The 57,671-nt window shown below is 70.1% G+C and carries 46 protein-coding genes and 2 CRISPR repeat arrays (1 of these 48 running past the window's edge); of the genes, 29 read left to right on the plus strand and 17 right to left on the minus strand.

Annotated elements, in window-relative coordinates; all coding sequences use genetic code 11:
- Positions 1–932: 932 nt before the first annotated feature.
- Genes cas3 through cas2 form a run of 7 tightly spaced genes read left to right on the plus strand, consistent with a single transcriptional unit; the run spans position 933 to position 8,505 of the window.
- Entirely contained in the window at positions 933–3,185 is a 2,253-nt protein-coding gene (cas3, locus tag ACW9TB_RS32235; RefSeq protein ID WP_472751876.1) for a CRISPR-associated helicase Cas3', read from the plus strand.
- Positions 3,182–3,865 carry a type I-C CRISPR-associated protein Cas5c gene (gene cas5c, locus ACW9TB_RS32240; RefSeq protein ID WP_472751877.1) on the plus strand — a complete coding sequence of 228 codons (684 nt, stop codon included), beginning with the start codon at positions 3,182–3,184 and terminating at the stop codon, positions 3,863–3,865. The genes cas3 and cas5c overlap by 4 nt, the downstream gene beginning before the upstream one ends.
- The gene (gene cas8c / locus ACW9TB_RS32245; protein ID WP_472751878.1) at positions 3,865–5,694 is read left to right on the plus strand and encodes a type I-C CRISPR-associated protein Cas8c/Csd1; all 1,830 of its coding nucleotides are present in this window, start codon (positions 3,865–3,867) and stop codon (positions 5,692–5,694) included. Before cas5c ends, cas8c begins: the two co-directional genes overlap by 1 nt.
- Positions 5,691–6,569: a type I-C CRISPR-associated protein Cas7/Csd2 gene (gene cas7c / locus ACW9TB_RS32250; protein WP_472751879.1), complete on the plus strand. Its 879-nt coding sequence runs from the start codon at positions 5,691–5,693 to the stop codon at positions 6,567–6,569. Before cas8c ends, cas7c begins: the two co-directional genes overlap by 4 nt.
- Complete coding sequence (cas4, locus tag ACW9TB_RS32255) at positions 6,560–7,198, plus strand: CRISPR-associated protein Cas4 (protein ID WP_472751880.1); 639 nt, start codon at positions 6,560–6,562, stop codon at positions 7,196–7,198. Before cas7c ends, cas4 begins: the two co-directional genes overlap by 10 nt.
- Positions 7,191–8,213, plus strand: a complete 1,023-nt coding sequence (gene cas1c / locus ACW9TB_RS32260; protein WP_472751881.1) for a type I-C CRISPR-associated endonuclease Cas1c — start codon at positions 7,191–7,193, stop codon at positions 8,211–8,213. Before cas4 ends, cas1c begins: the two co-directional genes overlap by 8 nt.
- Position 8,214: 1 nt before the next feature.
- Positions 8,215–8,505 carry a CRISPR-associated endonuclease Cas2 gene (gene cas2 / locus ACW9TB_RS32265; protein ID WP_472751882.1) on the plus strand — a complete coding sequence of 97 codons (291 nt, stop codon included), beginning with the start codon at positions 8,215–8,217 and terminating at the stop codon, positions 8,503–8,505.
- Between the two features lie 125 nt (positions 8,506–8,630).
- Positions 8,631–8,960: a CRISPR direct-repeat array (repeat unit 37 nt; unit sequence CCAGCACCCTCCCTCCGGGATCGGTGAGGATCGCAAC).
- A gap of 119 nt (positions 8,961–9,079) precedes the next feature.
- Here cas2 and ACW9TB_RS32270 read toward each other — a convergent pair.
- The 3 genes from ACW9TB_RS32270 to ACW9TB_RS32280 all read right to left on the minus strand — a co-directional run bounded on the left by ACW9TB_RS32270 (position 9,080) and on the right by ACW9TB_RS32280 (position 11,601).
- A complete protein-coding gene (locus ACW9TB_RS32270; protein WP_472751883.1) occupies positions 9,080–9,373 on the minus strand; it encodes a 4a-hydroxytetrahydrobiopterin dehydratase in 294 nt (97 codons plus the stop codon).
- A gap of 63 nt (positions 9,374–9,436) precedes the next feature.
- Positions 9,437–10,090 carry a 2'-5' RNA ligase family protein gene (locus ACW9TB_RS32275; RefSeq protein ID WP_472751884.1) on the minus strand — a complete coding sequence of 218 codons (654 nt, stop codon included), beginning with the start codon at positions 10,088–10,090 and terminating at the stop codon, positions 9,437–9,439.
- 5 nt (positions 10,091–10,095) lie between these two features.
- Positions 10,096–11,601, minus strand: a complete 1,506-nt coding sequence (locus ACW9TB_RS32280) for a tetratricopeptide repeat protein (RefSeq protein WP_472751885.1) — start codon at positions 11,599–11,601, stop codon at positions 10,096–10,098.
- Between the two features lie 637 nt (positions 11,602–12,238).
- On the opposite strand from ACW9TB_RS32280, the gene ACW9TB_RS32285 reads away from it, so the two are divergent.
- Together ACW9TB_RS32285 and ACW9TB_RS32290 are read left to right on the plus strand one after the other, a co-directional pair.
- A complete protein-coding gene (locus ACW9TB_RS32285; RefSeq protein ID WP_472751886.1) occupies positions 12,239–12,748 on the plus strand; it encodes a hypothetical protein in 510 nt (169 codons plus the stop codon).
- A gap of 365 nt (positions 12,749–13,113) precedes the next feature.
- The gene (locus tag ACW9TB_RS32290; protein ID WP_472751887.1) at positions 13,114–13,419 is read left to right on the plus strand and encodes a hypothetical protein; all 306 of its coding nucleotides are present in this window, start codon (positions 13,114–13,116) and stop codon (positions 13,417–13,419) included.
- A 476-nt stretch (positions 13,420–13,895) separates the two neighbouring features.
- A CRISPR array of direct repeats spans positions 13,896–14,372; the repeat unit is 37 nt; unit sequence CCAGCACCGTCCCTCCGAGGTCGGTGAGGATCGCAAC.
- Positions 14,373–14,449: 77 nt separating this feature from the next.
- Here ACW9TB_RS32290 and ACW9TB_RS32295 read toward each other — a convergent pair.
- Positions 14,450–16,633 (minus strand): beta-galactosidase, encoded by a 2,184-nt coding sequence (locus ACW9TB_RS32295; protein ID WP_472751888.1) that lies wholly within the window; start codon positions 16,631–16,633, stop codon positions 14,450–14,452.
- 325 nt (positions 16,634–16,958) lie between these two features.
- Between ACW9TB_RS32295 and ACW9TB_RS32300 the strand changes: the two genes are divergently transcribed.
- The 3 genes from ACW9TB_RS32300 (at position 16,959) to ACW9TB_RS32310 (ending at position 20,972) form a co-directional block, all read left to right on the plus strand.
- Positions 16,959–17,648 carry an RNA polymerase sigma factor gene (locus tag ACW9TB_RS32300; protein WP_472751889.1) on the plus strand — a complete coding sequence of 230 codons (690 nt, stop codon included), beginning with the start codon at positions 16,959–16,961 and terminating at the stop codon, positions 17,646–17,648.
- Positions 17,641–18,516 (plus strand): permease-like cell division protein FtsX, encoded by an 876-nt coding sequence (locus ACW9TB_RS32305; RefSeq protein ID WP_472751890.1) that lies wholly within the window; start codon positions 17,641–17,643, stop codon positions 18,514–18,516. Before ACW9TB_RS32300 ends, ACW9TB_RS32305 begins: the two co-directional genes overlap by 8 nt.
- Positions 18,517–18,668: 152 nt before the next feature.
- Entirely contained in the window at positions 18,669–20,972 is a 2,304-nt protein-coding gene (locus ACW9TB_RS32310) for a TIM-barrel domain-containing protein (RefSeq protein WP_472751891.1), read from the plus strand.
- On the opposite strand, the gene ACW9TB_RS32315 is transcribed toward ACW9TB_RS32310, so the two are convergent.
- Entirely contained in the window at positions 20,969–21,202 is a 234-nt protein-coding gene (locus ACW9TB_RS32315) for a hypothetical protein (protein WP_472751892.1), read from the minus strand. The genes ACW9TB_RS32310 and ACW9TB_RS32315 overlap by 4 nt on opposite strands.
- A gap of 115 nt (positions 21,203–21,317) precedes the next feature.
- Complete coding sequence (locus ACW9TB_RS32320; protein WP_472751893.1) at positions 21,318–21,788, minus strand: GNAT family N-acetyltransferase; 471 nt, start codon at positions 21,786–21,788, stop codon at positions 21,318–21,320.
- Positions 21,789–22,102: 314 nt separating this feature from the next.
- Between ACW9TB_RS32320 and ACW9TB_RS32325 the strand changes: the two genes are divergently transcribed.
- Positions 22,103–22,969 (plus strand): aldo/keto reductase, encoded by an 867-nt coding sequence (locus tag ACW9TB_RS32325; RefSeq protein ID WP_472751894.1) that lies wholly within the window; start codon positions 22,103–22,105, stop codon positions 22,967–22,969.
- Between the two features lie 13 nt (positions 22,970–22,982).
- On the opposite strand, the gene ACW9TB_RS32330 is transcribed toward ACW9TB_RS32325, so the two are convergent.
- From ACW9TB_RS32330 to ACW9TB_RS32340, 3 genes are all read right to left on the minus strand, one after another.
- Complete coding sequence (locus ACW9TB_RS32330; protein ID WP_472751895.1) at positions 22,983–23,882, minus strand: carbohydrate ABC transporter permease; 900 nt, start codon at positions 23,880–23,882, stop codon at positions 22,983–22,985.
- A complete protein-coding gene (locus tag ACW9TB_RS32335; RefSeq protein WP_472751939.1) occupies positions 23,879–24,862 on the minus strand; it encodes an ABC transporter permease in 984 nt (327 codons plus the stop codon). The genes ACW9TB_RS32330 and ACW9TB_RS32335 overlap by 4 nt, the downstream gene beginning before the upstream one ends.
- 265 nt (positions 24,863–25,127) lie before the next feature.
- Positions 25,128–26,822: an extracellular solute-binding protein gene (locus ACW9TB_RS32340; RefSeq protein ID WP_472751896.1), complete on the minus strand. Its 1,695-nt coding sequence runs from the start codon at positions 26,820–26,822 to the stop codon at positions 25,128–25,130.
- Between the two features lie 257 nt (positions 26,823–27,079).
- Between ACW9TB_RS32340 and ACW9TB_RS32345 the strand changes: the two genes are divergently transcribed.
- The 3 genes from ACW9TB_RS32345 (at position 27,080) to ACW9TB_RS32355 (ending at position 32,491) form a co-directional block, all read left to right on the plus strand.
- Positions 27,080–28,240 carry an ROK family protein gene (locus ACW9TB_RS32345; RefSeq protein WP_472751897.1) on the plus strand — a complete coding sequence of 387 codons (1,161 nt, stop codon included), beginning with the start codon at positions 27,080–27,082 and terminating at the stop codon, positions 28,238–28,240.
- Positions 28,241–28,691: 451 nt separating this feature from the next.
- Positions 28,692–31,490, plus strand: coding sequence for a glycoside hydrolase family 3 C-terminal domain-containing protein (locus ACW9TB_RS32350; protein ID WP_472751898.1), 2,799 nt, complete (start codon positions 28,692–28,694; stop codon positions 31,488–31,490).
- An 11-nt stretch (positions 31,491–31,501) separates the two neighbouring features.
- Positions 31,502–32,491, plus strand: a complete 990-nt coding sequence (locus ACW9TB_RS32355) for a LacI family DNA-binding transcriptional regulator (protein ID WP_472751899.1) — start codon at positions 31,502–31,504, stop codon at positions 32,489–32,491.
- 326 nt (positions 32,492–32,817) lie between these two features.
- Here the strand turns inward: ACW9TB_RS32355 and ACW9TB_RS32360 are convergent, their stop codons facing one another.
- Positions 32,818–34,155: a hypothetical protein gene (locus ACW9TB_RS32360; protein WP_472751900.1), complete on the minus strand. Its 1,338-nt coding sequence runs from the start codon at positions 34,153–34,155 to the stop codon at positions 32,818–32,820.
- Positions 34,156–34,517: 362 nt separating this feature from the next.
- Positions 34,518–36,275, minus strand: coding sequence for an acetyl/propionyl/methylcrotonyl-CoA carboxylase subunit alpha (locus tag ACW9TB_RS32365; RefSeq protein WP_472751901.1), 1,758 nt, complete (start codon positions 36,273–36,275; stop codon positions 34,518–34,520).
- A 350-nt stretch (positions 36,276–36,625) separates the two neighbouring features.
- Here ACW9TB_RS32365 and ACW9TB_RS32370 point away from each other — a divergent pair, with 350 nt between their 5' ends.
- A complete protein-coding gene (locus ACW9TB_RS32370) occupies positions 36,626–36,898 on the plus strand; it encodes a WXG100 family type VII secretion target (protein ID WP_350946392.1) in 273 nt (90 codons plus the stop codon).
- A 166-nt stretch (positions 36,899–37,064) separates the two neighbouring features.
- Here ACW9TB_RS32370 and ACW9TB_RS32375 read toward each other — a convergent pair whose 3' ends face one another.
- Positions 37,065–41,654, minus strand: a complete 4,590-nt coding sequence (locus ACW9TB_RS32375) for an FtsK/SpoIIIE domain-containing protein (protein ID WP_472751902.1) — start codon at positions 41,652–41,654, stop codon at positions 37,065–37,067.
- 585 nt (positions 41,655–42,239) lie between these two features.
- On the opposite strand from ACW9TB_RS32375, the gene ACW9TB_RS32380 reads away from it, so the two are divergent.
- From ACW9TB_RS32380 to ACW9TB_RS32435, 12 genes are all read left to right on the plus strand, one after another.
- A complete protein-coding gene (locus ACW9TB_RS32380) occupies positions 42,240–42,941 on the plus strand; it encodes a CpaB family protein (protein WP_472751903.1) in 702 nt (233 codons plus the stop codon).
- Position 42,942: 1 nt separating this feature from the next.
- Complete coding sequence (locus tag ACW9TB_RS32385; RefSeq protein WP_472751904.1) at positions 42,943–43,764, plus strand: hypothetical protein; 822 nt, start codon at positions 42,943–42,945, stop codon at positions 43,762–43,764.
- Positions 43,765–43,954: 190 nt separating this feature from the next.
- On the plus strand, positions 43,955–45,256 hold the full coding sequence (locus ACW9TB_RS32390; protein WP_472751905.1) for a CpaF family protein: 1,302 nt from the start codon (positions 43,955–43,957) through the stop codon (positions 45,254–45,256).
- Positions 45,253–46,140 (plus strand): type II secretion system F family protein, encoded by an 888-nt coding sequence (locus ACW9TB_RS32395; RefSeq protein ID WP_472751906.1) that lies wholly within the window; start codon positions 45,253–45,255, stop codon positions 46,138–46,140. The genes ACW9TB_RS32390 and ACW9TB_RS32395 overlap by 4 nt, the downstream gene beginning before the upstream one ends.
- Positions 46,133–47,068, plus strand: coding sequence for a type II secretion system F family protein (locus ACW9TB_RS32400; protein WP_472751907.1), 936 nt, complete (start codon positions 46,133–46,135; stop codon positions 47,066–47,068). The genes ACW9TB_RS32395 and ACW9TB_RS32400 overlap by 8 nt, the downstream gene beginning before the upstream one ends.
- A 2-nt stretch (positions 47,069–47,070) precedes the next feature.
- Positions 47,071–47,322: a Flp family type IVb pilin gene (locus ACW9TB_RS32405; RefSeq protein WP_472751908.1), complete on the plus strand. Its 252-nt coding sequence runs from the start codon at positions 47,071–47,073 to the stop codon at positions 47,320–47,322.
- Positions 47,309–47,779, plus strand: a complete 471-nt coding sequence (locus ACW9TB_RS32410) for a TadE/TadG family type IV pilus assembly protein (protein ID WP_472751909.1) — start codon at positions 47,309–47,311, stop codon at positions 47,777–47,779. The genes ACW9TB_RS32405 and ACW9TB_RS32410 overlap by 14 nt, the downstream gene beginning before the upstream one ends.
- Positions 47,776–48,195, plus strand: a complete 420-nt coding sequence (locus ACW9TB_RS32415) for a TadE/TadG family type IV pilus assembly protein (RefSeq protein ID WP_472751910.1) — start codon at positions 47,776–47,778, stop codon at positions 48,193–48,195. Before ACW9TB_RS32410 ends, ACW9TB_RS32415 begins: the two co-directional genes overlap by 4 nt.
- Positions 48,196–48,289: 94 nt before the next feature.
- Positions 48,290–48,697: a pilus assembly protein TadG-related protein gene (locus ACW9TB_RS32420; protein ID WP_472751911.1), complete on the plus strand. Its 408-nt coding sequence runs from the start codon at positions 48,290–48,292 to the stop codon at positions 48,695–48,697.
- Positions 48,698–48,749: 52 nt separating this feature from the next.
- The gene (locus tag ACW9TB_RS32425) at positions 48,750–51,623 is read left to right on the plus strand and encodes a hypothetical protein (protein ID WP_472751912.1); all 2,874 of its coding nucleotides are present in this window, start codon (positions 48,750–48,752) and stop codon (positions 51,621–51,623) included.
- 263 nt (positions 51,624–51,886) lie between these two features.
- Entirely contained in the window at positions 51,887–52,519 is a 633-nt protein-coding gene (locus tag ACW9TB_RS32430; protein WP_472751913.1) for a hypothetical protein, read from the plus strand.
- Entirely contained in the window at positions 52,516–53,460 is a 945-nt protein-coding gene (locus ACW9TB_RS32435) for a hypothetical protein (RefSeq protein ID WP_472751914.1), read from the plus strand. The genes ACW9TB_RS32430 and ACW9TB_RS32435 overlap by 4 nt, the downstream gene beginning before the upstream one ends.
- 123 nt (positions 53,461–53,583) lie before the next feature.
- On the opposite strand, the gene ACW9TB_RS32440 is transcribed toward ACW9TB_RS32435, so the two are convergent.
- The 5 genes from ACW9TB_RS32440 to ACW9TB_RS32460 all read right to left on the minus strand — a co-directional run.
- Positions 53,584–54,114 (minus strand): methylated-DNA--[protein]-cysteine S-methyltransferase, encoded by a 531-nt coding sequence (locus ACW9TB_RS32440; protein WP_472751915.1) that lies wholly within the window; start codon positions 54,112–54,114, stop codon positions 53,584–53,586.
- Entirely contained in the window at positions 54,111–55,520 is a 1,410-nt protein-coding gene (locus ACW9TB_RS32445) for an AlkA N-terminal domain-containing protein (protein WP_472751916.1), read from the minus strand. Before ACW9TB_RS32445 ends, ACW9TB_RS32440 begins: the two co-directional genes overlap by 4 nt.
- Positions 55,521–55,604: 84 nt before the next feature.
- Positions 55,605–56,546, minus strand: a complete 942-nt coding sequence (locus tag ACW9TB_RS32450; RefSeq protein ID WP_472751917.1) for an NYN domain-containing protein — start codon at positions 56,544–56,546, stop codon at positions 55,605–55,607.
- Positions 56,547–56,647: 101 nt separating this feature from the next.
- On the minus strand, positions 56,648–56,854 hold the full coding sequence (locus tag ACW9TB_RS32455) for an acyl-CoA carboxylase subunit epsilon (RefSeq protein ID WP_472751918.1): 207 nt from the start codon (positions 56,852–56,854) through the stop codon (positions 56,648–56,650).
- Positions 56,851–57,671 carry the 3' portion of an acyl-CoA carboxylase subunit beta gene (locus ACW9TB_RS32460; RefSeq protein WP_472751919.1) on the minus strand. Its footprint extends 784 nt past the window's final position, so 821 of the gene's 1,605 nt are visible here — the last part of the coding sequence; its start codon lies off the right edge, out of view; its stop codon occupies positions 56,851–56,853. The genes ACW9TB_RS32455 and ACW9TB_RS32460 overlap by 4 nt, the downstream gene beginning before the upstream one ends.

A 57,671-nucleotide genomic window follows, 5' to 3' on the forward strand; every position in this document is an offset into this window, starting at 1 on the left:
AGAATCGCAACACGGGCGAGACGAGTAGTGACCTTGTGCAGGTGATCGCGGCCAGCACCGTCCCTCCGGGGTCGGTGAGAATCGCAACACGTAGATCGCGCCGTCTCGGAGAAGCATGCCGGGCCCCAGCACCGTCCCTCCGGGGTCGGTGAGAATTGCAACGCTCACGACTGGAAGAAGTGGGCCAGCCGGACCGAGGACCAGCACCGTCCCTCCGGGGTCGGCGAGGATCGCAACTCCTCCCTGACGTAGGCCACGCCCGCGCCCACGCTCGGCCAGCACCGTCCCTCCGGGGTCGGTGAGGATCGCAACGTCAGAGCGGGCCTGATTGCCCCATCCCCGGGTGAGAGTCCAGCACCGTCCCTCCGGGGGTGAAGATGATCGTTAATTGGCGGATTTTGGATTACGGCGAAGTTCGTAGCGACCGGGACGTCGGGGGCCTGCGCAGCGCCGTCTCCTGCTCGCGGAAGCGTCGCAAGCAGTTCTTCCTTCGAGATCTTCTTTGGCTCCCAGGGGAGCCGCGTCACCCGTCTATACCGTCTGAAATCGGTTGACTCGTACCGAAGCCGCTTTTGAGTAGAGAACACCTCTCGTGTTGTCCACGCCATCAAGATCCATGGACTTTTGGGACGTTGGCGAGCTTTGGGTCCGGTAGATGCCTTTCTCGTTATTGAGAATATTGACGAATGATCAATTTCCTATTTGTGTCGAATTTGCCTTCGGTTGATCCGTGTGTTGCATAAATGGTTAATTATTCCTTTTTGTGTATATTTTATGCATTCGTGAACGTTGATCACGGTTTGCGGGACGCGAAGTTCTGAATCAATTTCATGTTTTTTTTGATGTAATTAACCCCTTCGCTCCTGTTATGGTGAGGCGGTTGTTTTTCGCTTCGGTACCGCTCCTTACGGGTTGGTGAGGATTTCGACATCGTGGTTTTTGCTCATAGTGAGAGTGACCGGCTGCGGCACTGGCACTTGCTGACCGATCACTTGCGGGGCACGGCGGAGCTGGCGGCTCGCTTCGCCAAGGGGTTCGGCGGAGATCGCGTCGCCTGGTGGCTGGGCATGCTGCACGACTGCGGCAAGGCTTCCGGTGATTGGCAGAAACGCCTGGTGGAGGTGTCGGGAACCGGGCGGCCGGTGGGCATCGATCACAAGACGCTGGGGGCCCGTATGGCTCGGGAGCGCGGGCTGGGATCCTTCGCCCTGGCGATAGCCGGTCACCACGGCGGGCTCACGGATCCGCATGCATTGCGTGAGCGACTGGACAATACGACGAAGGCGGATCGCGACCGGGAGGCCGACGCGCTAACGGTTCTGGGAAGCGATTTTCTTCCCGAGCTGACCGATAACGGCCCTATCGCGATTCCCCTCGCATGGCGCCAGCCGCTGGTGCGGGAGATGGCATTGCGACTGAGCTTCAGTGCGCTGTGCGACGCGGACTTTCTGGATACCGCAGCCCATTTCGCGGATGCCTCTTATCCTGTCGTACGTCCCGACGCTGATTTCGCTCACCTGCGCGACAGGTTCGAGAAGAAACGCGCGGCCCTGTTGGACGATCGCCCCGAACGTTCCGCCATCGACGCGGAGCGGGAGGAGGTCTACCGGGCGTGTGTGCGCGCCGCCGACGCCAAGCCCAGCATCTTCCGGTTGGCCGCGCCCACCGGAGTCGGGAAGACGATCTCAGCCGGAGGGTTCGCGCTGCATCACGCCGCCACGCACGATCGTCGCCGGGTGGTCGTCGCGGTCCCATTCCTGACGATCACCGAGCAGAACGCCGGTGTCTATCGGCGCCTGCTGGAGATCCCACAGGAGTCGCAGGTCGTACTGGAGCACCACAGCGGGGTCAACCTGGACGAGCCGACCAACCGCTGGGCCCGGCTGGCAGCGGAGAACTGGGACGCCCCTTTCGTCGTGACGACCACCGTCCGGCTCTTCGAGTCGCTGTTCGACCGGAAGCCAGCCGCGATGCGACGGCTGCACCGGTTGGCAGGGGCGGTGATCGTGCTGGACGAGGTCCAGTCACTCCCGCACCAGATGCTGGTCCCGATCCTGGAGGCCCTTCGGACACTGGTCGACCATTTCGGGACGACTGTGCTTCTCACCTCGGCCACCCAGCCGGACTTCTGGCACCTGAGTCCCTTCAGAACACTCCCGGCGACCGAGATCGTCGCTGATCCCGCCGCTCTGGTGGCTCGGCTGCGACGGGTTGAATTCGAGTGGCGGATCGACCCCGGTCCCACCCTGGCTCAACTCGCCGACGACGCAGCCGCTCACCGGCAGGCGCTGGTCGTGGTCAACATCACCGCCGACGCCCATACGGTGTTCCACAGCTGGCACGCTCAGGTGCCCGAAGGCGTCGCCTGGCACCTGTCGACGCGGATGTGCTCCGCGCACCGGCGCCGCGTGCTGGAAGAGGTCCGTGGCCGGCTCGCCGACGGACTGCCGGTGCTTTTGGTGTCGACGCAGTTGATCGAGGCCGGAGTCGACGTCGACTTCCCCCTCGTCTACCGGATCATGGCTCCGGCCGACTCCTTGCTTCAGGCGGCGGGACGGGCCAACCGCGAGGGCAACCTGCCCGGCCTGGGGAGGGTGGTCATCATCGACCCCGAAGACGCCGGTCACCCGCAGGCGTACAAAACCCTGCTGGCGGCCACCCGCCTGTACTTCGGCCCCGGTAAGGCCGATCCCGACAACCTCGCCGCGCTGCGTGGTTACTACCGGTCGGTGTACGGCGCGTTGAACCTGGAGGATCCACGCAGTGCCGGTCAGCGGATCCAGGATGCCAGGAGCATGCTGGACTTTCCCGCGGTGACCGACGGTCCGGCCGATCCCGTCACCGGTGTCCGCGACCGCCGCCACGCCTTCCGCATGATCACCGATGACGGTGTCAGCGTCGTGACCGCAGCGGGAGCCGTCGACGAGGAGCAGCGAGAACTCATCGGCCAGGTCGTGGAACGGGTCCGTACCGCAGCCCGCCCTGACGGGGCCGACTTGCGACTGCTCCAGCCCTACGTGGTCACCGTGCACCCCTCCGCGCTGCGGAGGCCAGGAGTGATCGCCCTGATGAAGCCGATCATCGGCGACCCCGGGCGCCCCGGCTCCCTTGCCGAGTGGATCGGCGGCTACGACTCCCACACCGGCATCGAACTCGACCCCCACACCGAGGAGTTCGTCTGTTGAACAAGGTCAGACCCCCATTGCAGTTGCCGCGCTCCTCCGATGGCACCCCTCCGGTGGTGGTGCAGGTCGCGGGGGAGGGCGCGTTGTTCTCGCGGCCGGAGTTGAAGGCCGAGCGGCTGACGTATCCGGTGATGACACCGACCGCGGCCAGGGGAGTGCTGGAGGCGATTTTCTGGAAGCCGCAGATGCGCTACCGAATCGTGGCCATTGAGGTGCTCAAGCCGATCAGGCAGTTCACCATCCGCCGCAACGAGACCCATCAGGTGGTGTCGATGGCCGGGGCGCTGCGCGGAGATCGGGTGGACACCGCGGCCAACCGTGACCAGCGCAACGCCGTGTGCCTGCGTGACGTCGCCTATCGGATTCACGCCCACATCGAGGCCGATGCGCAGGCCGACAAGAACGCCGCCGCCTACCGGGCTCAGTTCCGGCGCAGGGTGACCCGAGGTTCCTGCTTCCACCAGCCCTTCCTGGGCGCCAAGGAGTTCAGCGCGGACTTCGGCGACCCCGACGACACGCCGCCGATCACCCGGACCGAGGACCTCGGGGTGATGCTGCACACCATCCATTTCGGGCCGCCGATCCAGATGGAGTGGTTCACCGCCCGGCTGGACAGCGGTGTGCTGCACGTGCCCGAGCGTGGGATCCAGGTTCCGGCGGTCTCGGCCGGCGGTGGCTGATGCTGCTGAAGCGCCTGGTGGAGTACGCCCGTGACGGTTCGACGGTGCCACCGCCGTTCTACAAGGCGCAGAAAGTCCGGTGGATCCTGGAGTTGCGGGCCGACGGCTCCCCGCTGTCGTCCACGCTGACGTCCCTGGCCGATCCTGGTGATCCGCTGCGTAAGAACGGTATCGAGTACGTGGTGCCCTCGATCACCAAGACCTCGGGCATCGCTCCGAAGATCGCCGTGGACAGTCCGGAGTATCTGCTGGGCTGGGTCGCCAAAGACGCCAAACCCGACCGGGTGGCCAGAGCCCATCAGGCCTTCGCCGACCTGACCGGTCAGTGGGTGAAAGCCGATCCGGGCTCTCCAGCTACGGCGCTGCACCGCTTCCTGACCGAGGGGCACGCGGAGCGATTCGCCGAACAGGAGGGGTGGGGGCGAGGGGATCTGATCGTGGTACGAGTCCACCAGGATTCGGTACCCGGAGGCGCCTTCCTGCACGAGACCGAGTCGGCCCGTCGGTTCTGGGCCACGGTGGCCTCCTCGCGCAAGGCATCGGGAAACAGCGGACTGTGTCTGGTCTGCGGGCAGATCGGGGAGCTGCTGAAAACCATTCCCCAGCAGTTGCCCGCGCGGCTGGTGCCACATGCCAGTCAGAGCGCGTCCCTGGTCAGCGTGAACAAGGCCACCCACGGTTTCGCCCTGCAGGAGCAACTGACCCACACCCCGATCTGCGTACAGTGTGGCCTGGCGGCGATGGGCGCCCTGGAAAGTCTGCTGGACCACCAGTGGAGAAGCGCGCTGACCGGGCAGAACACCCGTTTGGCCTGGTGGGTCACCGGTGAAACCGACCTCACCCTGGATCCGCTGGATAATCCCCGCGCTCATCCCGAACAGGTGGCCCGCATTCTGGGCGCCGCGGTGCGCGGCAGACAGGCGGCCTCGTTGGCACAGGAGGACCTGAGCACCTTCTGTGCGGTCACCATCGGAGGCAACGTCTCCCGCGTCATGATCCGTGACTGGATCGAACTGCCCCTGGCCCGGATCCAGGACAATCTCGCGGCCTGGTTCACCGACCACGCCGTCACCGACGCCTGGACCGGAGAGGTCCGCTACGTCAGGTTGCGCCAGATGGCATCGGCCGGTGGCAGGTGGCTCGGTGACCGCAAGATGTACGCCGCTTTCGGCGCCTCCGGGGCAGATCGCCCCGACGGCCTGTACCAAGGGCTGCTTCGTACCGCCCTGCTGAACAAACCGTTGCCGCCCAAGCTGCTGGCCCACGTGGTCCAACGAATCCGCGCCGATGGCCGCCTGGACACCGAACGCGCCGCCCTGCTGAGACTGGCGCTGGTCCGACGCCGTGGCATCTCCCATCCGGAGGCGTACATGCCCCTGCTCAACACCGATCACCACCAGCCGTCCTACCTGGCAGGCAGGCTCTTCGCCGTCCTCGAAGACGTACAGCTCTCCGCCTCCCGCGCAGGCGGCGACGACGCCCCCAACGTCACTTTCACCGACCGCTACTTCAGCCGGGCGGTGACCAGTCCGGCCGTAGCGCTGGTCGCGGGCAGGAAGGACGCGCGGGCCTGGCTCAAACGGCTGCGTCGCGACCAGCCGGGCTGGGCTCACCGCGCCCAGGAAACCCTGGACGACCTGTTCTCCCAGTTGGCGGTCGCCGGAGGTATCCCGCACGGCGCCGTCCTGGCCGACCAGGCGGCCTTCATCCTGGGCTACCACCACCAACGTGCCACCACACGAGCCGAACGCATCGCCAGCAAAGCGGCCAAAGCCGCTGACCCGCAGCCCGCTCCCGTCCCCGCCTCGCAAGAAGGAGCACGAGCATGAGCGCACACCTGGACCCGGCCGTCCGGCACGACATCGTGCTGCTGTTCGACGTCACCGATGGCAACCCCAACGGCGACCCGGACGCGGGCAACCAGCCACGTACCGACGACGAGACCGGCCAGGGCCTGGTCACCGACGTCGCGCTCAAACGCAAGATCCGTGATGTCATCCCCCAGATCAAGCCCGGAGACGACCGCTACGGCATCTTCGTCGAGGCCGGACACGCCCTCAACCCGCGCATCGAGCAGGCTCGTACCACCACCAAGGGGTCGACCGAGGAGCAGCAGCGCTGGCTGTGCGAACGCTACGTCGACATCCGCCTCTTCGGTGCCGTGCTCAGCACAGGCAAGAAGGAAGAAGGAAGCAAGACCGCCGGTGCGGGGCAGGTGCGCGGTCCCCTGCAGTTCACCTTCGCCCGCAGCCTGGACCCGGTGCTCCCCAGTGACAACGCCATCACCAGGGTCACTCCCACCAGGCAGGAAGACCTCGACTCCGGTAAGCGTACCGAGATGGGTTCCAAATGGACCCTCCCCTACGGGCTCTATCGGGCCCACGCCTTCTACTCCGCCGGACGCGCGGCCAAGACCGGCGTCACCGGCGAAGACCTGCAAACCCTGTGGTCGGCCCTGACCTTGATGTTCGACCACGACCGCTCCGCCGCACGCGGAGAGATGAGACTGTGCGGCCTGTACGTCTACAGCCACCCCAACGCCCTCGGCGTGGCACCCGCGGCCGCCCTCTCCAGCCGTGTCCGGGTGGAGCGAGCCGACGCTGAGAAGCCACCGCGCCACTACACCGACTACCAGCGTGTCATCGCCAATGACGACCTGCCGGAAGGCGTTGCTTTCTGGGCAGCCTTGGATCTGTGGCCCTGACCACCGGCGACGGGGAGCTCGTCAGCATCCCGCTGTCGGCCCTGGAGCACCTTGCCTACTGTCGTCGTCAGGCGGCTTTGATCCATGTCGAGGCCACCTGGACGGACAACGTCGACACCGTACGCGGCGAACTCGCGCACGCCGCCGTCGACCTGCCGGGAACCCGTCGGCGCCGCGGGGTGGCCCTGGTGCGATCCCTACCGGTTCGCAGCCGCGTTCACGGCCTGCACGGTGTCTGCGACCTGGTGGAGATCGACGGCGACCAGGCCACGCCCGTGGAGTACAAGGTCGGCCCCTATCACCCTCAGGGGCCGGCCGATCTCCAGCTCGCGGGGCAGGCCGTCTGCCTGGCAGAGGCCGGATACGCCGTACCGGAGGGGTACATCTACTCCGCCGCCGATCGTCGCCGCCATCAGATATCCATTACTCCCGAACTGATCACCCGCACCCTGGAAGCCACTGTCGCGATGCGTGACCTCCTGCTCCAGGACAAGCTCCCTCCCGCACACAACGACCGTCGTTGCCGCCGCTGCTCACTCCGCGACGACTGCATGCCCGAACTCACCCACACATCGCACCGGGCCACCGACCCCTTCGCCATCCGTCCGCTGGGAGCCTGGCGTGACTGAACTCCTCAACACCCTGTACGTCCAGACGCCCGGCACCAGCCTGCACCTGGAAAGCGACACCCTGCGCGTCGTCCACCCCGACCAGCCAGGTCGTAAGATCCTCCCGCTCGCGCGCATCGACCACCTGGTGTTGTTCGGCGGCGTCACCATCACCGACGACCTACTGTTGCGCTGCGCCGATGACCGCCGCAGTATCAGCTGGCTGACCGGCTTCGGACGTTTCCGCGCTCGCGTGTGCGGCCCTACGGCGGGGAACCCGCTGCTACGCCGTTCCCAACACCGCGCCCACGACGATGAGGCCTGGCGACTTTCCATCGCCCAGCGCATGGTCGCCGGGAAGATCCACAACAGCCGACAGGTGCTACTCAGGGCTGCGCGAGACGCCACCGGTGCCAAACAGGCCACACTTCGCGCAGCCGCCGAACGCAACGCCGTCGCGCTCACCCAAACGAGCCGAGCCGACGACATCTCGATCCTGATGGGTGCCGAAGGCATCGCGGCCCGCGACTACTTCGCCGCCCTGCCCGCTATGTGCCCCGGCGCCGCAACGCCCTTCCAGCGCACCCGCCGTCCCCCGGCCGACCCGGTCAACTGCCTGCTGTCATTCCTGTACGGCATGCTGCGCGTCGCGGTCCACGGTGCCCTGGAACAGGCCGGACTCGATCCCTACATCGGATTCCTGCACGGCGTACGGCCCGGGAAACCCGCCCTCGCGCTGGACCTGATGGAGGAGTTCAGGCCACTGCTGGCCGACAGGCTCGTCATGACCATGCTCAACCGCAAAGAGCTCACCGACAACGACTTCGAACGCCTCCCCGGAGACGTGGTCCGTCTCACCGACAACGCCCGGCGCACCGTCCTGAACGCCTGGCAGGCCAGCCGCCAACGGACCTGGCCCCATGCTCACCTGCAACGCGAGGTGCCCGCGGCACTGCTGCCTCTTGTCCAGGCTCGGCTGCTCGCCCGGCACCTGCGCGGTGACCTGGACGAGTATCTCCCCTGGACGGTGAACTGACATGGACCTGTTGGTCACGTACGACGTGGAGACCATCACCAAAGAGGGGCAGGCACGACTGCGCAAGGTCGCGAAGATCTGCGAGGGCTACGGCCACCGCGTCCAGAAATCCGTCTTCGAAGTCGTGTGCTCCGAGGCGGACAAGCTCCGCCTGGTCGCGGCCCTTGGCCGTACCATCGACCACGGCAGCGACACGGTACGCATCTACCGTCTTCCAGCCCAGGCGCTGGACGATGTCGAACACCTGGGTCTCCAGCGAGCCGTCGACCCCCGAGGCCCCTTGGTGATCTAGGAACCCCCAGCATGCCCACGCCACGCCACCTGTTCCGAACCCCAAATCACCACCAACCTGGCGCTTTTCCCTGCCTGTTGGGTATTGCTCGTACGAGAAATGGCGAACGTCCCAGGTCAAGAACTCCAGCACCCTCCCTCCGGGATCGGTGAGGATCGCAACGCGTCCACCGGCCACAAGGTCACCCGGACCGCCCCGCCAGCACCCTCCCTCCGGGATCGGTGAGGATCGCAACGCTCGCCGCGCCTCAGCCCGCGCCTGCCGTTCGTCGTCCAGCACCCTCCCTCCGGGATCGGTGAGGATCGCAACCACGCCTTGACGTAGGTGTCGACGAACCAGCCGTCGCCAGCACCCTCCCTCCGGGATCGGTGAGGATCGCAACACCTTGAACCAGACCGCGCGCCCGATCTCTTCATCGCCAGCACCCTCCCTCCGGGATCGGTGAGGGATTGCAACCGGTGTTGGGGTGGGCCCTGCGGCTGGCTTGGCTGGGGCCAGCACCGGCCCTTCAGGACCGGGCGACCGGGTCGCGTGGATAAAACGTCATTTAGTACGTGCGTCAAGCTCTTGTGGATCAGTATTTTTCGATAATCTCGTTGATTTGGATGGCAAGAAGAAAATCCAGTTCCGTCACGACATTGCCCGCTGTGTGCGTGGTTATAGTGATCCGTAAGTAGTCCCAGCGGATATCTATGTCGGGTCGATGTTCGAGTTCTACAGCGACCTGTGCGATTTCTGCGACGGCGAGCATCGCACTGTCATAGTCGATCGAATAGGTCCTGCTGATCTTGCTGGTGTCGCCAGACCAGCCACTCGACGCCAGGCGCCGTGCGACCTCTTCAGCGGACAGGGGATCACGAAGACCCATGACCTAAAATCTCCCGCTTCGTAAGATTCCTATTATGTGATACTCGCTAGCATCTTAGTCACATCATGTTCTTTGATGATGTCCGCCTACATGGTCCAGCGGCGAAGACAGAACGGTCTTCCAGCGGTACATTCCCTCGTCCCGGTTTAAGTCGATCAAGGTGATGCGCGTAAGGGTGAGAGGTACTACCTCAGCATGGTGGTCGAGTGTTTCCTGAATAAGAGTCAGTGACACACCGCTGGTGTTGGCGTAAGCGAGGGTGACGTGCGGGTAGAAGCTTTCATCCGCCTCCGGGATCCGGTCCTGCCCCCAGACCTCGCCAATGCCCTTGCGGATCAGTTGGCGCACTGTGGTCATGATCTCGGTGGGGCGTACCGGCAGGTGCACGCCTTCGGCGTCCACCACCATGGGACCCAATGTCACGCGGATTGGACCGAAGTCGGACAGCTGGTTGGTCACTGCGGCACCTATCGCCGTCAATTCCTCCTCGCTGACCTCGTCGGTGAAACCGACGCCCTGCGTGGTCATGTGCAGCCATTGAGGCGGTATGGGATCCAGTGCCGTTAGTTTGTCTAAGTCAGGACGCATCTGCGCTACGAGTTTATGCAATTCAGGTTGGCCCTTCATGAGGAAGTGCCAGGTGTAGAAGCTCCGACCGGGGCGCCAGCCTGGCCGCCACCACCAGTGATCGCGGGTCTCAGTGTCGTTTCCTGCCAAAGGGTTCACCTTTCTGTACGTGACTTCTCATCGCGAAACGCGCTAATGGCATTTCTGATCGCCTTGCCCTGTCCGCCGGTTTGAAACACAAGGGGAATTCGCTCGGAGACCTCCCCCAGCTGAATCAGTAAAGGCGCTGCTCGTGCATTCAAGGGGGTTTCCAGGACCGGGGTGAGTGCTTCCATCGCTCCGTCCAGGGCTCCGGCGTCCATGTGAGCGCGGACCATGTGGAGCATGGTCATCCGCTCGGTTCCCACGTTGCGGGCCCGCTCGGGCTTTCCCTGGGATATCTCCACGCTGCGACTGGCCATCTCCAGTGCCCGGCCTGGGTCCGACAGCATCAGATACGCATCCGCCCAATAGCTCAGCGCCCGCTCCGGCGTACAGCTGAGTGGCCCGCCGGGATGGTCCTCCCGCCCTGGCTTGACCTCCTGAGCGTGGCGCAGCATGGCCTGTGCCTTATCGAGGCGGCCTAGCCGGGCGTAGTCCAGGGCAAGGGTACTGGCCAGCATCACCTCTGTTTCCCCACCTGCTCGTACGGCGTAGTGAAGCCCAAGTTCGGCGTGGTGTAAGGCGTCCTGTTTACGATTATCCCAGTAAGCGGCAACTTGCCGTGTTTTACATACCCAGGCGAGCAGTCCGTTGTGCCCACACTCCTGGGCGAAGTGCCACGCGGCTCGCGCGTGACCCTCAGCCGCATCGGGACGGCTTAGATCGGTGCTGACCCATGCCAGGAACGTCATCGCCCAGCCGACGATCAGGTAGAGGTCTCCACGACTCCGTAGGGGCTGGTGTCCTTCCAACAGTCGTAATGCCTCGTCCCGGACGCGTCGCACATCGGCCATGAGTGGGCCTGTGGGCATCTTCAGGTAACTGGCTGCGATGTACTGAAGATCCGTATTGAGGCGCTCGATCGTTGAGGTGCCGACGTTGCTGGTTTCGGCCTCGCCGAGGATGAGATTGGACTCGCGGGCATAAAGAGATAGTTTGTCGCTATCAGGGAAAGGGTGTCGGTCGCGTAGCTGAGAGAGGGCTGGCGATGCTACTTCGGTAGTTCCTGGAAACGCAAGCAGCCCGCCGGTCGGGGAATGGATATTTCTGCTGAAATTATGGTCAGCTTGGCGGTAGTCGATGCGATCTATCTCTATGCAGTCATTACTGCTGTATAGGACATATTCGGCATCGGTGAGCAGAGCCCGCCCTCGTGTCTGGTAGATGCGGGCAAGGGAGTGCAACGCTGCCACGCTCGGACGTCGTCCTTTCGCGGGCCAGTGCTCGTACTGGTAGATGCGTGCTTTGACCATGGTCGAGTTGCCTGCGTCCAGAGCGTTCCAGCGATCGGCCACTTCCTGATGACTGAGGTTGTGTGCCCAGCGGAAGGCGACCCGAGGGCCAACTTCCGGATAATCGGTTTCCCAGACTGCGGCAACCTGTTCCCACGTCAGGCCGCGAGCTCGAAGCTTCTGAGAGCGGTACGCGCGTTGCCGCCGATTGGGTCTGGTTTGCTCCATAGCTGAATCCGCCCGAGGAAGTGACGAAGCGCCTGACCGTCACAGCGTACGCGCTGTATCGGAACCGTTACAGCTAACTAAGCAAACGGCTCTCAGGTTCAGGCCCAGGTTAAGCGCCACTCTCGTGCTAACTTTTTTGGCTCTTTATCCATCGGTGCCGCCTCAGGAAACTTGGAGGTCCCGCCAGACAAAGAGCGGACCCGCCCGGCGCTTGCCACGACCGGACGGGTCCTTGATCAGGAAGTGAGTCCTGACCCATGGCCAACATTAGAGCTATCCGGATCCGTTGGAGAGCGAACAATCCGCCGCTGCCGCTTGGTTGCCGCTGGTGCGGACACGCCCCCTACGCTCACGAGGCACGCAGCCTTCCCCACCGCCACGACCATCTGTGGGAGCAGCCCACTCCCCAGCAGGTGCATGCCCGGATGGCGACGCGACGACGTCTTGGCCTGTGCGGTCGGCTACCCGCCGCGGTCCCGTCGCGTCCGCTGAAGGTCCACCCACCCATCGTTCCCGCCTCGGCTCGTCCCGGACGTCACGCTCGGCAGGTGACGGCCACCGTCGCCCACGGCCGGGGCCGCTCACCGGACCTTCCTCCGGTTCGCTGGTATGAGCCCTACCGGCGGGAGGTCGCAGCATGAACGCGTTCCCGGACCAGGACGCCATCCTCAAAAGCAGCTGCGATGCCCCTCCTTCTTCGGGGCGTGCCGCTGCGTCGTCAGCCACCATCGAGCCTTCGTCGCCTTTGCCGACCCCGGAGCGGGTCGAGGCTGGCCGCACCGATGATGTTACTGGTCTCCGAGAGCGGTCCTCTGCCTTGCAGCGCGCGGGACAACTGGTTACCGCCCTGGCCGGCGTTCACGGTATCTCGGCCGATGCTCATGAGCTTCGTTCCGGCCGGGCCGTGGTGTCGGTCTACCACGGGCTGCTGGCCTACACCGATGGTGCGAGGTTTTGGTGGACCGGCCCTGAACGCAATTCCTCGGGTGCCTTGGTGCCCAGTTCTGCTGTGGAACCGGGTACGGCCGCCGAACGGCTCGCCGCGCATTACGAGATCCTGCGGGCCCGCCCTGTCACCACGCTGCTGGGCGGCGAGTTGCCGTTGCTGGCCGACGTGATGCTGGCCGAGCATGTCGTCCCACGCTGACACCGCCGCGGCGTTGGCCACTGAGCAGCTGCGGACCTACGCGTACGGATGGCTGGTCTGGTGGAGCCCGAGATATCGGCGGTTCGAAGCGTGGAAGTGCAGGGATCCGGCGTGCTTCCGTACCGTCCACGCGGGCAGTGCCGCTGAACTGTGGGACCGGATGCGACAGGTGGAATTCGACCTATGGCGAACTCTGCCCGACAGTGCCACGGTGCCCGCGCGGACCGCTGCCGACCACTCCCAAGGCCGCCGGAACGAACTCCCGCCCACCCCGGCCATCCACCGGACCGGCCACAACGAATCTCGGGGCCATGCCCTCACCCAGACGAAGGGACTCGGCTGTGATTCCGTCCTATGGCACGCCGGTGAGTGACCGCTTGAACGCGGCCACCTGGCGCTCCGCCGCCGTCACCGCACTGCAGCGCCTGCGGACCGAGCTGCACACCCACCGCATCTATCCTGCGATCTCCTACGACGAGGGCCAACCCCGCCTCGTGATCGGCGCCAAGCTGACCGTGTGGGCCGACCACGCCGGGACCTTTTTCTGCTGGGGTACGGCCTATCGGGAGGAGCCTGCCGACCACGCGTCGGTGGATGACCTGGCGCAGGTCGCGGCCAGGATCGCCGAGCGGCTTGGTGAGCACTACACCGAGCCGGTGAACTCACCCTGAGCAGCGCGTCGGCACGAAGGGCACGCTTCCCTGTGCCGACGCGCCCGACTCCCGCGAGCGGTGGTGCGCAACCAGGGGCCGCTCGCGGGGCTGGACGCGACCAGACAACGCCCCGGGCATGGCGTCGTCGAACACTGGTCGCGGCGGTGCCCCCGCCTTCGGAGGGAGACGGGGGCACCGCGTACTTTTTTCACATCAAGCTCCTGAATCTGCCTGGCCGGTTGATAAATGGCATGTTTGGGCAGGGTTTCTTGCTCGATATGTGCCGCCCCTCTGGGGTCAAGCGCTGGATAATGCTGGACATCTGCGCCTAGAGCAGGCCGTCGCTCCCGTAGCCCCTTTGATGATCTAGGAACCCCAAGCATGCCCGCGACACGCGACCTGTTCCGAACCGCAAACCAGCATCAATCCGACATTTTTTTACTCGTCAGACGCTTCTCCCCTCGGGAAATGGCTAACGTCCCAGCTCAAAAACTCCAGCACCGTCCCTCCGAGGTCGGTGAGGATCGCAACAAGCATGGCGCGTGCCTCTTTGATAGAGGGGGGCAGCCAGCACCGTCCCTCCGAGGTCGGTGAGGATCGCAACCCGGAAGGCAACGACGTGTACGCCACGAAGGAGGAAGCCCCAGCACCGTCCCTCCGAGGTCGGTGAGGATCGCAACCATGGGGCGTGCGAGGTAGGACGCATAGGAGGCTTCCCAGCACCGTCCCTCTGAGGTCGGTGAGGATCGCAACGGAGGGTGTTCCGCTTTTCGGGGACGTCCGTCCCAACCAGCACTGTCCCTCTGAGGTCGGTGAGGATCGCAACCACAACAAGCTGCCCGAGGCGGTCACGCCGGGCGGCCAGCACCGTCCCTCCGGGATCAGTGAGGATCGCAACCACAACACCATGCCCGCCAGGTCCGCGCAGTCGCCACCAGCACCGTCCCTCCGAGGTCGATGAGGATCGCAATCTGACCGAGAAGGCTGCCTACGCCTGGGGCTTTGAGCAGCCAGTACCGTCCCTTCGGAGTAGGTGAGATCGCAACGATCAAGGCTCCGAGTCGCCATGTGGTCGTACGGAGAAACCGCCCGGGGGCAGGCGCAGGCCGTGCGCCTCGTGTTCTTTGTTGTCGTGGTTGATGGTGAAGAGCCATTCGCCGCGACGGACGAGTTCCACGGGGGCTGGTTTCAGGCCGAGCAGGCGGGCGTACGCGGGGTCGGAGAGGCGGGTGGAGATGTAGAGGGCGGTGCCGGAGCCGTAGGGGTGGCGGGTGATGGCGGGTTGTCCGGCGAGTGGGGTGTGGAAGGTGTGCGGGGTGCCGGAAGTGTGCGGGTCGGTGTAGAGGGCGAGGGCTTCGGCGCCTTCGAGGTGGAGGTGTTCGCTCCAGAATGTTCCGGTTTCCGGATGGTCGTTACTCCCGAGAGGGGACAGGGGGAGGGTGACGTCTGGAGGGAGGGGGTGGAACTCTTCGACGCGGATGCCGAGGAGGTCGCGGAGGGCGCCGGGGTGGCCGCCGAGGCGGACGCGGGCGTGTTCGTCGGTGACGCCGCTGAGGTACGACACCACGAGGGTGCCGCCATTGGAGACGTAGCGGCGCAGGTTGGCGGCGTCGGCGTCCGAGATGAGATACAGGGCGGGGACGAGCACGAGCGGGTACGCCGACAGGTCGGCCGAGGGGTGGACGAGGTCGGCGGTGACGCCGTGCCGATAGAGCACCCGGTGGGCCTGGCGTACGGTCTCGGCGTAGTTCAGCTCGGTGGAGGGCAGGCCGGGGGACTGGAGCGCCCAGCCCGCCTCGGCGTCCCAGAGGATCGCGGCCCCGGCCTCGACGGGGGCCGCGCAGGCGTCCGTCAGGGACGGCAGGAGCGCGCCCAGCTCGCAGATCTCACGGAAGATCCGCGAGTCGGGTCCGGCGTGCGGGACCATGCCGCCGTACCAGAGTTCGGCGCCGCCCCGGGAGGCCCGCCACTGGAAGAACATGGCACCCCGCGAGCCCCGCGCGATGTGCGACAGGCTCAGCCTGGTGATCTCACCGGGGCGCTTGGCGAGCATCCGGGGGCCGGTGTAGGTGACCACCGCCTGCTCCATCAGTAGCCAGGGTTTTCCGCGAGTCGCATCGCGCCCGGCCGCACTGTGCCCGATCGCATCGCCCCCGAGCACGGTGCGCCTGGCCGCACTGTGCCCGATCGCATCGCGCCTGATCGCATCGCTTCCGACTGCGCTGTGCCCGGCCGCATCGCCCCCGATCGCATCGCGTTCGGCTGCGCTGTGCTTGGCCGCACCTTGCTCCGAGGTCAGGGCCGCGGTTGAGGTGTGTGTGAGGTCGGTGGTTGACGCGGGTTTCGGGGGCGAGGCCCAGCTTCGGGCGAGGTCGGCGGCGAAGGCGGTCTCGGCGGGTGGGTCGGCCGACGGGTAGTGGTCGATCGCGACGAGGTCGACCTCGGCCGCCCAGTGCCGGTGGTTCACCGGCACCCAGTCGCCGAGGACGAAGTTCGTGGTGACCGGGACGTCCGGGGTGAGCTCGCGCAGTATCGCCTTCTGCTCGCGGAAGTGGTCGAGCATCGCGTCGGAGACGAACCGGCGGAAGTCGAGGACCTGGGAGGGGTTGGGCAGGTACTGGGTGGCGCGGGGCGGGGTGATCTGCTCCCACGCGGAGTAGTGCTGGCTCCAGAACGAGGTGGTCCAGGCGTCGTTGAGCGCGTCCAGGGTGCCGTGCCGCGCGCGCAGCCAGGCGCGGAAGGCCGAGGCGGCGTGCTCGCAGTGGCAGGTGGTGCCGTACTCGTTGTGGACGTGCCACATGGCGAGCGTGGGGTGGTCGCGGTAGCGCTCGGCGAGGGTACGGGCGATGCGGGCCGAGGCGGCGCGGTAGGCCGGGGCGTGTACGCAGTAGGTGTCGCGGCTGCCGTGGGTGAGCCGGACGCCGTCGGAGGTGACGGTGAGGGCGTCGGGGTGGGCCAGGCCGAACCAGGGGGGCGGGGAGGCGGTCGGGGTGGCGAGGTTGACCCCGATCCCGCCGTCGCGCAGCAGGTCGAGGACGCGGTCGAGCCACCCGAAGTCGTGGACGCCGGGTGAGGGCTCCAGCCGGGCCCAGGAGAACACCCCGACGCTGACCAGGTTGACCCCGGCCCGCCGCATCAGCGCGACGTCCTCCTTCCAGACCTCCTCCGGCCACTGCTCGGGGTTGTAGTCCCCGCCGTAGCACAGCCCGCCGAACCGCCCAGGCCAGTCCACGGCCACTCCTTTATTTGGATGGAGGCTAAACTAATTATCACGGGTCGCCGGTCCCGTTCAAGGGTGCGGGCTCCGGTCCGCGTACCCCTGTCTCCTGGCTCCCGGCTCGTGGTTCGCGGGCTCCCGGCTCCCAGCTTCCGGTTCCCGGCTCCCAGCTCTCGGCTTCTGGTTCGTGGTTCGCGGGCTTCCGGGTTTGGGGCACCTCGACTGCGGGCGACTCGCGTAAGGGATCGGATACCGGTACGTCGTGCGAGCCTTCTCGTGAAGACGGTGGCGGGTTGCGGGCAATAACAGCGTCCGTTGCCCCACGAAAGGCATCCTCCGCATGAGAGTCAACAGCGATCGTCCCCCTGATCGCGCCCTGTCCGACCTGGTCCTTCCCGCCTCGTTCTTCGCGGACGACGTGGGCGATGCGGGTGACCTGGCCGGGGGCGCCGTACCGGGGGAGTCCGTCGTCACGAGTGACGCCGACGTGATCCGGCTGGCCCTGCGCGATCCGGAACGGTTCGCGGAGATCTTCCACAGGCACTTCGCCGCGATCCATCGGTACGCCTCCGCGAGGCTGGGCGCCGACGCCGCGGACGACGTCGCGGCGGAGACGTTTCTCGCGGCCTTCCGGCAGCGGGAGCGCTACGACCTGTCCCGTCGTGACGCGCGCGCGTGGCTGTTCGGCATCGCCACCAACCTGATCAGACGGCACCGCAGGGACGAGGTGCGCCTGTACCGCGCCCTGGAGCGAGCCAGGGACGCCTCCGTCACCGGCTCGGGCGCGTCGGCGGTGGACTCCGACGTCGACGCGCAGCGCCGCCTGGCGGGCGCCCTCGCCGTGCTGAAGGCCGGTGACCGGGAGGCGCTCCTGCTGGTCGCGTACGGCGAGCTCAGCTACGCGGAGGTGTCCGACGCCCTGGGCATTCCCCCGGGCACCGTCGGGTCTCGCCTGAACCGGGCCCGCAAGCGGATCAGGGAAGTTCTGAACATGGACGTCGCGAGCAAGGGGAGACGACACGATGGATGAGATGGACCTGCTCCGCGACCGGGCCACGGCCCAGACGGCTCCGCGGCCCGAGGCCGTCGCCTTCGCGCTCGACCGCCTTCGCGCCGCCGCCGGGGAGTCCGGACACGGCGTCGCCGGAAAGCCCGGACACGGCGCCGCCGGGAGGCTCAAGGGGGCGGCCCGGCGGTCGATCCGGCTGCCCGGCTCGCGCCGGAGGCTCGCCGCGGCGGACCCGCCGGCTGCGCCGTGGCGATGGTCCCGCCCGCTCCCGCGCCTGATGGCCGCGGTCGCCGTCGCGGCCACCGTCGTCGCGGTGGTGGTGACGACGACGGTGATCGTACGGGGGCCGGGTGAGGAGCGGCCGTCCACGCTCGCCGCCACGGGCGACCGGGAGTCGTGGCGCGAAGGGGATCCCGAGCTCGTGGTGTGGCTCTGCACGGACAACTCGCCAGAGGTCGGGTGCGGCGGCGGTGGCTTCGCCGTGGACGACGGTGGCCTGGGTGCTCCGCCGGACCCCATCCTGGGTGGCAGGGCCGCCACGGCCCGGGACAAGAAGATGATCGAGCGGACGCTCGGAGCGATGCCGCAGGTGGAGGCGATCGCCTTCGTGGACAGGCAGAAGGCTTACGCCGAGCTGCTCCGCCGGGGACAGGAGGGGGACCACCAGGAGCTGAACCAGAAGCTCGCCAAAATGCTCGATGCGGAGGACATGAAGGAGTCGTACACCCTGAAGATGAGGCCCGGCACCGACTGGAACGCGGTGATCGAGGAGGTCGAGGCGTTGGAGGGGGTGTCCGGTGTGTTGAACCGCAAGTGTCTCTCCGAGAACGCCCGGGAGATCGTTGAGCGGGACGGGACCCTGTGCGCTCCCGGTGGTTACGAGGACTGACCGGATCCGTGTCGGCGGGTGAACGCGGAGCACGCGGGGCCCGGTGACATCGCGGTGCCGGGGTGGGTCGCGGCGGGGCGGGGGGCATTGACGTTTGTTAGTTGTGACGTAAAACTAATTCAGCAAGCGGAAGCCCGAGCGCTGGAGTTCTCATGCCCTACCGTCCCCCGCTGGTCGCGCACGAGTACTTCGTCGCCGATCCGCCGGAGCTGCCCGTACGCTCGCACGGTGAGGCGGGTCCGTCGGTGCTGATCTCGGCGGAGCCGGTCGCCGCCGACGCGGCCGGGGTGATCCTGAAGGCCGTGACGTCGGCCGAGGAGACGCTCCTCGTCCAGGTGGGCGTGGCGGGCGAGGGCGTGATCCGGGTCAGGCTCGGGCAGGACGCGGACGCGCGGACCAGGTCGGCCGCCGCGATCTCCATGGTCACGCCGGGCGCGTTCGCCGGGGCGCGGGTGGAGAGCCGCGACGGGACGATCCTGCTCGACGCGGGCTCGCTCCGCGCGGAGATCACCCTGGCGCCCTGGCATCTGCGGTTCACCGACGCGAGCGGGGCGCCGCTGCTGGAGCAGGACCGGGGGCACACCGACATCAGCGGTCGGTTGCGTACGCTGCCGTTCGGCCGCTCCAGCTCGGGGGGCGCGGTGGCCGGCTACCACGAGAGCTTCGCGGCCCCCGCAGACGAGGCGTTCACCGGGTTCGGCGAGTCGTTCACCCGGCTCGACAAGCGCGGCCAGCGGCCGGTCATGTGGAACTTCGACGCGTTCGGCGCCGAGTCGCAGCGGGCGTACAAGAACGTCCCGTTCTACCTGTCCAGCAGGGGGTACGGCGTGCTGGTGGACAGCGGGACGCCGGTGGAGTTCGACGTGTGCCAGTCCACGCACAGCTGTGTGCAGATCGTGGTCCCCGACGACCTGATCGACTACTACGTGATCGCCGGGCCCACCCCCTCCGAGGTGCTCGACCGGTACGACCTGCTGACCTGCCGCCCGCTGCTCCCGCCGAAGTGGGCGTTCGGCACCTGGATCTCCTCGGGGTTCTTCGTCGACAGCCAGGAGCGGGTGATGGCGAGGGCGCGGCGGATCCGCGAGCGCGGGATCCCGTGTGACGTGCTCCACCTGGACACGTACTGGCAGACGGACGGGCACTGGTCCGACCTGCGGTGGGACGCGGAGCGCTTCCCCGACCCCGGGGGCATGCTGGCCGAGCTGGACGCGATGGGTTTCAAGGTGTGCCTGTGGATGAACCCGTACGTCTCCCATCTCAGCCCGGCCTTCCTGCCCGCCGCCGAAAGCGGATTTTTCCTGAAAAAGGCTGATGGTGAGGTCTACGTGGCCGACTGCTGGCACGGCTCCTACCCGGCCTGCGGCATCGTCGACTTCACCGATCCCGACGCGGTGGAGTGGTTCAAGGGACTGCTCCGCCCGCTGCTGGAGCAGGGCGTCCAGGTCTTCAAGACCGACTTCGCCGAGGGCGTGCCGCACGACGCGGTCGCGGCCAACGGCATGTCCGGTACCGACCTGCACAACGTCTACACGCTGCTGTTCAACGACGTCGTCTCCGAGGTGACCCGGGAGGTCGCCGGGCACGGCATGGTCTGGGCGCGCTCGTCGTTCCTGGGCGGGCAGCGGCACTCGGCGCAGTGGAGCGGCGACACCTACACCAGTTACGCCGCGATGGGCAGCACGCTGCGCGGCGGGCTGGCGCACGGCCTGTCCGGTGTCCCGTTCTGGAGCCACGACGCGGGCGGGTTCACCGGCCGTCCCACCGACGACCTGTACGTCAGGTGGACCCAGTTCGGCGCGCTCTCCCCGCTGCTGCGCCTGCACGGGACCACCAGCCGGGAGCCGTGGGAGTTTCCCGGGGTCGAGGCGGAGGCCGTCGAGGCGCTGAGGCTGCGCTACCGGCTCATGCCGTACGTCTACACGGCGGCCGTCGAGGCCGCCAGGACCGGGGCGCCGATGATGCGGGCGCTGTGCGTGGACTACCCGGACGACCCGGTGGCCTGGCAGGCGGACCTGGAGTATCTCCTCGGCCGCGACCTGCTGGTGGCGCCCATGACCTCCCCGGAGCAGGTCAGGAGGGTCTACCTGCCCGAGGGGGAGTGGGTGGACCACTGGACGGGCGAGATCCTGCCCGGCGGCCGGTACGTCACGGCGGCCACACCGCTGGACCGCGTCCCGCTGTTCGTCCGGCGCGGCGCCGTCGTTCCCGTCCTCACGGAGCCGGGAGGAACCGTCGGTGACGGGCCGTTCGGGGAGATCACCCTGGTCGCGTACGGCGCCGGTGGCGGTGGGAGTACCGGTGAGAGGCGCGCGGTCGTCTCCGACCTCGACGGGGACACCGTGATCACCGTGACCCCCGAGGGGGAGGGCCTGCGGGTGACCGTCTCGGGGCCCGCGCGGATCGCGGGCGTCGAACAGGTGGGGTCCGCCGTCCCGATCGTCATCACCACCTAGCCGCACTGGTCGCACTGGTCGCACTGGCTGACCGTCGGAGGCGACTCGTCCACGGCGATCGCGCCTGCCCATGCCGAGGTCTTCGACCCCGCGTCGACCACGGTTCTGGAGCGCACACCGGCCGGGCGAGCCACCGTGGTGACCTGCGACCGCTCCCCCGTACCGTCGCGGAGATGGCCGCCGTGGACGGCTGGGGGCGCCCACGGTGACGGCCCCTCGCGACAGTTCACGGTCACACCGGTGTCAGACTCGGCACTCCGAGACAGTTCGCGGTCACATCCGCGTCAGGTCCAGCACCCCGACTCGCGGTCACACCCGCGTCAGGTCCAGCACCCCGACTCGTGATCACACCCGCGTCAGGTCCAGCACTCCGACCGTCTCGCCGTCGCTCTTCTCGCCCGTGAGCCGGAAGCCGAGCTTCCGGTAGAAGTCCTCGGGGCCGCCCTCTCCCTGGTCCCACGTGACGTACATCCGGGTGCCGCCGCGCCGCCCGATCTCGGCGGCCACCGATTCGACGGCGAAGCGGCCGACACCGCGCCCCTGCGCGTCGGGTGTCACGTTGAGGCGCCACAGGCCGGACCGGAAGTCGGCCCCCTCGCCGTTCCAGTCGATGTCGAGGAAGGCCATGAGGAAGCCCACGGGACGGTCGCCGTCGAGGATGAGGCGCGGCCAGGCCACCTCCGGGTGGACGTAGGCCTCGGCCAGCGACTTCACCACCGGTGAGACGAAGCGCTCCTGGTCGGGGCGGACCCGTACGGAGACAGCCGCCTCGATGTTGGCGGGGGTGATGGGTGCCAGCCGGAGGTTCTGGGTCATGGGAAAACCATATTGGGCCGACCGCGTACGGCCTGTGCGGTCACGAAGCAGACTACGTACGGCCTGTGCGGTCACGGGGCAACGGCGGCTCAGGACCGCATGCGGCCCGTGCGGTCGCGGAGCAACGACGAACGCGATCTTCGGCTGGATCTCGAAGCCGAGGAAGAGTTACGACCCTCGCGAGTGAGTCGTGTGATGCCACCCGGTCCGGGGGGCTTTGCCGGGATGTGTCACAGGATTTACGAGAGAGGGAATCGGGTCCATCATCGGGCTGTTCCGAATCATGAACGCAGACAGGGTTCCAGGAGGGCACCATGACGACCACGACTCGTCCCGCCGAGGCTTCGGGGCAGTTCTCCATCGGCGGCGACCTCACCGTCAACCGCCTGGGGTACGGGACGATGCAGCTCACCGGCGAGGGCGTGTGGGGGGACCCGCGCGATCCCGAGGAGGCCGTCCGCGTCCTGCGCAGGGCCGTCGAGCTGGGCGTGAACTTCATCGACACCGCCGACTCCTACGGCCCGTTCGTCGCCGATCTGCTCATCAAGAAGGCGCTGCGCCCCTACGCCGACGACCTGGTCATCGCGACCAAGGTGGGGTTCACCCGGCAGGGCCCCGGGCTCTGGACGCCGGTCGGCCGTCCCGAGTACCTGCGCCAGCAGGTCGAGCTGAACCTGCGCCACCTCGGCGTCGAGCGGATCGACCTGCTGCAGCTGCACCGCGTCGACCAGGCCGTCCCCGTCGCCGACCAGGTCGGGGAGCTCGCGCTGATGCAGGGGGAGGGCAAGATCCGGCACATCGGCCTCAGCGAGGTCAGTGTCGAGGACGTCGAGGAGGCGGGGAAGTCCGCGACGATCGTCTCGGTGCAGAACCTCTACAATCTCGCGCACCGCGACGCCGAGCCCCTGCTGGAGTACGCCGAGGCCAACGGCATCGCCTTCATCCCGTGGTTCCCGCTCGCGACCGGCAGGCTCGCGGCGGAGGGCGGCCCGCTCGCGGCGGCGGCCAAGGAGCACGGCGCCACCCCGTCGCAGCTCGCCCTGGCCTGGCTGCTGCGCCGCTCCCCGGTGATGCTGCCCATCCCCGGCACCTCGACGGTCGCCCACCTGGAGGACAACGTCTCGGCCGCCGTCGTCCAGCTGACCGACGACGAGTTCGGCGCCCTGACCAGGGGAGCCTGAGGGGAGATACCTGTCACCCCTTGATGGCGCCGATGATGACCCCCTTGGTGAAGTGCCGCTGGACGAACGGGTAGACGAACAACACCGGGAGCAGCGCGACGACGACGATGGCCATCTGGATGGCCAAGCTCGGTGGCGGGGTCTGCCCGGCGACGGTGCCGACCCCGGTCTGCCCGGCGATCAGCGACTGCCCCTGGAGGACGTACTGCCGCAGCACCACCTGCAGCGGCCACTTGGCGTTGTCGTTGAGGTAGAGGACGGCGTTGAAGAACGAGTTCCAGTAGCCGACCGCGTAGAACATGCCGATGACGGCCGTGACGCCCTTCGACATGGGCAGCACGATCGTCCGCAGGATACGGAACTCGCTCGCGCCGTCGATGCGGGCGCTGTCGGTCACCTCCTCGGGGATGTTCATGAAGAACGCCCGCATCACCACCAGGTTGAACGCGGTGACCGCGCCGGGCAGGATCAGCGACCAGTACGTGTCGATCAGTCCCAGCGAGCTGACCAGCAGGTAGTTGGGGATCAGTCCCGGCCCGAACAGGAAGGTCAGCAGGATCAGGAACAGCATCGGCCGGTGCAGCAGCGAGCCGGGCCGCGACAGGCCGTAGGCGGCGAGCACGGTGACGGTCAGGCTGATCGCGGTGCCGACGAGGGTGACGCCGAGGCTGACCGCGACCGACCGGGTCACCACGCCGCCGGAGAACAGCTCCTCGTACGCGGCCAGGGACAGCCCGCCCGGTACGGTGACCAGGCCACCGGCCTCCGTCACCGTCTCCTGGGTGGACAGGCTGGTCAGCACGACCATGTAGATCGGGAAGAGCACGCACGCGACGATGAGTGCCAGGACGAGCCCCTTGAGGAGCCCTCCGGCGCGGCTGGGCCGCTCGGCCCAGGGGGGAAGAGTCGTCATGATCGTTTGTAGATTCCCTGCTCGCCGAATCGGTGGGCGACCTTGTTGGCCACCAGGATCAGTACCAGCCCCACCAGGCCCTTCACCAGACCGGCCGCCGCGCCGTAGCTCCACTCGCCGGTCAGCAGCGTGCGCCAGTACACGAACGTGTCCAGCACCTCGGCGGCGTCCCTGCCGACCGCGTCGCGCTGCAGGAAGAACTGCTCGAAGCCGACGTTCAGCGCCTCGCCGAGGCGCAGGATCAGCAGCAGCACGATGACCGGGCGCAGGCCGGGCAGGGTGATGTGCCACAGCCGCCGCCAGCGGCTCGCGCCGTCGACGGCGGCGGCCTCGTAGAGATTCTGGTTGATCGCCGCCAGCGCGGCCAGGAAGATGATCGTTCCCCAGCCGGCGTCCTTCCAGACCGTCTCCGCCGTCACCAGCGCGATGAACGTATCCGGATTTGTCATGATGTCGATGCCGTCGTACCCGCGGTCCCGCAGCATCTGCGAGATCACGCCCGCGCCCCCGAACATCTGCTGGAACAGCGTGACCACCAGCACCCACGAGAAGAAGTGCGGCATGTAGACGATGCCCTGGACGAACAGCCGCAGCCGGGGCCGCACCACGCTGTCCAGGAGCACGGCCAGCAGGATCGGCACGGGAAAGTAGAAGACGAGCTGGAACGTGGTGATCGTCAGGGTGTTGATCGTCGCGTCCCAGAAGCTCGCGTCGAACATCAGCCAGTGGAAGTTGGCGAGTCCCACCCACGGGCTGTCCCCGACGCCCACGTACGGCGAGTAGTCCTGGAACGCGATCACGTTGCCGAGCAGCGGGACGTAGTGGAACAGGACCAGCAGCCCGACCGCGGGAAGGGCCATGAGGAGCAGCTGCCAGTCACGTTTCAGGCGCGCGCCGAAGGGTCGCGGGCGCGCCCGGCTTGTCCTCGGACCCCTTTTACGGACATCCTTGGAGGTGCCGGCGCCGGCGGGTGAGGTCAGGTCACCCGCCGGCCCGGTCTTTCCATGATCCCCGGGCGAGACCGGGCCGCTCCTCGCGGTAGCCGGAGGGCTTTCCGAGCCTGATCCGGACGGGCTTTCCGTACGCTCCCCGGACGGGCTTTCCGTACGCTCCCCGGGCGGAGGCGAAGGGCTTTCCGTACGCTCCCCGGGCGAGGCCGAGGCGCTTTCCGCACCGGCCGAGGGATTTTCCGTACCGGCTCCGGGTTGGGCCGGGTCGCCGTCGGGCTCGGTTCCGGCGGGATTCCTAAGCACGGCCGTTGTCCCGCAGGACCTTCATGTAGAAGTCGCGGGCCTCGTCCCCGCCGTCCCGCCGCCACTCCGTGACGATCTGCCCGGCGTCGCTCACCGGCCGCCGTCCGCGCATGATGTCGGTGAACTTGTCCTCGGTGGGGACCTGCAGCCCGGAGTACTTCGACGGCCGCTGGATCCTGATCCCGTCGAACGGGCCCTTCTCCAGGTACGGGAAGCTCGCGTTCTGCCACTCCACGTTGGCCCTGACCGCGTCGGCCCAGGGCCAGTCCACGTACAGCGGGCGCCCGCCCAGGAAGCCGTAGGTGTAGGCGACCTCCTTGCGGCCGAGGTCGTTCACCTGCGGGACGTTGTCCTCGCCCCGGGTGAAGTGCTTGCCCTCCACCCCGTAGTTGGAGAGTTCGTACTCCTTGGTCCCGTACGGTGCCGCGGACCAGTTGAGGATGGAGAGGATCTCCTCCACCCTCTCCTTCGGCAGGCCCTTTTTGACGAAGGTGAAGATGCCCGCCGCGGTGCCGTGGTACATCAGCGGCGTGCCGCCGTCGTGGGCGAAGACCGGGAAGGCGCCCAGGGCGAAATCGGGGTTCTTGCCTCGGTGCTGCTGCAGGAGCTCCTTCCAGCCGCCCAGCCCGTCGCGGTAGACCAGGATCTGCCCGGCGCCGATCAGCTCCTTCTCGTTGGCGCCCTTGCTGCTCGCGACGTTCGGGTGGACCAGCCCCTCCGCGAAGACCTTCCGCATGAACTCCAGCATCGGCTCGAACTCGGGGGTCTCGTACTTGTGGAGGAGTTTGCCGCCCTCGTACCGCCAGTCCTGCGGGACGCGGAAGGTCGGCCACATCATCTCGTGGATGCTGCCGAACGCCCAGCGCTTGGCCTTGGCGTCGGTGATCTCCCTGCCGAGCTCGAACAGCTCGTCGGCGGTCTTGGGGGCGGCGTTCCAGCCGTTCTTCTCGAACAGGTCCTTGCGGTAGAGCAGCGCGAAGGGGTACGGCTCGGTCGGGAACGGCACCGCCATGAGCTTGTCGTTCCAGACCGACCACTGCCACGCGGCCGTCGGCAGGCCGGCCAGCAGCGGGTAGGGCTTGACCCTGTCACCCTGGAGGTAGGGGGTGAGGTCCTCGAAGGCCCTGTCGACGGCGGTGTTGAAGTCCGCCATCTTGTCGATCTCCCAGCTCGGGATGACCATGATCTCCGGGATGTCCCCGGCCGCGAGCCTGGCGATGGCCTTGTCGCCGTAGACGTTGCCGTCGGTGATCTGGAACTCCACGGTGGCGCCGATGTCGGCGTTGACGGCCTGGAAGTAGGAGTTGTCCGCCAGGCCGGGCGGCGGCGGGCCCCACAGCGGGGTCATGGCCCTGTAGGTGCCGCCCCTGCCCGCCTTCCGGGAGAGCGCGGCGGTGGGGGCGGCCGGGTAGGAGGTGAAGCCGCCGCTGACGTCGGGAACCCCCGGCAGCGTGGAGGTCGTGCCGGGGATATCGGGCTTGATACCGGGGAAGGCGGTGTAGGTGGGGGTGAGGGACGTCAGCTTGTCCGCCGCGGCGGCCGTGGCACCTCCGCCGCCGGGCCGGGGGCCGGTCGGCGCGGAGCACGCGCCCAGCAGGCCGCCGCCCGCGGTCATCGCGGCGCTCAGTCCCACCAGCCCGAGGAATCCACGGCGGCTGGTCATCGCGCCCGGGGGAAGATCGTTCACGGGGCGCTCCCTTCGTTGGTTCGAGACGGATCCGGGGTGTCGGGGAGGATGGCTCCGGGGTAGAATTAGTTAGTCTTCCGACCAAACAAATTAGTCGAGGGTGGCCGCCGCCACAAGGGACCGCCGATCGCGGGCCGACGGTGGGCGGTCACGGATTGGTGAACGATGGGGCATGATGGGGCCAGCCTGGCCGAGCGGGAGCGGGACTCACCTTGATCACATCTACGACTGACCCGCGGCCGGCCGACTTCGCCGATGTGCGGGCCACCAACCTCGCCGTCGTGCTGAGGTTCGTCCGCGAGCACGCGCCGTGCTCGCGGGCCGACATCGCGGCGTCCACCGGTCTCAACAAGGCGACCGTGTCGAGCCTGGTCGCCGATCTGATCGACCGCCGCCTGGTCAGGGAGACCGGCCTGACGGAGAACCGCGTCGGCCGCCCCGCCACGATGCTCGTGCTCGACGGCTCGCCGTACGCGGCGATCGGCATCGAGGTGAACGTCGACTACGTCACCGCGGTCGCGGTGGACCTGTCGGGGGAGAAGCTGCTGTCCTGGCGCAGGTCCTTCCCCGGCGCGGCCGGTACGGCGGGCCAGGCCATGGCCACCGTCGCGGGAATCGTCCGCCGGGTGGTGACCCGGATGGCCAAGGAGGAACGCCAGGTCCTGGGGCTGACCGTGGGCGTGCCGGGACTGATCGGCACCGACGGCACCGTGCGCATCGCGCCCAACCTCGGCTGGCGCGACGCCGACCTCTGCGGCGACCTCACCAAGGCCCTGCGCGACCCGGGCTTCCCCGTCCAGGTCGACAACGACGCCAACCTGGCGGCCCTGGCCGAGTACCGCTTCGGCCCGCACGCGGGGACGGCCAACCTGGTCTACCTCACCGGCGAGATCGGCGTCGGGGCCGGGGTCATCCTCGACGGGCGGCTGCGCCGGGGAGGCCAGGGGTACGGCGGCGAGATCGGCCACATCCAGCTCGACCCCTTCGGCGCCGAGTGCCGCTGCGGGCGCCTGGGCTGCCTGGAGGCCGTCGCCGGGATCGGCGCCGTGCTGGAGCACGCCGCGATCTCGCCCGCCGAGGTCGAGGCCGAGCTCGACGAGGTGGTACGGCTGGCCCGCGCGGGCGACGCGCGCACACTCGCCCTCCTGAGTTCTGTGGGCCACAACCTCGGCAAGGGCGTGGCCCTGATGACCAACCTGCTCAACCCCGAGGTGGTCATCCTGGGCGGCTACTACGTCCCGCTCGCGCCGTGGCTGCTGCCCTCGGTGGAGGCCGAGACCCGGGGGCGCACGATCGCGCCGGACACCGGGGGCTGCCGGATCGTGGCCTCCACCCTCGGGTACGGGGCCGCCGCGCTGGGAGGCGCCGCCCGGGTGCTCGACTCCGTGGACTCCGGCCGCCTGCCGAGGGTCTCGTGATCCGTGTCGCGGTCTCGCGCTGAACGGTGCTGCCGCGGTGAACGGTCCCCGTCGCGGGTCTTCTGGTCCGTGTCGAGGTGGACGTGGTTCGTGTGTTCTCGCGCTGAACGGTCCGCGCTGAACGATCCGTGTCGCGGTGATGTCCCGGTGGATTCAGGATGTTTTCAGGGAATTTCCCGACCCGGATCCGGAGGGATTCGGGTCGCTCGCAGGTCGTCTTCCGATCCGGGCCCCGGGGGATTCGGGTCGTTTGTCGCGTACCTCTTGACCTTGACCGTACGGGAGTGCACCCTTCAGGGAAGCTCCGCTCGAAACACGCGCGTAACGAACACCGGGGCGCGCGGGTGGCGACCGGAGTTTTCCCGGATCGACTATCGAAGCGCTTCGACTGAGGCGTTCCCCCACGTCGGAGAGTCGAAGCGCTTCGACGCCCCCCAAGGGATGGTCCCCGATGAACGAACCGTTCCGTGACCCGGAACTCCCCCTCGCGCGAAGGATCGCGGACCTGCGGGACCGGCTGACCCTGGAGGAGAAGATCGGGCTGCTGCACCAGTACCAGCCGCCGGTGGAGCGTCTCGGGCTCGGCCCGTTCCGTACCGGCACCGAGGCGTTGCACGGTCTCGCCTGGCTCGGTCCGGCGACGGTGTTCCCGCAGGCGATCGGGCTGGCCAGCACCTGGGACCCCGACCTCGTCCGGCGGGTCGGCGAGGCCACCGGCGACGAGGTCCTGGCCTTCCACCACAAGGATCCGGCGGGGGCGGGGCTCAACGTCTGGGCCCCGGTGGTCAACCCGTTGCGCGATCCCCGCTGGGGCCGCAACGAGGAGGGCTACTCCGAGGACCCGTGGCTGACCGGTGTCATGGCGACGGCGTACGCCTCCGGCCTTCGTGGGAGCGATCCCATAGTGCTGAGGACCGCGCCCACCCTCAAGCACTTCCTCGGCTACAACAACGAGACCGACCGTTGCGTCACCTCCAGCGACCTGCCGCCCCGGGTGCTGCGCGAGTACGAGCTCCCGGCCTACCGGCCCGCCCTGGAGAGCGGTGCCGCGGTCGCCGTGATGCCCTCCTACAACCTGGTCAACGGCCGCCCGGCCCACCTCAGCCCGCTCATCGGCGAGGTGCTGCGGGCCTGGGCGCCCGACGACCTCCTCGTGGTCAGCGACGCGTACGCGCCCGCCAACCTCACCGGCCCGCAGGGCTACCACGACGACCTGCCCGAGGCGTACGCCCACGCGATCAGGGCCGGGCTCGACAGCTTCACCCAGGACGACGACCGGCCGGGGGCCACCCTCGGCCACATCCGCGCCGCGCTGGAGCGCGGCCTGCTCACCGAGGCGGACGTCGACACCGCCGTACGGCACACGCTGTCCATCCGCTTCCGGCTGGGTGAGTTCGACCCCGCCACCCCGTACGACGACATCACCGAGGCGGTCGTCAACTGCCCGGAGCACCAGGGCCTGGCCCGCGAGGCCGCCCGGCGCTCGATCGTGCTGCTGCGCAACGACGGCGTCCTGCCGCTGGACTCCTCGGTGCGCAGGATCGCGGTCATCGGCCAGCTCGGCGACACGCTCATGGAGGACTGGTACTCCGGGACCCTCCCGTACGCCGTCACCGCCCGCGCCGGGCTCGCCGAGCGGTGCGAGACCGTCTTCTGCGAGGCCGTGGACCGGATCACCCTCTCGGTGGAGGGCGTGGAGGGCCGCATCGCCGCCGTCGTCGCCGACCCCGACGGCGGCCCGCTCGGGATCGGCGACGCGCCCGGCCCGTCCGGCCTGTTCGACCTCTTCGACTGGGGCGGCGGCTGCTACGCCCTGCGGGCCGTGGTGAGCGGGCGCCACCTGTCCGTCGGCGACGACGGGGTGCTGGTCAACGACCAGCCGGGTCCCAACGGCTGGAAGGTGCGCCAGACCTTCCGTACCGAGGACCGTCCCCGCGGCACGCTCGCGCTCCGGCACATCTCCACCGGCCGCTACCTCGCCCTGGACGGCGAGGTCTTCCGCCTGGCCGACGACGCCGACGCCGCCGCCTGGCTCACCGTGGAGCGGGTGGTGAGCGGCGCCGAGGCCGCGGCCACGCTCGCCGCGACCGCGGACGTGGCCGTGGTGGTCGTCGGCGACCACCCGCTGGTCAACGGCAGGGAGACCGAGGACCGCCTGGACCTCGCGCTGCCCGCCGCGCAGCAGGCCGTCGTCAGGGCGGTACGCGAGGCCAACCCGAGAACCGTCATGGTGATCAGCAGCGGCTACCCGGTGACCTGGGACGGCGACGACCCGCCCGCGGTGCTGTGGTCCTCGCACGGGGGCCAGGAGTACGGCCACGCGCTGGCCGAGGTGCTGTTCGGCGACGCCGACCCCGAGGGACGGCTCACCCAGACCTGGTACCGCTCGGCGTGCGAGCTGCCCGACCTGCTCGACTACGACATCATCGCCACGGACGCGACCTACCAGTACTTCAGGGGAACCCCGCTCTACCCCTTCGGCCACGGCCTGAGCTACACCACCTTCGACTACGCGGAACCGGCCGTCTCGGTGGAGGACGGCAGGCTCACCGCCTCGGTCACCGTCACCAACACGGGCTCCCGCGAGGGAGTGGAGGTCGTCCAGCTCTACACCCGTCAGCGGCGCTCCCGGGTCAAGCAGGCGTTGCGCCGCCTGCGCGGCTTCGTCAAGGTGCGCCTCGCCCCCGGTGAGAGCACCCGGGTCGACTGGAGCCTCGACATCGCGGACCTGGCCTTCTGGGACGTCACCCGGGGCCGGTTCGCCGTCGAGGACGCCCCCCACAAGGCCATGATCGGCAGCTCCTCGCGGGACATCCGGCTGTGCGTCCCCTTCCACGTCGACGGCGAGCGGATCCCGCCGCGCGACGCCTTCGCGGGCCCGATCGCCGCCGTGGACCACGACGAGTACGACTCGGTGGCGTTCGTGGACGCGGCCCGGGTCTCCGGCGACGCCGTACGGTCCACCGCCGAGGGCGCGTGGATCGTGTTCCGCGCGGTCGACCTGGGGGAGGGGGCCGCGTCCTGTTCCGTCGCCGCCACCAGCGCCGAGGGTGGCGTGATCACCCTGCGCCTGGACGACCCCCTCTACGGGCCCGTCGCCGGGGACCTCCCCGTCCCCCGCGCGGGCCGCCACGACCTCACCGAGGTGCGTACCGGGCTTGCGGAGGCGAGGGGAGTCCACGATCTTTATGTGGTGTTCGAGAATGCGGGGATCACCGTCGCCTCCCTGAGCTTCGGCGCGGTCGCGTGACAGGCCGGGCGGTGACCATCACCGAGGTCGCCAGGCACGCCGGGGTGGCGGTGAGCACGGTGTCGTACGTGCTCAGCGGGAAGCGCGCGATCTCGGCCGACACCCGGCGCCGGGTGCTCGACAGCGTGCGGGTCCTGGGATACCACCCCAACGCCGGGGCGAGGGCCCTGGCCAGCAAACGCGCCAACGTCATCGCGCTGGTGCTGCCCCTGCGGGCGGGGATGCACGTCCCGGTGCTGATGCAGTTCGCCACCTCGGTGGTCACCGCCGCCCGGCGGTACGACCACGACGTGCTGCTGCTCACCGCGGACGAGGGCTCCGACGGGCTCCGCAGGGCGGCGGCGAGCGCGCTGGTCGACGGGCTGGTCGTGATGGACGTGGAGCTTCACGACAGCCGGGTACCGCTGCTCAGGGATCTCGCCGAACCCAGCGTGCTGATCGGCTTCCCAGCGGACACGGCCGGTCTGACCTGCGTCGACCTCGACTTCGCGCGGGCGGGCGTGCTCTGCGTGGAGCACCTGGCCGAACGCGGGCACCGAGAGGTCGCGCTGCTCGGCGCCCCCTCGGTCGTCTACGACCGGGGTACCGGCTTCGCCCGCCGCACCCGGGAGGGCTTCGCCTCGGCCGTGGCCGAGACCGGCCTGACCGGGGTGGCCCTGCCGTGCGAGGAGAACTTCGACCTGGTCTCCGCCGCGATCGCCGGGCTCCTCGACACCAGGCCGGGTCTGTCCGGGCTGGTCGTGCACAACGAGGCCGCCGTCGGCCACGTGCTGGGGGCGCTGCGCCAGTACGGCAGGCGGGTGCCCGGTGACGTCGCCGTGGTGGCGATCTGCCCCGACGACATCGCGGAACGCTCCAGCCCGCCGCTCACCTCGGTGCTCATCCCGGCCGAGGAGGTGGGCCGCCAGGCGGTCCGGCTGCTCATGGAGAAACTCGAAGGCCGCGCCGTCCCCGACGGTACCCTGCTCCAGCCGAGACTCACCGTCCGCGACAGCACCTGAGGCTTTCACGGACGTGGTCTTGTAGCGGATTTCCATGACTTTCCGAAGGGGTTTCCCGGCGGGCTCCGTGGTCCCCGTGCTCCCCGTGGTTCTGCGGCCCCGTGGCCCCGTGGCTCCCGACCGGCTTTCGTCCGGACTCCGTAACCGGGCTTTTGTAGCTCGGCTTCCGTGACCCGGCTTCTGTAACCAAGCTTCCGTGACCGGGCTTTCGTGACCGGGCTTTCGTAAAGGCGACGGGCGCGCCCCCCGGAAGGGAAGCGCGCCCGTCGTCGTGCCGTTCGTTCGATCTGTCCGGCTGTCTCGCCGATCGTTCCGCCGGGGGACGACTACCAGTCGCCGCCGCCGAAGTCACCGCCGCCGAAGTCGCCCCCGCCACCGAAGTCACCCCAGCCTCCGCCGCCGAAGTCGCCCCCGCCGCCGAAGTCGGTGCCGCTCTCGGCGCCGCCGCCGTAACCGCCGTAGCCGAAGCCACCGCTCATCATGCTGCCCATCATCGTGCCGACCAGCATGCCGGTCATGACGTCGCCGAAGCCGCCGTAGTAGCCGTAGGCGTAGGGCTGGTAGGCCGGTCCCGCGTCGTAGTACGGGCGGCGCTGGCCGTTGACCATGACCTCGCGCGTCTGCGGCTCGAAGCCACGCTCGACGGCCTCGGCGTCGGCCGCGCAGGCGGGCACGTCGCGCAGCGCGCCGCCGGGCGGGGCCCAGCGCACGTCACGGGCGGAGGGGCCGTGCTGCGGGTTGAAGAAGCACGGGGAGCGCCGCTCGGGCAGCGGCTGGTGGTTGACGCGCGCCTTCACGCAGGCGAGGGCGTAGCGGCCCTCCTCCAGCGCGGTGGTCACGCCGCGGAGCTCGTCGGGGCGCTTGACCGCCGCGAGCTCCACCTTGGCCCGCTCGTAGGAGTCGAGGGCGCGCTGCCAGTCCTGCTGGTGGTCGGCGCCGTCGTTGAGCAGTTTGACGTCGGTGTCGAGGTCGGTGATCTCCTCGCCGAACTTGGTGACGTCCTCGTCCACGGTCTGCTTGACCGCGGCCAGCTCGGCGGCCTCGCGCTCCTGGCGCTGCTTCTTCTTCTTGCGGGAGTACAGGAAGATGCCGGCGCCACCGGCCAGGGCCAGCACCAGGATGCCGACCAGGATGCCCCCGCTGGAGCCGCCGGAGGAACCGGAGGAGCCGGACGGGGCACCGGCGCCGACGGCCGCTTCGTCGGCCAGCTTGACGAAGTTGATCACGTTGTCGGTCGGGCTGCCGGTGGTCTTGGCCCGCCCGAGCAGCTCGTCGACGTCGACGCCCCTGATGTTGGTGACGCCGAACGGGGTCTTGCCACTCATCACCAGGACGGTGGACTTGGACCCGACGCCCTTGAGGATCGAGCTCAGCAGGGTCCTCGCCTGGGACTGGCTGCTGATCGAGCCCTCGGGCAGCATCGCCACGTAGACGGAGGAAGTCTGGTCGGCCGCGCCGCGCATGGCGTCGACGGCGTTGGGGGGCAGCCCCGCCGCGGGATCAACGTAGAAGTTGTCCCCGTCCTTCAGATCCGAGACGATCGCACTGGGGTCTGGCGCCGCGGCGTGGGCCGCCGGGGCGATCATGAACATGGCCAGTAGCCCGGCGAACAATGCCATGATCGTGGCACCGAAACGACCTGGCGCGGCTTTTGTGGTGGTCACGGCAGAAAGCCTCCTTCGTCCTGAAGACGAATGAGTGGACGGCAGAGTTCCCTACCCCTCGACCGTATCCCCTCACGGCCCGCGTCAGGCGCCTCTCGGGCACCCGGTATCTGATCGTCGTCGCGACCGGTGCCGGGCACCCCCCCGGCAACCGGTGCCCGATCGTCGTGCCTGCCTCACCCGTACGGAGATCGCGACCGTTTCCGGTCGTCCTGTCGGCTTCGTCCGTACGGAGATCGTGAACGTTTCCGGTCGTCTTGCCTGCCCTGCCCGCGCGAAGATCCGGGGTCTCCGGTCGTCCTGTCGGCTTCGCTCGTACGAAGATCGCGCACGTCCCCCGGCCGAGGCGGTGTGTCAGCGCCTCAGGTGTCCTTGATCTCGCAGATCGTGGCGCCCGGGGTGATGGTCTGGCCGACCGACGCCGCCAGCCCCGTGACGGTACCCGCCTTGTGGGCGGCGAGCGGCTGCTCCATCTTCATCGCCTCCAGCACGACGATCGTGTCACCGGCCGCGACGGTGTCGCCATCGGTGGCGACGATCTTGACGATCGTGCCCTGCATCGGGCTGATCAGGGAGTCGCCGCTCGCGGCCTTCCTGGACACCCCGCCGCCGCCCCGGCGCGGCGCCTTCGAGGCCGCGCGGCCCGCGCCCCCGCCCCCGGAGGCGGCGAACCCCGCGGGGAGCACCACCTCCAGCCGCTTGCCGCCCACCTCGACGGTGATCCGCTCCCGCTCGCCCGGCTCCCCGGCCGCGCCCCGCTCTCCCTCGTACGGCGGGATCGTGTTGTCGAACTCGGTCTCGATCCACCGGGTGTGCACCGAGAACGGCTCGCCGGTGAACGCGGGATCGGTCACCACGGCCCGGTGGAAGGGCAGCACGGTCGGCATGCCGTCGATCTCGAACTCGGCCAGGGCCCTGCGCGAGCGCTCCAGGGCCTGCGTCCGGGTGGCCCCGGTCACGATCAGCTTGGCGACCAGCGAGTCGAAGGACTGCGGGACGGTCATGCCCGCCTCGTACCCGGCGTCCAGGCGCACCCCGGGCCCGGAGGGGGCGCTCATGCGCGTGATCGTGCCGGGGGCGGGCAGGAAGCCGCGCCCGGCGTCCTCGGCGTTGATCCGGAACTCGATCGAGTGGCCGCGCGGCACCGGGTCGCCGTAGCCGAGCTCCTCGCCGTCGGCGACGCGGAACATCTCCCGTACGAGATCGATGCCCGCGACCTCCTCGGTCACCGGGTGCTCGACCTGCAGGCGGGTGTTCACCTCCAGGAAGGAGATCGTGCCGTCCTGGCCCACCAGGAACTCGCACGTACCGGCGCCGACGTAGCCCGCCTCGCGCAGGATCGCCTTGGAGCTCGTGTGGAGCAGATCGAGCTGCTCGGGCGACAGGAACGGGGCCGGGGCCTCCTCGACCAGCTTCTGATGGCGGCGCTGCAGCGAGCAGTCGCGGGTGGACACCACGACCACGGCGCCGTGGGCGTCGGCCAGGCACTGGGTCTCCACGTGCCGGGGCCGGTCCAGGTAACGTTCGACGAAGCACTCGCCCCTGCCGAACGCGGCGACGGCCTCGCGGACCGCGCTGTCGTACAGCTCGGGGATCTCCTCCAGGGTGCGGGCGACCTTCAGCCCGCGCCCGCCGCCGCCGTACGCGGCCTTGATCGCGATCGGCAGGCCGTGCTCGGTGGCGAAGGCGACGACCTCCTCGCTCCCGGAGACCGGATCCCTGGTGCCCGCCACCAGCGGCGCGCCGACCTTCTGGGCGATGTGGCGGGCCTGCACCTTGTCGCCGAGCGCGGTGATCGCGGCCGGTGGCGGGCCGATCCAGGTCAGTCCCGCGTCGATCACGGCCTGGGCGAAACCGGCGTTCTCGGCCAGGAAACCGTAGCCGGGGTGCACGGCGTCGGCCCCGGCCTCGGCGGCGACGCCCAGCAGCTTGTCGACGTCGAGGTAGGTCTCCGCGGGGGTCTCGCCGCCGAGCGCGCGGGCCTCGTCCGCGACCCGGACGTGGAGCGCGTCCAGATCCTGGTCGGCGTAGACGGCGACGCTGGCCAGCCCGGCGTCCCTGCAGGCGCGGGCGATCCGCACCGCGATCTCACCACGGTTGGCGATCAGGACCTTGTGCACCGACGTCGTTCCCTTCAGTACGTGCCACCACGTGCGGGCGGAGGACTGGCGTGGCCTTCAACGGAGTGTAAGCGTCTCCTGATCGCGAGGGGGTGGTGGGTCCTGGTCCCGGCGACGTCGGGGGAATCTCGCCCGGCCCTTCCCACAGGCCCCGTTCTTCCCCGCTGTCCCACGTACCCGCTATAGCTTCCTGAATTACGAAAAATCAAGATAATGAGAAACGTTTAGCCTCTCGGCGGCTGAGGGAAGGTCCATAGCCGCTCGGCATAACCCCGATGCCCCCGTGATCCTTACGCCTATCGTGATTTCGTTTGGCGACTCCCCCCGACACCGATCCGAAGGAGACTGGCATGAGCCAGAACTTGCTCGGCGGCAATCCCGCGGAAATGCAGCAGATGGCCACCCAGTTCACCCAGCAGGCCGACCAGGTCAGGGCCACCGTGGCCGCCCTCGACCGGGAGGCCGCGAAGGTCGGCACCGCCTGGACGGGGCCCGGTGCCCAGCGTTTCAGCGAGGCCTGGCAGAACTACCGCGCCGCCTTCCAGCGCATGTCCGAGGAGCTCTCTGAGGCTTCCCGGGTCATCAACACCTACCGCGGCAATATCGAGTCCGCCACACGATAGGGAAACGGTCCGCCGAAATGCCCCGGTCCTTAAGGACCGGGGCATTTCTCATCGACGGCGAAGGACCCGGCACCCCCTCACGTGACAGCGAAGGACCCGGCGACCTCTCAGGTGACGGCGAAGGACTCGGCGCCCCTCGCGTGACGGCGAAGGACCCGGCGACCTCTCAGGTGACGGCGGCCTGGACGGGCGTCACCGATCCCAGGGTCACCAGCAGGCCGCGGCCGGGCGGGCCGCCGACCGCGCCACGGGGCAGGCGGACGGTGAACAGGTCGCCGTCGGCGGGGCTCTGGACCGACAGCAGCAGGCCCGTACGGCCCTTGCGGGCCTCGGCCGCGAAGCCCCGGTAGGCGGTGGTCAGGTCGCCGGTGGTGCCGCCGACGATGATGCCGTGCTCGCCGTCCCTGCCGCTCCGCAGCACCTGTTCCAGCGCGGTGCCCAGGGGGGAGTCGGGGGAGATCAGCTCGGCGTCGTCGACGATCACGACGTAGCGGTCCTGTCCCGCGACGGCCTCGTGCAGGTCGCCGCCCGCGTCCAGCACGGCCAGCACGCCCGGGGTGTCCACCAGCGTGCACAGCGGGCTGCGCCGGGGGGTCACGAGGACCGTGGGGGTGCCGTGGGAGAGCAGCGAGTGGGTCGCGGTCAGCAGCGCCGTGGACCTGCCCGACCTGGGCGGGCCCGCGACGACCGCCGCGGGGCCGTGGGCGAGCAGGTCGACGCCGAGCGGTGCCAGCGAGTCGCCCCCGGCGCCGAGCAGCGCCCACAGCGGTGACGGGGGCCGGAAGGAGGGCACCAGGTCCAGGACCTGCGCCGCGGTGACGCGCATCGGCAGCGCGTCCACCCGCAGCGGCGGGTCGGCGGCGATCTCCGGCGCCGAGCGGGCCAGCGCCTGGAGCGCGGCGACCTGCGCGGGTCCCGAGGGGTCGTCGCAGAGCAGCGCGATCTGGCTCTCGGTCGTGCCGTGCTCGCCGGTCGACAGCGCGCGGCCCGGCGCGAGGGTGGCGGGCAGGTCCTTGACGGGCAGCCCGGCCAGGCCGTAGTCGGAGGGGTCGGCGAGCCGCAGGATCAGCCGGTCGTCGAAGACCGTGGAGATCTGCCCGATCAGCGCCGACCTGTCGCCGGTCACCACGGCCCGCAGCCCCACCGCGGGCCCCTCGCGCAGCAGCTGCATCAACGACTCGATCAGCCGCCCGTAGTCGTACGCCTCGAACGCGGCGACGAACCCCTCCCACCGGTCGAGCATCAGGACCAGCCACGGCAGCCTCGGCCCGTCGGTGGCGGCGCGCAGCTCGGCCAGCGAGGCGTACCCGGCCTCGGCGAGGAGCTGCTGGCGCCGCCCCACCTCCGCGCGGAGCCTGGCCAGCAGCCGCTCCACCCGGTCGAGCTGGTCGCGGGTCACCACCGCCCCGCAGTGCGGCATCGCCATCAGGGGCAGCAGTGACCCCGAGCCGCAGTCGATCGCGTGTACGTGCACGTCGTCGGGGGAGGCCCCGGCGGCGATCGCCCCCGCCAGCGTGCGCAGCGCGGTGGACCGCCCGCTGCGCGAGGCGCCCGCGACGAGCAGGTGCCCCCCGTGGGCGAGGTCGAGCACCAGCGCCCGCCGGTCCTGCGCCCAGGGCAGGTCGGTGATCCCGAACGCCAGCGGCGGCACCTCCTCGACCCCCGCCCGGTACGGCGGCCCGCCGGGCGCGTCACCGGGCAGCACGGGCGGCACCGGGAGGACGGGGACGGTCACGAGGTCGGGAAGCGGTTCGAGCCAGGGACTCGGCTGCTCGGCGACCCCGTCGAGGCGGGCCGCCTCGATCAGGGCGTCGGCGAGCACGGACAGGTCGGTGACGTGGCCGCTCTCGGCCCCGGCGTGGACCGCCCTGGGGTGCCCCAGGGCCTGCCAGCCGACCTCGGTCACCCGTACCCTCACCTCGCCGCCCGAGGCGCCGGGGCTCCGGCCGCCGATCCGCGCGGTCTGCACGGCCGTCGCCGCCCCCGCGCCCGACTTCACGTAGCACCGGCCGGGAGCGGACTTGGGGATGTACGAGGCGTCGGGACGGCCGATGACGTCGGCCGACTCCGACGCCTCGGTGACCCGCAGGGCGATCCGCAGGGAGGTGTTGGCCTGGATGTCGGCGGTCACCACGCCGCCGGGCCGCTGGGTGGCGAGGATGAGGTGGATGCCGAGCGAGCGTCCCCGCCTGGCGATGTCGACGAGCCCGGTCATGAAGTCGGGCAGCTCGCTGACCATGGCCGCGAACTCGTCGATGACCAGCACCAGCCGGGGCAGCGGGGCCGGGGGCTCCAGGGACGAGGCGGCGCGCCCGCGCAGCGGCCTGACCTGCGTGCCGCCTCCGGCGACGAGTAGGTCGCGGGAGGCGCGGGCCGTGCGGGCGTCGCGCAGCTCGTGGTAGTCCTCGATGTCCTTCGCCCCCGCGGCCAGCAGCAGGCGCTCGCGGCGGCGGATCTCCGCGGCCAGCGAGGCCAGGGCCCGCTGGGTCAGGTGGCCGTCGAGGTCGCTGACCATGCCGACGGTGTGCGGCAGCCGCACGCACTCCTTGAACGCGGCGCCGCCCTTGTAGTCGATGAGCACGAACGTCATCTCGTCCGGCCGGTTGGCCACCGCCAGCGAGCAGATCAGGGTCTGCAGCAGCTCCGACTTGCCCGCGCCGGTGGTGCCCGCGATGAGCGCGTGCGGCCCGTCCCTGCGCAGGTCGATGGAGAACGGCCCCTCGGGACCCGCCCCGACCACGGCCTCGGTCGCCCGGCCCCAGCGCTCGGCCAGGGCCGCGCCGGAGACCGAGGGCAGCTCCAGCAGGTCCAGCAGCCGCGCGGAGTCGGGAAGGGCGAGCCCGGCGTCGTCGCGGCTGACGTCGCGGATCGGGGCCAGCGAGCGGGCCAGCCTGTCGCACCAGGCGGAGGTCACCTGGTCGGCCAGGATCTCCCCGAGGTCGTCCAGGCCGCCGCCGCGCAGCCGTACCGTGCCGTCGGCCTCCACGGCGGCGACGGTCGCGCACTCCTCGGGCAGCAGCCGCTGGTCGCCGTCGACGGCCAGGGTGTAGACGCCCGCCCTGGGGCCCTGGCGCAGCACCTGGGGCATGCCCGGCAGGGCGCGCAGCACCTGCGCGCCGTCGAGCACGACCAGCACGTCGTAGGGGCGCTCGTCGTAGACGGGGGCGGCGTACGGTTGCTCGGCCCCACCCGTGCCCGAGGCTCCGCCCAGGTCGCCCCAGCCGGACGGGACGCGGCCCAGCTTGGCCGAGGGGCCCGCGGCGTCGTCGCCGAGGCGCTCGTCGATCAGCGCGGCCAGCTCGCTCACCCGGCGGGCCGCGGCCTCCGGGTCGGCGCCGACCAGGGCCACGCAGTCCTCGCCGCCGCGCGGGGCGCAGTGCGGCAGCCAGCGGACCCAGTTCCAGCGCTCCTCGCCGTCGCCGTGCGCGGACAGGACGACGATCGCCAGGTCGCGCGGGCTGTGCAGGGCGGCGGCCTGGCCGACCAGCCAGCGCGCCACCCCGGCCGCCGTGTCCCGGGGCCCGGTCAGCCCGGCGACGCCCAGGCGGCGCATGGCCAGCGCCACCGGCACCGCCTGGCAGGTGGGAGGGACGGGCAGCGGGGCGTCGATCGGCGCGGAGCGCTCGGCGGCGAACTCCAGGTCGGCGGGGAGGTCGGCGAGGCCGACCCGCAGCCGCAGCGCGTCGGGGTCGTGGTCGCGCCGCTCCCAGAGCCGCCGCCGGGGGCCGGTCACGGTGAGCAGAACCTCGGCGGGGTCGGGCGCGGCGGCGCGGCGGGCGGTCTCGTCGTCGGCGCGGGCGCGCTCCACGGCCGCCTCGAAGACCTTCAGCCGCTGCTTGTACTCCTTGACGCGCTGGCGGTGCTGCTTGCGGCCGTGCCGCCTGTCGCTCCACCACTGGCCGATCATGATCAGCGGCGTCATGAACGCGAACAGCAGGAAGTACCAGGAGCCGAGGGCGAGGCACATGCCCACCCCCAGCGCGGCGGGCAGGAACGCGGTGAGCAGCTGCAGCCGCATGGTCTCGGCCCGCCTGGGCTCGGCCGGGACCTCGAAGCGCCGCGCGCCGCCCGGCGGCCGGAACCTGGGCGGCCGGTTGTAGGCCAGCCCGCCGTCGGGCTGCGCGTCCAGGTGGGCGTCGGGCGGCTCCACCGCCTTGAGGGTGAGCACGGTCCCGCCGCAGCTCAGCAGGGCGTGCTCTGGCCAGGACAGCGGGCCTTCCAGGGGGTCGCGGTCCAGCAGGGGCGCGGTGCCCTCCCCGGGCTCGACGGTGATGGCGTCCGGGGTGAGCCGTACCACCGCGGCCCGCGCGGGCAGCCGGGGGTCGGCCACGGCCACCGAGCAGGCGGGGTCGGAGCCGATGGTGTGCACGCCCAGGCTGAGGCGGTGCACCGACCCGGCGGCGGGCCCGCCGACCACCCGGATCTCCACGATCCCGCCGGGCTCCTCGGCGAGCGTGGCCATCGCGAGGGAACGGTCGAGGGTGACGAGGTCGCCGTCGCGGAGCAGGCCGAGCGCGGGGGCGGCGGGATCGAGGGGGCGGCCGTCCATCCACAGCGTCGGGGGCTCGGCCCCCGCGGAGTCGCGGTCCAGCCCGTACGGGGCCTTGCTGCGCGTCAGCCGCACCACGTTGCTCGGCCGCTCGCCTCCCTGGCCCGCCAGGGACTCGGCGAGCCGTGCCACCGTGGTCGTCTCGTCGCCCTCGACCACGACATCGCGGTCGGTGTGCTCACTGAGCACGGTGAGCATGATCCGCATCGCCGCTCTCCTCGGGTCAGGCCCCGGACCCACCGTACAGAGTGAAAACCGGCTCGGAAGGAGTGTTCGCGGCAATGTCATGGCTCGCGGCGGTATGTGGAAAACAGCGAAACCTGTGGATAACTCTCCGAGGGTGTTGACCGGTTATGCCGCTCTAAGTGGGCATTCGTTGTTGAGAAGGGCTCCGAGCGGTGACCTGTCCATGATGTGAGGCTGTGGAAAACCTGTTCGGAGAACCGAAGGGGAACGGAAGGGGAACCGAAGGAGAACGGGGATCCCGATCCGGATCCGGAACCCGGCGGCCCGATCCCGTCGGAGGGGGCGCGTCGCGGACGAGAATGGGAGGGGTGAAAAAGCTGAGGCGATTGGTGCGAGAGTTAATTACCGTCCATATCACCCAGATAAGTCTCCCGTCATCTAGCCAAACAGCCATTTTCTTCTGAAGCGGCGTTGACAGACGTGTTCCTATCAAACGAGCATGGGTCCTGGCTTTTGTCCGACAGCCCGTCGGCATGGTGCGCATAATGGCGTAAATTCGACCAGTAGTTCCCCATGTTTTTGATCACTCTGGGAGTCCCCCTACCCATGAGGACCAGTGAGAAGCCAACGGGCCGCGCCCCGGTGAACGCCGAGCGTCAGACCTCGGCGAACACCCTGTCCGGCCCGGCGTCGCGCAAGCTTCCCGTGCCCCCACGCGAGCGCAAACCAGCCCTCGCCGCCCTCGCCGTCCTCCTCATCCTGGGCGGCGCCCTCGCCACCACGCTGCTCGTCCTGCGCAGCGGCGACCGCGTCTCGGCGATCGCGATCTCCCAGCAGGTCGGCGCGGGACAGCCCTTCACCGAGGCGATGCTGAGGGAGGTCCAGATCGCCGACACCGGCATCGGCTACGTGGCCTGGTCCCAGCGCGCCCGCGTCACCGAGAACTTCGCCCGCGTCACCCTCATCCCCGGCACGCTCCTCACTCGCGACATGGTGGTCTCCGCCAGCAGGGAGCTCGGCCCCGGCAAGGCGCAGGTCGGCCTCTCGCTCAAACCCGGCCAGACCCCGGGCACCCTGGAGCGCGGAGACCGGGTCCAGGTCGTCCACGTGCCGAGCAGGGGTGCCGGAGCCGACCGGGAGAGCCGGGTGCTGGCCCAGAGCGCCCTGGTCCACCAGATCGGCACACCGGGCAGGACCGGGGCGAACGGCCTGGTCACCATCATCGTGGACAGCACCATCTCGCCGGAGATCGTCGCGTACGCCTCCAGCGGCGAGATCGCCCTCGCCGAGCTGCCGGGAGCGCGCTGACGTGGCGCTCATCGTGCTGGCCGCCGACAAGGGGGCGCCCGGAGTGACCACGGCGGCCACCGCGCTCGGCGCGATCTGGCCGCGCCCGGTGCTGCTCGCCGAGTGCGACCCGGCGGGCGGCGACCTCGCCTACCGCCTGCCCGCCGCCGACGGCGGCGTGCTCAACCCGGCCAGGGGCCTGCTCACCCTGGGCGCCACGGCCCGCCGGGGCCTGCACCCCGACCAGATCCACGAGCACACCCAGAAGATCATCGGCGGCCTGGACGTGCTGGCCGGGCTGACCCACGGCGAGCAGGCGGCCGGGCTGACCTGGCTCTGGGGCCCGCTCGGCCGGGCGCTGGCCACGCTGCCCGACGCCGACGTGCTGGCCGACTGCGGGCGCCTGGGCGGGCACCCGCAGCTCGCCGAGCTGACCTCCGAGGCCTCGCTCGTCGTACTGTTCACCAGGGCCAGCCTCGACCACGTCGCCCACCTGCGCGAACGCCTGCAGATCATGCCGCGCGAGCCCCAGGTGGGCGTGGTCGTGATCGCCGACCCCCGCCAGTACCGCACGACCATCGACGAGGTGCGCCGGATCGTCGCGGGCACCGGCAGGAACGTCGCCTTCGTGAGCGGGCTCGCGCACGACCCCAAGGGCGCGGAGCTGCTGCGCGGCCAGTGGGGCGGGCGCCTGGACCGCTCCCTGCTGATCCGTACGGCCAGGGAGCTGGGCGGCCGTCTCGACGCCCAGCTCCGCGCCCAGGAGTCGGCGGAGTCGGCGTTCCGCGCCCGGGAGCAGGCGGCCCGCTCACCCGCCGAGCCATCGAGCGGGGCGAGGCCGTGACCGTCGACCGTACGCCGGTGCGGTGCTTCCCAGAGGTGGCGACCGTGATCATCGACCGTACGCCGATGGGGTGCCTCCGGCAGGTGGCGACCGTGACCGTTGATCGCACGCCGGTGGGGCGCTCTCGGCGGATGGCGGCCGTGGTTGTCGATCGCACGTCGGTGAAGCGCTTCCGGCGGGGGGCGAGGCCGTGACCATCGACCACACGCTGGTGAAGCGCTTCCGGCAGGACGTCGGCGACCGACTGGCCCACCAGCGCCGCCTCGACCAGGCCAGCGGCCTGCTGCCGATGACCGGTGAGGACGAGCGCCAGTTCGCCCGCGCCCTGATCGCCCAGATCCTGGAGGAGTTCGCCCGAGGCGAGATCGGCGTCGGCAGGACGCCGCCCAGCGCCGAGGAGGAGGAGGCGCTGGCGGCGGGGATCCACGCGGCCCTGTTCGGCGTCGGCCGCCTCCAGCCGCTGCTCGACGACCCCGAGGTCGAGAACATCGACATCAACGGCTGCGACCGGGTGTTCGTCGGCTACGCCGACGGCCAGGAGCTCATGCGCGAGCCGGTGGCCGAGTCCGACGAGGAGCTGGTCGAGCTGATCCAGATCCTCGCCGCCTACAGCGGCCTGTCCAGCAGGCCGTTCGACACCGCCAACCCCCAGCTCGACCTGCGCCTTCCCGACGGCTCCCGGCTCTCGGCCGTGATGGACGTGACGGTGCGCCCGTCCATCTCCATCCGCCGTTCCCGGCTCGGCAAGGTGTTCCTCAGCGACCTCGTGGGAAACGGCAGCCTCACCCCCGAACTGGGGCGTTTCCTCTCAGCCGCCGTGGCGGCCAGGAAGAACATCATGATCTCCGGCTCGACCAACGCCGGGAAGACGACCCTGCTGCGCGCGCTCGCCAACGAGATCCCGCCGTCCGAGCGCCTCATCACCGTCGAGCGCGCCCTCGAACTCGGGCTCGACCAGTTCTCCGAGCTCCATCCCAACGTGGTCGCCTTCGAGCAGCGGCTCCCCAACTCCGAGGGCCAGGGCGAGATCACCATGGCGGAGCTGGTCCGCCGCTCCCTGCGCATGAACCCGTCCCGGGTGATCGTCGGCGAGGTCCTCGGCGACGAGATCGTCACCATGCTCAACGCGATGACCCAGGGCAACGACGGCTCGCTGTCGACGATCCACGCCAACTCTTCGATGGAGGTCTTCAACCGCATCGCCACCTACGCGCTCCAGGCCACCGAGCGCCTGCCGATCGAGGCCACCCACATGCTCATCGCGGGCGCGATCGACTTCGTGGTGTTCATCGAGAAGCGCAACGACTACGCGGTGGGCGGCAGGCTGCGCCGCTTCGTGTCGAGCGTGCGCGAGGTGGCCGGGGTGGACGGGCGGGTGCTCTCCTCCGAGGTGTTCGCCACGGCGCCCGACGGCCGGGTCCTGCCGCACGCGCCGCTGTCGTGCCTGGAGGAGCTGGCCCACTTCGGCTACGACCCGGGAGGCTGGGCATGACCTCCCTCCCTCCGGGCCTGTTCGACCCGCTGGTGCTGCTCTCCGGCCTCGCGCTCGGCGCCGGGCTGTTCCTGCTCTTCCTCTCCCTGTACGGGGTGAGTGCCAGGCCGTCCACCCCCGGCAGGACGGCGGGCAGGCGCGCGTTCCTGCGCGCCCTGTCCACCCGGTCCGCGGTGGGGGTGATCGCCGGGGTGCTCGTGCTCGTGGTGACCGGGTGGCCGGTCATGGCGGTGGGAGCCGTGCTCCTCGCCCTGGCCTGGCGGGGCCTGTCCGGCGGCGCCGCGGAGGAGCGGACCGCGATGCGCAGGCTGGAGGCCCTGGCCGCCTGGACCGAGTCGCTGCGCGACACCATCGCCGGGGCGGCCGGGCTGGAGCAGGCGATCCCGTCCTCGATCCGGGCCGCCGCCCCCACGCTCCGCCCGCACCTGCGGTCCATGGTCGACCGCCTGCACACCAGGATGGCGCTGCCCGACGCGCTCAGGCTCTTCGCCGACGAGCTCGACGACCCCTCCGCCGACCTGGTGGTGGCCGCCCTCATCCTCAACTCCAAGCTGCGCGGACCCGGCCTGCGCGACGTACTCGGCGCGCTGGCCGTGTCGGCCCGCGAGGAGCTCGACATGCGCCGCCGGGTCGAGGCCGAGCGCCGCTCCACCCGCCGCAGCGTGCAGATCGTGGTCGGTACGGCCCTCGCCTTCGCCGTCATGCTCGTCGTGTTCAACCCCTCCTACGTCGAGGAGTACGACAACACGCTCGGCCAGGCGGTGCTCGTGGTGGTCGCCGGGCTCTTCGGCGCCGGGTTCGCCTGGATGCGCCGCCTGGCCCGCTTCGACAAGCCCGCCCGCCTGCTCGGCCTGCCCTCCGGAGGTGAGGTACGCGATGACTGAGGCGCTGCTCGCGGGCTCGGTGCTCGGGATGGGCCTGTTCCTGCTGTTCAGGGCGTTGTTCCCGGCCCGCCCCGGGCTGGTGACGCGCCTGCTGGCCCTCGACGCCGCCAGGGAGGGCACCGACGCGCCCCGGGCGCGGCTCATCCTGCCCGACGAGGAGGTCAGCGCGTTCCGGCGCGGCCTGGGCGAGCGGATGGCCCGCTTCTACGCCGCCAGGGGCTGGGAGGCCCGCTCGGCCAGGGCCGACCTCGCGCTGCTCGGCAGGTCGTTCGAGGGCTTCCTCGCCACCAAGGTGCTGCTGGCGGTCTCCGGGCTGCTGGCGTTCCCGCTGCTGGTCGGCTGGCTGGTGCTGATGGAGTGGGGCGTCTCCCTCACCGTCCCGCTGTGGGCGGCGCTCGCGGTCGCCGGGGTCTTCTTCGTCCTGCCCGACCTGCAGGTCAAGCGGGACGCCTCGCGGATGCGCCGCGACTTCCGGCACGTCGTCGGCTCCTTCCTCGACCTCGTCGCGATGAACCTGGCGGGCGGGCGAGGGGTGCCCGAGGCGTTGATGATGGCGGTCTCCGTGGGCAGCCCCGGACCCGACGACGAGGGGGCCAACTGGGCGATGTCCCGCATCCGCGAGGCGCTCGGCAACGCCAGGATCGTCGGCATCACCCCCTGGCAGGCCCTCGGCCAGCTCGGCGACGAGATCAACGTCGACGAGCTGCGCGACCTGTCCGCCGCGCTCGGGCTGGTCGCCGACGACGGGGCCAAGGTCCGCTCCTCCCTCACCGCGCGCGCCGCGACCATGCGGCGCCGCGAGCTCGCCGAGGTCGAGGGGCAGGCCGGTGAGCGTTCCCAGTCGATGCTCGTCGCCCAACTCCTGCTCTGCGCGGGCTTTGTGATCTTTCTGAGTTTCCCGGCCGCTATGAAGATGTTGGGGTCCTGACCATGCTGAGCCATCCGTGGATCGTCTACGCGGGCGCCGTCCTGAGCGTCCGGATCGAGAAGGCGCGCAGCGCCCCCACCCGGGGCGCCTCCGCCGTCGAATGGGTCATCATCACGGCCATCATCGCCGGGGTGGCACTCGGGCTCGCCACCCTCATCAAGACCCTCGTCGAGGGGAAGCAGGCCGAGATCTCCAACCAGTTCGGTGGCGGCGGTGGCGGCGGGGGCGGGGGCGGCGAACTTGGAGACCCGTGAGCGTACGCGACACCGTGACCGGGAAGGGAGAACGCGGCGCGCGGGACGCTCCAGTGGCGGTGAGCGCGGTGCCACGGTCGTCGAGCTGGCGATCATCATGCCGGTGGTGCTGGTCGTCATCCTGCTCATCGTGCAGTTCGCCCTGTGGTTCCACGGACGCCAGATCGCCGACGCCGCGGCCAGGGAGGGGGCGCGGCTCGCCAGGGTCGACACCGAGTCCTGGCAGCAGGACGCCGAGTCCCGCGCCCAGGAGCTGATCCGGACCATCGGCCCGAAACTTCTCGAAGGCGCCACGGTGACGGCCTGGGAGGAGGGCGACCGGCGGGGGGTCGAGGTGACCGCCTCGGCGGTCCAGGTCGTCCCGCTGCTGCCGTCCACCACGTTCACCGTCACCGCGCGTTTCGGCGGTCCCATCGAATGCTTCCGTCCCGACGACGGAAGCGAAGGGTGCGAGTGATCTCCTTGGTCTCCAGGACCGGCGGCGACCGCGGGTCGCTCAGCGCCGAGACGGTGCTGCTCGCCCCGGTCTTCCTGCTGTTCCTGCTGTTCCTGGTGGGCGCGGGAAGGGTGGTGGAGGCCCAGGGCGAGGTCAACGGCGCCGCCAGGGACGCCGCCAGGGCCGCCTCCGTCGAGCGCACCCTGGCCGACGCCGAGAGCGCCGCGGACGAGGCGGCCCGCGGAGCCCTGTCGGGCGAGTGCGAGCCGGAGGTCAGCCTGTCCGGTACGACCTGGCAGGAGGGCGGCCAGGTCCACGCCGAGGTGACCTGCTCCCTGGACCTGGAGTTCCTGGGCTTCGGCGCGGCCAAGGACATCAAGGGCGACTCGGTGGTCCCGCTGGAGCAGTTCCGGAGGGTCGAGGATGAGTCCCGCTGAAGCACTTCCGGAGGGCCTGGAGGCGAGCCCCGCCGGAGCGGTTCCGGAGAGGCGGCGTCGCGGAGGGCCGGGCGGGGCCGGCGAGCGGGGGTCGATGTCGATCTTCACGGTGATCTTCTCGGTGGTGGTGTTCCTGCTGGCCGGGCTGCTCGTCGACGGCGGGGCCGCCATCAACGCCCGGCTGCGCGCGGCCGACGTCGCCGAGCAGGCCGCCAGGGCCGCCGCCGACCAGATCGACGTCGAGCACCTGCGCGCCACCGGCGAGGCCCGGCTGCTGGAGGAGGGGGAGACCTGCGCGCAGGCCGAGGAGATCGTCTCCGCCCACGGCGGCGGCGACGTACAGCTCACGGAGTGCACGCTCGGCGGCGGCCAGGCCGAGGTCACCGTGAACGTCTCCGTCACCTGGAAGGCGTTCTTCCTGTCCGCCTTCGGCTTCCCCGGCTCGGACATGGAGGCCCAGGCCATGGCCGGGCCGAACATCGGGGAAGACCAATTGCCGTGAATCGCTGGCCCACCGGTTGACCGAGGACGAATCTGGACGGGGAGGGAGACGAATGCCCACGCGACAGCCCGCGCGCATCAAGGCCAGGCGCACACCGGGAGACCTGCTGGCGGGCCTCGGCGCGCTGGTCGTCCTGGTCGCGCTCATCGCGGGGGTCCCCTACGCCCTGCTCCGGCTGGCCGGGCCGCCGCTCCCGCCCGAGCTGCTCAACCTCGACCTGCTGACCAGCCAGGTCGGTACGAGCACCATCATCGCGATCCTCGTGCTGCTGGTCTGGATCGCGTGGCTGCAGCTGGTGGTCTGCGTGCTGGTCGAGATCTACGCCGGGCTGCGCCGGGTCGGCATGCCGGCCAGGGTGCCGCTCTCCGGTGGCACGCAGATGTTCGCCAACCGGCTGGTCTCGGCGGCCATGCTGCTGTTCACCGTCTCGGCGGTGGCCCTGCCGATCGCGAAACTGACCAGCCTTCCGCCCGCCGGTCCCAGCGTCGTCTCCACCGGGCTGTCGTCGATGTCCGGCCCGGTCGCCGACGAACGGGCCGAGCTGGAGCCGGTACGGAAGGCGAAGAAGGTCTACGTGGTGCAGCCGCCGCACGGGCGCCACCACGAGAGCCTGTGGGAGATCGCGGAGAAGTGTCTCGGTGACGGGCGCCGGTATCCGGAGATTTACCGGCTCAACCAGCACAAGGAGCAGCCCGACGGCAGCCGCCTCCACATGGCCGACCTGATCAGGCCCGGCTGGGTCCTGGACATGCCGGACGACGCGCGCAACGTCCACGTCGTCCCGGCCTCCCAGCCGCGCGACGACACCCTCAAGGACCACCGGGACAAGCCGGTCGAGCTGGACGGCCGGACCCAGACCTTCACCCCCGGCCGGGCCGACCTTCCCGCGGAGCCCGCGCCCGAGGTCTCCGACCCCCGCGACAGAGCCGCAGAAAGGGCCGGTGCCGAGGGGACGCGGGAGACCGGCCGGGACACCTCCCGCGACCCGGCGCCCACAGTGTCCACAGCGCCCACGGTGCCCGCCGAGCGCGTACCGCAGACCGTGCCCGACAGCGGGCAGGTCCCGGCGGTGGCGGAACCCCCGGAGAGCGGGCAGGGCACCGGCCTGGGGACGCTCGACTACCTGGCGGGGGCCTCGCTGGCGGCGGCGGGACTGCTGGCCGCGCTCGGACGCAGGCGCAGGCAGCAGCTCTGGCACCGGGCGTTCGGGCACCGGATCACCCGGCCCAGGGACGAGGCCGCCCAGGCCGAGCTCGCGCTCAGGCTCGGCGCCGACGCCCCCGGCAGCCGGATGCTCGACGTCGGGCTCCGGCTCCTCGGCAGGTCCCTGGCCGCCCAGAACCGCGTCCCGCCCACGATCTACGCCGCCCACCTGTCGACGCAGACCCTCGACCTGTGGATCCACCCGCCCGACCCCGACGCGCCCGCGCCCTGGACCGCCCACGACGGCGGCCAGGTCTGGCGGCTTCCCGCGCACGAGGGCCGGATGCTCGACGAGCGGGCGCTCGCCGACGCGCCCGCCCCGTACCCGGGGCTGGTCTCGCTCGGTTCCAACGGTGAGGGCCGGGTGCTCGTCGACCTGGAGGCCGCCCACGGGCTGATCGCCATCAGCGGCCCGCAGGCCACCGCCGCCCTCGCCGCGCTCGCCGTGGAGCTGGCCACCAACCGCTGGTCGGACCGGATGCGCGTCACGCTGGTCGGCTTCGGCGAGGAGCTGACCGTGATCGCCTCCGACCGGATCAGGTACGTGGGCGGCCTGGCGGAGATCCTGCCCGAGCTGGAGGCCGGGGCCGGGGGGCGCGACCACGGCGGTGAGGTGCTCACCGGCCGGATCCACGGGCGCGCCGCCGACCCGGTCGCCGCGCCGCACTACCTGCTGTCCGCGATCGCCCCCACCCCCGAGGAGGGCCGCCGCCTGGCGCTGCTCGCCAGGAAGGGCGTGCGGACGGCCGCCGGGTACGTCATCGCGGGCGACGTGCCGCACGCCACCTGGAACTGGACGATCACCGAGGAGGGCCGCGCCGAGGTCGACGCGCTCGGCTTCGACGTGGCCGCGCAGCTGCTGCCCCGCCGCCAGTACCGGGCGCTGATCGACCTGTTCCTGGCGACCGAGCGGCTGGAGGGCGAGCCGCTCCCCGACGAGCCGGAGGCCGTCACGCACACGCCCTCGGTCGAGGTGCGCGTCCTCGGCCCCGCCGAGGTCGTCGGCCCCCCGCCGATGGAGGAGGGACGGGCCGTGATCGCCGTCGAGATGGCCGTCTACCTGGCGACACACCCCGGCGGCGTCCACCCCGTGGTGCTCGGCGGCATCCTCTGGCCGAGGGGCGTGCAGTCGGTGGTCAGGGACGCCACGATCGCGAGGGTCGTCGCCTGGCTGGGCACCGACAGTCAGGGGCGGCCCAACCTCTACTCCGACGAGTCCGGGCGGCTCCGGCTCGGCCCCGAGGTTCGCACCGACTGGATGCTCTTCCGCGACCTCGTCCGCCAGTCGCACGCCAACCCCGCCGGGCGTCCCGCGCTCCTCGACAGGGCGCTGGGCCTGGTGCGCGGCCCGCTGCTGAACGGCCGTCCCCGTGGCCGCTACGCCTGGCTGGCCGCCGACGACCTGGAGTACAACGTGACCGCGGGCGTCGCGGACGCCGCGCACCGGCTCTGCGAGGTGCGGCTGGCCCGCGGCGAGACCGACCAGGCCGTCGCGGCGGTACGCGCCGGGCTGCTGCTGGCCGCGGACGACGAGGGGCTCTGGCGTGACCTGCTGCGGGCCACCCACCTCACCGCCGACCCCGTACGCCTGCGCGCCGTCGTCGACGCCCTGCACCGCCGGGCCGCCTCCCACCCCTACGGCGGCGGGATGGCACCCGAGACCGAGGCCCTCATCGACGAGCTGCTGCCCTCGTGGCGGATGCGCTCGGCCCCGACGGCATGACGTTCCCGGCGGACCCGGCCCGCGCGCCGGACGTCACGCGGTGGCGGGCGGGTGCCGTGCCGGACGGCCGTCGAGCGGGGGACGCGGTGACGGGCCGTGACGCGGGGGGCCGCGGTGGGGGCGGTGACGTCGCGGGTCGCCGTACGGAGGTCGCGGGTCGCCGTACGGAGGTCGCGGGTCGCCGTACGGAGGCGGAGGGGAGAGTCATGCCGAATCGCGCACATCGGTGGTCTCGGCGGTTGGGCGCTCCTAACGTGATCGGTGTGCGTGTCGCGATCGCGCTGGTCGTGCTCCTGGCGACGGCCTGTACCCCGTCGGAGGCCGAGCGGTTCACTCCCGCCGACCTTCCTGCCGACCTTCCCGCAGGGGTCTCCTCGCCGAGCCCCGCGCGGACGGCGCCGAAGGTGGAGACGGTCCAGGTCTCCCCCGACGTCCAGGTGGTGGTGGAGTGGCCCGCCGTGACCGACCGGGACGCCACCGAGATGATCAATGCTTTCCGCGACCACCGTGCCGGGTCCTACCGGGCGGTCGTCACCGCGGGCCGGGACATCACGTACCGCGAGACGGTCCAGGAGGGGGCGGCCTCGGACGCGTACGCGTGGGTGAAGGCGTTCCTGGACCAGCGCCGCTCGGTGCGCGGGGTCTCCCGGCTGTACGCGCTGAACGTCGTCTCGGTCACCGGCCGGGGGGCCGAGCTGAACGCGTGTGTGGACGAGACCGGGATGCGGCTGCTGGACGCGGAGACCGGGAAGGCGGTCCGCAGGCAGCCCGACTGGGCCAGGCGTCCCTTCCTCCAGGTCGTCGGTCTCCGGCGGGGCGACGACGGGATCTGGCGGATCAAACTGTTCCAGCACGCCAAACCTTTCAGTGAAGCCTCGAAGGGATGTCTTCGATGATCATGAATATGGTGGTCGCGGGGCTGCTCCTGCTCGCCCCGAACCCCGGTGGCGGCAATGGTGTCCCCGACGTTCAGGTCCGAGGCGGCCAGGAGGGGAGCACGGCACGGATCAGCCTCAAGAACTCCCAGATCATCATCAGCGGGAACGGCCGAGGGGGGAGAAGCGACGGTTACCGGCTCAAGCGTCCCTGCTGGTACGAACCCGCCCAGAACGCCTCGGACATGCTGGACTTCCAGCAGCGGTCGACCCGGGTGGACCCGGGCGCGCCACAGACCCGGCACGAATCCCTTGAGCCGTTCGTGGAGAAGCTCGGCGAGGAGGGGCGCTGGTGGACGGTCGCCCACGACGCGTCCGATCCCAATGGGGTGAGCTGCCAGATGGCGCTGGACACCTACGTGTTCGTGCCGCCCAACACGACCCCGCCCGCCGGGATCACCATGGCCGAGCTGGCCGACATCGCCCGCGCCGCGCTGACCGTGCCCGAGCCGAAGGTCGAGCTCAACCCGGACGCCAAGAGCTACGTCAACCTGCCGACCTGGGTCTGGCTGGGCGACGTCGGCGAGACCACCCGGTCCGTGACCGCCACGCTGCCCGGGATCATGAGCGCCACCGTGACCGCCACCCTTGGGGAGATCGAGATCGACTCGGGCACCACCGAGCAGCGGGCGAGGGTCGAGGACAGCGGGTGCGAAACGGGCGGCACGCCGTACACGGAGGGCGCGGGCGACGACGACCCCACCTGTGGTGTGACCTATCTGCGGGCCTCGGTCGACCAGCCGCGCGGCGTCTACGTGCTGGAGGTCACCGCGGTCTGGGACATCGAGGCCGCGGGTGGCGGGGGTGAGGTGGTGCCCTTCGCCTACGACCCGGTCGAGGCCGGGGTCACCCGCGACGTCCCGGTGGGCGAGGTGCAGAGCACGGTCAGGAAGACCGGCTAGCCGTTCAGGCCGGTCACGCACCTGTGACCGGTCACGGCGGGGTGTGGGGCACGGTGAGGAGGGCCGGTCACGGCGGGGTGTGGGGCACGATGAGGAGGACCGGTCAGCGGCCCTCCTTCCGGCTCAGGACTCCCGGGTCCTGAGCCGCTCGGCGGCCGGTGCCCCCTCGTGGACGAGCAGCCACCGCTTGACCGGGGTGCCGTAGTAGTAGCCGCCGAACCCGCCGGTGGACGGCAGGACGCGGTGGCAGGGGACGAACGGCGCGATCAGGTTCTGTGCGCACGCGCTCCCGGCCGCCCTGGCCGCCGTCCTGGGCAGCCCCGCCCGTTCGGCGAGCTCGGCGTAGCTGATCGTGACGCCCGCGGGCACCCGGCGCAGGGCGGTGAGCAGCCGCTGCCGCGTGGGCGTGCCCGGCTGTTCCACCGGCACCGCGTCGAGGGCGGTCAGGTCGCCGTCCAGATAGTCGCGTACCGCCCGCGCGGGCCCGCCCAGGTCGTCGGTGAGGGTGAGTCCCTCGGCGCGCAGCTCGGGGGAGAGCCGCGCGAACATCTCCTCCGGCCCCGTGGTGGTGAAGCCCGCCGCCAGCAGCACACCTTCGCGGGCGAGCATGGACAGCGAGCCGGTCGGGGTGTCGAGAACCTGTGCCTCTATCATTCCGAGCTCCAAAGGTGCAGCGCGGCGTACGCCCGCCAGGGACGCCACCGCTCGATGTGATCTTCAGGGATGCCCAGGCAGGCCATCGCCCGCCGCAGGCCGAGGTCTCCGCCCGGCCAGGCGTCCGGGTCGCGCAGCGCCCGCAGCGCGATGTAGCCGGAGGTCCACGGCCCGATCCCGGGAACCTCCAGCAGCCTGGCCACCGCCCGCGCGGGCTCCTGCGCGCCGTCCAGGTCGATCTCGCCGCCCGCCACCCTCGCGGCGAGCGCCTTCAGCGTCAGCATCCGGCGCCCGGTCAGGCCCAGCCCGCCGAGGTCGGCCTCGGCGAGCTCCTCCGCGGTCGGGAACAGGTGGGTCAGCCCCTCCCTGCCGGAGGGGCGCCCGGCCCTGGCCACGACGCGGCCCAGGATCGTACGGGCGCCCGTGACGGAGATCTGCTGGCCGATCACGGCGCGGACGGCCATCTCGAAGCCGTCCCAGGCGCCGGGCACGCGCAGTCCCGGGCGGGCGGCGACGAGCGGTCCCAGCGAGGTCTCGCCGAGGGCGGAGGAGATGGCCTCGGGGTCCGCGTCGAGGTCGAGGAGGCGGCGGCAGCGGGCGACGATCCTGGCCAGGTGGCGGGTGTCGTCGACGCTCACCTCCAGCCGTACGTGGCCGGGCTCGGGGGTGAGGGTGATCGTGCCGCCGGGGACGGCGCGGTGGTAGGACGTGCCGTCCGCGTGCTCCAGCCCGGGAATCGCCCTCGCTCCCAGGAACCGCATCAGGGTCGCGGCGTCGTACGGCTCCCTGCGGTGCAGCCGAAGGGTCAGGGCGTCGCCGCACACGCCGGGCCTGCTCCCCGTCGTCGCCCGCAGCTCGCCGGGGGTGAAGCCGTAGGTGTCCTTCATGGTCGCGTTGAACTGCCGGACGCTGCCGAAGCCCGACGCGAACGCCACGTCGACGATCGGCAGCCCGGTCTCGGTGAGCAACTGCTTGGCCAGCAGCAGGCGCTTGGTCCTGGCCACGGCGAGCGGGCCCACGCCGATCTCCGCGGTGAACAGCCGGTGCAGGTGGCGGCCGGTGATGTGCAGCCGCCCGGCCAGCCGGGTCATCCCGCCGTCGTCCGCCACGCCCTCGTCGATCAGCCGGAGCGCCCGGCCGATCAGGTCGCCCCGGTGGTCCCAGCCGGGATCGCCGGGGCTCAGCTCGGGCCGGCACCGCTTGCACGGCCGGAACCCGGCCGCCTCCGCGGAGGCCGCGTGGCGGTAGAACCGCACGTTCCGGGTGGACGGGGTGCGTGCCGGGCAGATCGGGCGGCAGTAGATGTTGGTGGAGGTGACCGCCGTGTAGAACCGCCCGTCGAACCGGGCGTCCCTCGCGGCCACCGCGCGGTAACAGGAGTCGAAGTCGAGCTCTCTCACGGACACGCTGACGACGCTACTCGCGGCGCACGGGGCACGGCTGGCGGGAATCGGACATGGTCGTGGCGGCCGTTACGGCCGTTACGGCCGTCACTTGGAGGAGACGCCGACGCCGATCTCGAACTCCCGGTAGACGCGGGCCCAGAACCCGTCGCGGAGCCAGACGCGTGCCTCGGGGTACGGGCGCAGGGAGTGACCCAGCTCCTTCTCCGCCTCGATGAGCAACTCGGTGTCGATCACCGTGGGCAGGATCGGCCCCGGTAGCAGGTCGCGGATGTTGTCGCGGCCCCGGGTGAGGATCCACTTCTGGGCCACGTGCTCGCCGACCTCCTCGACGCGCGGGCGGCTCGGGCCCAGCTTGGTGACCTGGCCCACGGGGACCTTGGGCTTGGCGGCGGTGCGCCCGGCGAAGACCTGGGCGGGGGAGGGGGCGATCGGGGGCACCGGCACCGGGACCGGCGCGGGGGCCCGGCTGAAGTAGGACCGCAGGAAGTCGGCGCTGATGATCTCGACGGTGTCGGACTCCCAGACCAGGCGCTCGGCCTGGTTGGTGCCGTAGGGGGGCTCCACGCCCCACAGGTGGATCCGCACCCCGTAGGCCTGGGCGGCCTCGACGGCGGGGACCATGTCCTCGTCCCCGGCCAGCAGTATCGTGTCGCTCACCGCGTGGTGCCTGGCCAGCGCCTCCAGGTCGCTCCTGATCTGCGCGTCCACGCCCTTCTGCTGGCCCCGCGCGTTCAGGTTGCCCAGGCGCACCTTGACCCAGGGGAGCTGGGCGATGACCCGCTGGTCGACGGTCGGCACCCGGTCGCGGGCGGCGTCGTACCAGTAGATCCGGAGCAGCTCGCCGTGGATGCGCTCCTCCGCGTGCTTCTGCAACGCCTGGATCAGCTCGTCCGCCGCCACCCGGTATTCCTTGCGCTCCTTGGCGCTCAGGAGCACCTCCCCGGCTGCCGCGTACAGATAGCCGACGTCGACCAGGACGGCGTACTTCGCGGCGATGGGATGTGACGTGAGGTCCAGGATGGTCATGTCGTCCTCCAGGCCTCGGAACTAGCTGATCGGCTGACTATATGCGCCCATTTCTTAGATGGTCCCAACTCTTGCGCAAGTTGACACCCCGTTCCCGGGATCTATCTCGGCAGCGCGCTGGATCGCCACGCGCCTTGTCCGACAGGAAGCGCTTTTCTCATGCGATGTGAGTGATTGCTCCAGGATTTCGACGTCTGAGGGGCTTTCGAGGCCGGATTCGCCGGTACGGCACGCGCCGAGAGGACGATCACCACCGCGGCGATCTCCTCGGGGGTCGCGTCCCCTTTAATGATCTTCAGGTGTCTCATAGCGGGATGTTTCCGTGCTTCTTCGGAGGCAGGGTCGCGCGCTTGTTGCGCAGGGTCCGCAGCGCCTTGACGATCTGGACCCGGGTGTCGGAAGGGCGGATCACGGCGTCCACATACCCACGTTCGGCCGCGAGATACGGGTTGGCGAGCGTGTCCTCGTACTCGGTGACGAACCTGGCCCGCTGGGCGTCCGGATCCTCGGCCGAGGCCAGCTCGCGCCGGTAGAGGATGTTGACCGCGCCCTGCGCGCCCATCACCGCGATCTGCGCGGTCGGCCACGCCAGGTTGATGTCGGCGCCCAGGTGCTTGGACCCCATGACGTCGTACGCACCGCCGTACGCCTTTCTGGTGATGACCGTGACCAGGGGCACGGTCGCCTCCGCGTAGGCGTAGAGCAGCTTGGCGCCGCGCCGGATGATCCCGTTCCATTCCTGGTCGGTGCCCGGCAGGAATCCGGGGACGTCGACGAATGTCAGGACCGGAATGTTAAAGGCATCGCATGTACGGACGAATCTCGCGGCTTTCTCGGAGGCAGAGATGTCGAGCGTGCCGGCGAAACTCAGCGGCTGGTTGGCGACGATCCCCACGGAGCGCCCCTCGACCCTGCCGAAACCCACGAGGATGTTGGGCGCGAATTGCGCGTGCACCTCCAGGAATTCGCCGTCGTCGAGAACGTGTTCGAGGACCGTGTGCATGTCGTAGGGCTGGTTCGCCGAGTCGGGGATCAGCGTGTCGAGCTCGCGGTCCTCGTCGGTGGTCTCCAGCGGCGGATCGGCGTCGAAGGCCGGGGCCTCGTCCATGTTGTTGGACGGCAGGT

It is taken from the genome of Streptosporangium sp. H13245, from assembly GCF_055690525.1.

What these genes read in the sequence shown, in the direction of transcription:
- ACW9TB_RS32450 (WP_472751917.1), bottom strand. Translation starts at nt 56,546, where the DNA reads ATGACCATCCTGGACCTCACGTCACATCCCATCGCCGCGAAGTACGCC.
- cas8c (WP_472751878.1), top strand. Translation starts at nt 3,865, where the DNA reads ATGCTGCTGAAGCGCCTGGTGGAGTACGCCCGTGACGGTTCGACGGTG.
- ACW9TB_RS32375 (WP_472751902.1), bottom strand. Translation starts at nt 41,654, where the DNA reads ATGCGGATCATGCTCACCGTGCTCAGTGAGCACACCGACCGCGATGTC.
- ACW9TB_RS32420 (WP_472751911.1), top strand. Translation starts at nt 48,290, where the DNA reads ATGTCGATCTTCACGGTGATCTTCTCGGTGGTGGTGTTCCTGCTGGCC.
- ACW9TB_RS32300 (WP_472751889.1), top strand. Translation starts at nt 16,959, where the DNA reads ATGAGAGTCAACAGCGATCGTCCCCCTGATCGCGCCCTGTCCGACCTG.
- ACW9TB_RS32400 (WP_472751907.1), top strand. Translation starts at nt 46,133, where the DNA reads ATGACTGAGGCGCTGCTCGCGGGCTCGGTGCTCGGGATGGGCCTGTTC.
- cas7c (WP_472751879.1), top strand. Translation starts at nt 5,691, where the DNA reads ATGAGCGCACACCTGGACCCGGCCGTCCGGCACGACATCGTGCTGCTG.
- ACW9TB_RS32435 (WP_472751914.1), top strand. Translation starts at nt 52,516, where the DNA reads ATGATCATGAATATGGTGGTCGCGGGGCTGCTCCTGCTCGCCCCGAAC.
- ACW9TB_RS32380 (WP_472751903.1), top strand. Translation starts at nt 42,240, where the DNA reads ATGAGGACCAGTGAGAAGCCAACGGGCCGCGCCCCGGTGAACGCCGAG.
- ACW9TB_RS32280 (WP_472751885.1), bottom strand. Translation starts at nt 11,601, where the DNA reads ATGGAGCAAACCAGACCCAATCGGCGGCAACGCGCGTACCGCTCTCAG.
- ACW9TB_RS32320 (WP_472751893.1), bottom strand. Translation starts at nt 21,788, where the DNA reads ATGACCCAGAACCTCCGGCTGGCACCCATCACCCCCGCCAACATCGAG.
- ACW9TB_RS32305 (WP_472751890.1), top strand. Translation starts at nt 17,641, where the DNA reads ATGGATGAGATGGACCTGCTCCGCGACCGGGCCACGGCCCAGACGGCT.
- cas2 (WP_472751882.1), top strand. Translation starts at nt 8,215, where the DNA reads ATGGACCTGTTGGTCACGTACGACGTGGAGACCATCACCAAAGAGGGG.
- ACW9TB_RS32425 (WP_472751912.1), top strand. Translation starts at nt 48,750, where the DNA reads ATGCCCACGCGACAGCCCGCGCGCATCAAGGCCAGGCGCACACCGGGA.
- ACW9TB_RS32310 (WP_472751891.1), top strand. Translation starts at nt 18,669, where the DNA reads ATGCCCTACCGTCCCCCGCTGGTCGCGCACGAGTACTTCGTCGCCGAT.
- ACW9TB_RS32370 (WP_350946392.1), top strand. Translation starts at nt 36,626, where the DNA reads ATGAGCCAGAACTTGCTCGGCGGCAATCCCGCGGAAATGCAGCAGATG.
- ACW9TB_RS32395 (WP_472751906.1), top strand. Translation starts at nt 45,253, where the DNA reads ATGACCTCCCTCCCTCCGGGCCTGTTCGACCCGCTGGTGCTGCTCTCC.
- ACW9TB_RS32325 (WP_472751894.1), top strand. Translation starts at nt 22,103, where the DNA reads ATGACGACCACGACTCGTCCCGCCGAGGCTTCGGGGCAGTTCTCCATC.
- ACW9TB_RS32330 (WP_472751895.1), bottom strand. Translation starts at nt 23,882, where the DNA reads ATGACGACTCTTCCCCCCTGGGCCGAGCGGCCCAGCCGCGCCGGAGGG.
- ACW9TB_RS32350 (WP_472751898.1), top strand. Translation starts at nt 28,692, where the DNA reads ATGAACGAACCGTTCCGTGACCCGGAACTCCCCCTCGCGCGAAGGATC.
- ACW9TB_RS32285 (WP_472751886.1), top strand. Translation starts at nt 12,239, where the DNA reads ATGAACGCGTTCCCGGACCAGGACGCCATCCTCAAAAGCAGCTGCGAT.
- ACW9TB_RS32440 (WP_472751915.1), bottom strand. Translation starts at nt 54,114, where the DNA reads ATGATAGAGGCACAGGTTCTCGACACCCCGACCGGCTCGCTGTCCATG.
- ACW9TB_RS32455 (WP_472751918.1), bottom strand. Translation starts at nt 56,854, where the DNA reads ATGAGACACCTGAAGATCATTAAAGGGGACGCGACCCCCGAGGAGATC.
- ACW9TB_RS32405 (WP_472751908.1), top strand. Translation starts at nt 47,071, where the DNA reads ATGCTGAGCCATCCGTGGATCGTCTACGCGGGCGCCGTCCTGAGCGTC.
- ACW9TB_RS32270 (WP_472751883.1), bottom strand. Translation starts at nt 9,373, where the DNA reads ATGGGTCTTCGTGATCCCCTGTCCGCTGAAGAGGTCGCACGGCGCCTG.